36 protein-coding genes and 1 pseudogene (1 of these 37 cut by a window edge) are annotated in these 53,091 nt (G+C 35.7%); 9 read left to right on the plus strand and 28 right to left on the minus strand.

What is annotated here, in order from left to right; all coding sequences use genetic code 11:
* The 4 genes from LI954_RS11335 to pglZ form a co-directional block, all read right to left on the minus strand.
* Positions 1-152: the 5' portion of a BspA family leucine-rich repeat surface protein gene (locus tag LI954_RS11335; protein WP_229444519.1), read on the minus strand. 2,485 nt of this gene lie to the left of the window's left edge; 152 of the gene's 2,637 nt are visible here — the first part of the coding sequence; the start codon lies at positions 150-152; its stop codon lies beyond the left edge, outside the window.
* A 386-nt stretch (positions 153-538) separates the two neighbouring features.
* Positions 539-913 (minus strand): integrase core domain-containing protein, encoded by a 375-nt coding sequence (locus LI954_RS11340; RefSeq protein ID WP_229444520.1) that lies wholly within the window; start codon positions 911-913, stop codon positions 539-541.
* A 176-nt stretch (positions 914-1,089) separates the two neighbouring features.
* Positions 1,090-3,123: a protease Lon-related BREX system protein BrxL gene (gene brxL / locus LI954_RS11345; RefSeq protein ID WP_229444521.1), complete on the minus strand. Its 2,034-nt coding sequence runs from the start codon at positions 3,121-3,123 to the stop codon at positions 1,090-1,092.
* 14 nt (positions 3,124-3,137) lie between these two features.
* Positions 3,138-5,687 carry a BREX-1 system phosphatase PglZ type A gene (pglZ, locus tag LI954_RS11350; RefSeq protein WP_229444522.1) on the minus strand — a complete coding sequence of 850 codons (2,550 nt, stop codon included), beginning with the start codon at positions 5,685-5,687 and terminating at the stop codon, positions 3,138-3,140.
* A gap of 138 nt (positions 5,688-5,825) precedes the next feature.
* Between pglZ and LI954_RS11355 the strand changes: the two genes are divergently transcribed.
* Both LI954_RS11355 and pglX (LI954_RS11360) read left to right on the plus strand, forming a co-directional pair.
* Positions 5,826-6,779 (plus strand): tyrosine-type recombinase/integrase, encoded by a 954-nt coding sequence (locus LI954_RS11355; protein WP_229444523.1) that lies wholly within the window; start codon positions 5,826-5,828, stop codon positions 6,777-6,779.
* Between the two features lie 13 nt (positions 6,780-6,792).
* Positions 6,793-9,495 (plus strand): annotated as a pseudogene (pglX, locus tag LI954_RS11360) (BREX-1 system adenine-specific DNA-methyltransferase PglX); the annotation flags it as partial.
* 234 nt (positions 9,496-9,729) lie between these two features.
* Here pglX (LI954_RS11360) and pglX (LI954_RS11365) read toward each other — a convergent pair.
* From pglX (LI954_RS11365) to lepA, 7 genes are all read right to left on the minus strand, one after another.
* A complete protein-coding gene (pglX, locus tag LI954_RS11365) occupies positions 9,730-13,356 on the minus strand; it encodes a BREX-1 system adenine-specific DNA-methyltransferase PglX (RefSeq protein ID WP_229444525.1) in 3,627 nt (1,208 codons plus the stop codon).
* Between the two features lie 425 nt (positions 13,357-13,781).
* A complete protein-coding gene (locus LI954_RS11370; protein ID WP_229444526.1) occupies positions 13,782-14,138 on the minus strand; it encodes a hypothetical protein in 357 nt (118 codons plus the stop codon).
* Positions 14,131-14,385, minus strand: a complete 255-nt coding sequence (locus LI954_RS11375) for a hypothetical protein (protein ID WP_229444527.1) — start codon at positions 14,383-14,385, stop codon at positions 14,131-14,133. The genes LI954_RS11370 and LI954_RS11375 overlap by 8 nt, the downstream gene beginning before the upstream one ends.
* A 203-nt stretch (positions 14,386-14,588) precedes the next feature.
* Positions 14,589-18,209 (minus strand): BREX system P-loop protein BrxC, encoded by a 3,621-nt coding sequence (brxC, locus tag LI954_RS11380; RefSeq protein WP_229444528.1) that lies wholly within the window; start codon positions 18,207-18,209, stop codon positions 14,589-14,591.
* 14 nt (positions 18,210-18,223) lie between these two features.
* The gene (locus tag LI954_RS11385; protein ID WP_229444529.1) at positions 18,224-18,808 is read right to left on the minus strand and encodes a DUF1788 domain-containing protein; all 585 of its coding nucleotides are present in this window, start codon (positions 18,806-18,808) and stop codon (positions 18,224-18,226) included.
* The gene (locus LI954_RS11390) at positions 18,808-19,407 is read right to left on the minus strand and encodes a DUF1819 family protein (RefSeq protein ID WP_229444530.1); all 600 of its coding nucleotides are present in this window, start codon (positions 19,405-19,407) and stop codon (positions 18,808-18,810) included. The genes LI954_RS11385 and LI954_RS11390 overlap by 1 nt, the downstream gene beginning before the upstream one ends.
* 712 nt (positions 19,408-20,119) lie before the next feature.
* Positions 20,120-21,955: a translation elongation factor 4 gene (lepA, locus tag LI954_RS11395; RefSeq protein WP_324254758.1), complete on the minus strand. Its 1,836-nt coding sequence runs from the start codon at positions 21,953-21,955 to the stop codon at positions 20,120-20,122.
* Between the two features lie 474 nt (positions 21,956-22,429).
* Between lepA and LI954_RS11400 the strand changes: the two genes are divergently transcribed.
* From LI954_RS11400 to LI954_RS11420, 5 genes are all read left to right on the plus strand, one after another.
* Positions 22,430-23,650: a GNAT family N-acetyltransferase gene (locus LI954_RS11400; RefSeq protein WP_229444543.1), complete on the plus strand. Its 1,221-nt coding sequence runs from the start codon at positions 22,430-22,432 to the stop codon at positions 23,648-23,650.
* Between the two features lie 110 nt (positions 23,651-23,760).
* Positions 23,761-24,243, plus strand: a complete 483-nt coding sequence (locus LI954_RS11405; RefSeq protein WP_202068066.1) for a nucleoside 2-deoxyribosyltransferase — start codon at positions 23,761-23,763, stop codon at positions 24,241-24,243.
* Between the two features lie 44 nt (positions 24,244-24,287).
* Positions 24,288-24,968 carry a hypothetical protein gene (locus tag LI954_RS11410; protein WP_202068065.1) on the plus strand — a complete coding sequence of 227 codons (681 nt, stop codon included), beginning with the start codon at positions 24,288-24,290 and terminating at the stop codon, positions 24,966-24,968.
* Positions 24,969-25,548: 580 nt separating this feature from the next.
* Entirely contained in the window at positions 25,549-26,190 is a 642-nt protein-coding gene (locus LI954_RS11415; protein WP_229444532.1) for a hypothetical protein, read from the plus strand.
* 539 nt (positions 26,191-26,729) lie between these two features.
* Positions 26,730-27,152: a transposase gene (locus LI954_RS11420; RefSeq protein WP_229444533.1), complete on the plus strand. Its 423-nt coding sequence runs from the start codon at positions 26,730-26,732 to the stop codon at positions 27,150-27,152.
* 927 nt (positions 27,153-28,079) lie between these two features.
* Here LI954_RS11420 and LI954_RS11425 read toward each other — a convergent pair.
* From LI954_RS11425 to LI954_RS11490, 14 genes are all read right to left on the minus strand, one after another.
* A complete protein-coding gene (locus tag LI954_RS11425) occupies positions 28,080-28,355 on the minus strand; it encodes a hypothetical protein (RefSeq protein WP_202068062.1) in 276 nt (91 codons plus the stop codon).
* Between the two features lie 120 nt (positions 28,356-28,475).
* Positions 28,476-31,085 (minus strand): ATP-dependent chaperone ClpB, encoded by a 2,610-nt coding sequence (gene clpB, locus LI954_RS11430; RefSeq protein ID WP_229444534.1) that lies wholly within the window; start codon positions 31,083-31,085, stop codon positions 28,476-28,478.
* A 351-nt stretch (positions 31,086-31,436) separates the two neighbouring features.
* Positions 31,437-31,919: a hypothetical protein gene (locus LI954_RS11435; protein ID WP_202068060.1), complete on the minus strand. Its 483-nt coding sequence runs from the start codon at positions 31,917-31,919 to the stop codon at positions 31,437-31,439.
* Between the two features lie 203 nt (positions 31,920-32,122).
* Positions 32,123-33,052 (minus strand): primosomal protein DnaI, encoded by a 930-nt coding sequence (gene dnaI, locus LI954_RS11440; RefSeq protein WP_229441167.1) that lies wholly within the window; start codon positions 33,050-33,052, stop codon positions 32,123-32,125.
* Positions 33,052-34,464, minus strand: a complete 1,413-nt coding sequence (locus tag LI954_RS11445; RefSeq protein WP_229444535.1) for a replication initiation and membrane attachment family protein — start codon at positions 34,462-34,464, stop codon at positions 33,052-33,054. The genes dnaI and LI954_RS11445 overlap by 1 nt, the downstream gene beginning before the upstream one ends.
* 12 nt (positions 34,465-34,476) lie before the next feature.
* Positions 34,477-34,962, minus strand: a complete 486-nt coding sequence (gene nrdR, locus LI954_RS11450) for a transcriptional regulator NrdR (RefSeq protein ID WP_202068057.1) — start codon at positions 34,960-34,962, stop codon at positions 34,477-34,479.
* Between the two features lie 155 nt (positions 34,963-35,117).
* Positions 35,118-35,714, minus strand: a complete 597-nt coding sequence (gene coaE / locus LI954_RS11455; protein ID WP_202068056.1) for a dephospho-CoA kinase — start codon at positions 35,712-35,714, stop codon at positions 35,118-35,120.
* Positions 35,714-36,556 carry a DNA-formamidopyrimidine glycosylase gene (mutM, locus tag LI954_RS11460; protein ID WP_202068055.1) on the minus strand — a complete coding sequence of 281 codons (843 nt, stop codon included), beginning with the start codon at positions 36,554-36,556 and terminating at the stop codon, positions 35,714-35,716. Before mutM ends, coaE begins: the two co-directional genes overlap by 1 nt.
* A gap of 277 nt (positions 36,557-36,833) precedes the next feature.
* The gene (gene polA, locus LI954_RS11465; RefSeq protein WP_229441169.1) at positions 36,834-39,479 is read right to left on the minus strand and encodes a DNA polymerase I; all 2,646 of its coding nucleotides are present in this window, start codon (positions 39,477-39,479) and stop codon (positions 36,834-36,836) included.
* Between the two features lie 375 nt (positions 39,480-39,854).
* Positions 39,855-40,577 (minus strand): hypothetical protein, encoded by a 723-nt coding sequence (locus LI954_RS11470; RefSeq protein ID WP_202068053.1) that lies wholly within the window; start codon positions 40,575-40,577, stop codon positions 39,855-39,857.
* Positions 40,578-40,598: 21 nt separating this feature from the next.
* On the minus strand, positions 40,599-41,510 hold the full coding sequence (locus LI954_RS11475) for an aldo/keto reductase (protein ID WP_229441170.1): 912 nt from the start codon (positions 41,508-41,510) through the stop codon (positions 40,599-40,601).
* 206 nt (positions 41,511-41,716) lie between these two features.
* Entirely contained in the window at positions 41,717-43,192 is a 1,476-nt protein-coding gene (locus LI954_RS11480; protein WP_229441171.1) for a helix-turn-helix domain-containing protein, read from the minus strand.
* Between the two features lie 203 nt (positions 43,193-43,395).
* On the minus strand, positions 43,396-45,426 hold the full coding sequence (locus LI954_RS11485; protein WP_229444544.1) for a heavy metal translocating P-type ATPase: 2,031 nt from the start codon (positions 45,424-45,426) through the stop codon (positions 43,396-43,398).
* Between the two features lie 189 nt (positions 45,427-45,615).
* Positions 45,616-46,179 (minus strand): hypothetical protein, encoded by a 564-nt coding sequence (locus LI954_RS11490; RefSeq protein WP_229444536.1) that lies wholly within the window; start codon positions 46,177-46,179, stop codon positions 45,616-45,618.
* Between the two features lie 206 nt (positions 46,180-46,385).
* Here LI954_RS11490 and LI954_RS11495 point away from each other — a divergent pair, with 206 nt between their 5' ends.
* The gene (locus LI954_RS11495; RefSeq protein ID WP_229444537.1) at positions 46,386-47,003 is read left to right on the plus strand and encodes a helix-turn-helix domain-containing protein; all 618 of its coding nucleotides are present in this window, start codon (positions 46,386-46,388) and stop codon (positions 47,001-47,003) included.
* Positions 47,004-47,217: 214 nt separating this feature from the next.
* Complete coding sequence (locus tag LI954_RS11500) at positions 47,218-48,516, plus strand: murein hydrolase activator EnvC family protein (RefSeq protein ID WP_229444538.1); 1,299 nt, start codon at positions 47,218-47,220, stop codon at positions 48,514-48,516.
* Positions 48,517-49,123: 607 nt separating this feature from the next.
* Here LI954_RS11500 and LI954_RS11505 read toward each other — a convergent pair.
* The 3 genes from LI954_RS11505 to LI954_RS11515 all read right to left on the minus strand — a co-directional run.
* Positions 49,124-49,759 (minus strand): MarR family winged helix-turn-helix transcriptional regulator, encoded by a 636-nt coding sequence (locus LI954_RS11505; RefSeq protein WP_229444539.1) that lies wholly within the window; start codon positions 49,757-49,759, stop codon positions 49,124-49,126.
* 1,749 nt (positions 49,760-51,508) lie between these two features.
* Positions 51,509-51,739, minus strand: coding sequence for a helix-turn-helix domain-containing protein (locus LI954_RS11510; RefSeq protein WP_229444540.1), 231 nt, complete (start codon positions 51,737-51,739; stop codon positions 51,509-51,511).
* A 987-nt stretch (positions 51,740-52,726) separates the two neighbouring features.
* A partial coding sequence (locus tag LI954_RS11515; protein WP_229444541.1) for an IS3 family transposase occupies positions 52,727-53,091 on the minus strand: 365 nt, incomplete at its 5' end.

Genomic DNA, 53,091 nt, shown 5'->3' on the forward strand with positions numbered 1-53,091 from the left:
ACAGGATATACATTTTCATTTGTTTGAGTCGAAACAGCAGATACAGCATTTTTATTCAAAACTGACTGTTGTTCTACCGCTTGAGCAGATACGGCTGATAATGTACTCAGTATCATTAAAGAGCTAATCCCCAAAAATAATTTTTTTTTCATTTTTCTCCCCACTTCTTTCTTATTTTAACCCCATTTATGACAACTACATGAAAACAATCTTAACGGCAAAAACACCTACCTTTCCAATATTTGTTGAATAAGCCTTACGCATATTAACCTATTTCAAAAATAATTATACAGTATAAATAGATAGAATAGTAGCAGGTATAGAATAATAATCATCCTAATTTTCATTATTCAAAATATACAATTTTTCTCCCAAGCCTGTAGCCAACTTTCACCACTTAGTTATTGCTCATGAAGGACTCAATCGAGTAGGAGGGGAGCGATTAGTTCACTCACCGACCTCTCACACCACCGTGCATCAGACTGTCTGGTCCTAAGTCAAGAATTAGGACAAGTTGAAATGAGAACGCCCTCTGCTTTTAGCTAATGAGTCGACGTTTTCTTTTCTCGGCTTGTTCATGCAACGTTTCAAATTCATTTAGGGACAGATAATTGCAATAGCTGTGGATTCGAACTGTATTGTAGAATGTTTCAATGTATTCAAAAATCATATGGTAGGCATGAGTGAAATTTTTGAGAGTAAAACGATTTAACCATTCCCGTTTAATCAGAGCATGAAAGGGCTCGATACACGCATTCTCCCATGGTGCAGCCTTGGCTAAGCAGCTCAGTTGTATATCAGCTGTGACGCGTTGGTATTCTTTGGAAATATACTGGCTCCCCCGGTCACTGTGTAAAACCAACGGCAGAAAAATGTGCCGACCTTTCTTGGCCTTTTTGACAGTATCCACCACGCAGGAAACCTCCAACGTATCCGTCACGTTCCAGGCAATGATTTTATAGAACTTATCGTCATAAATACTCGCTTATGAACCACATAAGCTACATTTTCTTCCTTGATTTCAACAAAAATCACTAAAAAATTCAAATTCCACTAACTTTTCAGACATGCCCTAGTTTTTTTAGAATGTTAATCCACACCAAGAGCTTTATAAATAGCACTTCTAGCATCGCTATATGGCAATAAATCAAATGCTCCCATCAAATCGCCAGGCACAGCTCCCAAGTCTATCATACTAGCCATTGGAATCAATACTTTTTTAGCTCCAGCATCTAAAGCAACCTGAAGTGCACCAGCAAGATCCTCTGCTTTTTTCACACTTCCTCCAATAGTAATGTCTCCAATCACAACCATACTAGGCTGGACTGCCTTTCCTAAACCAATAGAACTAATTGCAATCTCTGTGGCTAATTGTAAAGTAGTTGTCATTCCAACACCTTTTAAGTCCTGTGCAGTTACCAAATAATCTTTGGTTGTTAAACTAATCGCATTCGAAATTGAAGAAGCATTGGCTTTCATATAATTAAAAGCATTTTTCATAGCTTCTTTAGCTTCACGATCACTACCCAAACCAGTATGACTAAATTTACCATTTCCTGTAATCATTTGTGATTCAAGTTTATAAACACCTAACTGACCATTCTTTCCGATTCCAACTGTATACAACTGACCCGGCGAAGAAAAACCATCTGGAATAAGCGTTCCACTTCCTTGTTCTGGAACTGAGACATATTCCTCTCGTTCTTCCTCTACATCGATATACGAAAGCTGAACATCATAGAATTCCATCCCACCAATTTTTTTCAGTTGTTCTTTCACACGCCGTCGCATCTCAATTGAAAATCGAAGAATTTTTTCAACATTTTCCTTTGTGTATTCTCCATGAGGGTAAATCAATTTCATTAACCCTGAAACCATTTTTTTGACAGCAATAGTATCTCGCTGATTTAACTGAGTTCCTAATTTAAAATACTTATCAATAGCATCAGCAAAACTTACTTTACGAAGTTCTCGCATTACTTCAGAAAAATAATCAGTAATCAAACCATAATCATTTGTGAAAAAGTCTGGACGATATTTAGGAATTTCCCAACCAGGAATATAACAGTGCATCCGATCCAAGAATGCTGTGTCCATACCCATCACTTCTGGAAACGGTTCAAACAAATTTGAAGTTTGAAGTATTACATCAACACTTTGATTAATATTACCAACAAAAACCATTGAAGCCATCGCATTCTTCTCTTCTTTACCACGTGCAAAGGAACCCGAAGCCATGTAATCTTTCATAATTTGTACACCATCTTTATCTTTAAAGGTAATGCCTGCCACTTCATCAAAAGCAACGCAATCCCAAAGTCCTACTAACCCAATTTGCTTAGAGGCCATGTTATAAAATAAATTCGCAACTGTTGTTTGACCACCTGATATAAGAATAGAGTTAGGTGAGATTTCTTTATAAACATGTGATTTTCCCGTTCCACGAGGTCCAAGTTCACACAAATTAAAATTATTTTCTATTAGAGGAATTAATCGTGCTAAGTGTAACCACTTTACTCTCTCATCAAAATGTGTAGGTTCCATTCCAACAGAGCGAAGAACTAAATCAATCCACTCTGCATCAGAAAACTGTGCTCTTGCCAATCTCACATCATCCATATTTAAACCTGGCATCTGAATAGGGGTTACCTTCTTGGCAATAAACGGACTCTTATATGGATCATTTTCATCAAACCAATATTCCATATTGACAATACACCAAATCCCTCCTCCCAATAAACGATCAAACTGTTTTGGGTATTCATCTGGTATAAACACTCCGTGTAAACCTAGATTCGAAAATTCTGCTTCATACTGATCTTTTCTTGGATTCAGTGTAACTGTTACTTTATCAATCACTGTATAGCCGCCATTTTCGCGAATTCGTGAAATAACTTTTTCTGCTTCATCTGGACGAACGTAATTGCGTTCTAATATTTTTTTTACATTTTCAACACCTTTTTCTATAGAGGCTTCATCTAAAGAAGACGCATACATCCCAAGCAAATATTCTAGAACATAGACAGGAACATTCGCTCCTTCTTTAATCTTCTTGGTTAAATCTTTACGTACATACTTGCCAGGGAAAAATTCCACTAATTTATTCAAAATTATTTCTTGCATCAGTTTCACCTACCTCAAATATCAAATCCAAATCCTCCAGAAAAAGCAATATCAATATGAAATTCATGTCTTTCAAAAATAACTTCATTCACCAAATCGTAGATGACAAAATAATACGATTGGCTCTTATCATATGCTTTTTCTTTCAGCTGAAAATTCATACGAAACATACGATCATTAGGAGCTACTGATTGATTATTCGCTAAATAAATTTGGTTATCAGAAATTTTTTCACCATCTTTTGCTTCAAAGTATAAAGCATATTTTGAAGGTAGAATTCCACTACCAACAATATCTGATTGTATAAATTCAAGATTAGTAAATAAATTAGAAACAGTACGTTGGCCTGTCAGTAATCGAATACTTGCCCTATGATTTTCATATTGTCCACGTTCCCGTCTAATTTCTAAAACAGGAATCAACATCTCTTGTATGGATGCTCCACCATGCACATAGTTTTGCCCACCACCAGGCTTCTTGAAGATAGTCGTTGTCTTCGGAAGACTAATGTATCTTTGATCATTATTTCCAAGTATATCCTTCATAGGAACCGAATGGATACCTACTCGATCATATTTATGTTCTGAAATAATGTAGCGACGACCATCTTCATCGCTCACTTTTTTAGGATTTTCAAGTTTTGCTGCTTCTTCAATAGGGTCCCGCTTATAAATATAACCATGATCACTTGTTACAACAAAATTTGCAATAGAAAGTGTATTGAAAAATTTCTCAATCAACCCTTGAATTTCAATGATTGCACGTTCAGTAGCTTCAAAAACAGTATCTTCAGTTGACGACTTATCCCCAATAGCATCAACTGAATCATGATAGATATAAATTACTTCTGCTGTTTGATCACGAAAATAGCTGCGCATATCATCTCTCTTTAAGTTGACGACCTCTTTATAGTTTACTGCTCTAGCACCTGAAGAATTAACTTGTAGAATTTTTTCTCGTTCAATAGTTGAGTCTGTGGGGAGTCCATCAACCAACACTTTATAAGAATCCGTCAAGCTAATTTCATGATTAGGAAGTAATGCTGCTTTGCCTATTTTAGTAATTGACGGCAACGTACTCAACATTGAAGACATCTTTAAAGAGTTTCGGATGTCTGCCGTCATTCTTTTTTTCAACTCTTTTACTGCTTCATAACGTAATGCATCAGAAATAATTACAACTACTTTCCCTTTATATTCTCTAACAATATTTTTATAAAAATCCCGTTGTAAGGGAATATTCTTGGCTATTTCAAGATAGTTGAAAGAACTACTCCAAGCTTTATTTATTTGTTCTAAAAATTTATAGTTGTATAAATTTTCTATGCGTTTTCTTAAATCAGCACTTTGCTCCTTCAGTTCTTCTTCCAAAAGGTCAAAGTAATAATAAAATTTACGATAATGCATATCTATTTGAAAATCTTCTGATTCATAAGTTGAAACAATCTCCTCGGCATGCTCTGGATACTCTTTATCAACCAGCTGAACAAGATACCAAGCATGTTTTAACATCTTATAGTGATTTTTCACTCGTTCACCAAAATGCAATTGTATGCGTTTATGTGACAGTCCATGTATAGTTAAACCTGATACTTTTATCTGATAGTCTCCATGAACCAGTCGATCTGTTGCCCATTTAATTAAATACTCGTCAATTTCATAAAAAACATCATTTTCAACCAATGTATCGGGTACAGTGTTTTTCAGCAGCTCAGCTCCCTTAATCTTTTGAAACACTTCTTCAGCAAGTTCATCAAAACGTGCAGACATCTGTACATTATTTTTCATATTACTCATGAAAACACCTAAATTCCCAAGTCTTTTCATTTGAAATTCAGAATAACTTTCAGGAAGTTCTTTATGGGCGCCGCTCATTAAAAAATGGAAGTAATTTAAATACATAGCAATAACTAATCGATTAAGAGTAGGCGTTGGATGATAAAAGCCAAACACTCTACCAACTTCTTCCCAAAACACCTCCTCTAAATCAAATTTATCGAACTCAGTCAATACACTATTATTCTCTATAGCATCACTTGTTAAAACAGTTATTAAAATACTTTCTAGTGTAGCTACATCTCTCACCTTAGCAAGCGAAGCAAGTAAACTGAGTTTTATCTGCTCCTCAGTTGGATCGTGCTCAATAAATTTATCAAAACGACTCCAGCGAGATTTATTATCAAAGAATTTAGTATTTTTTTCCAGAATATACCTCAGCTCGGGTTGAATTCCATGTTCAGTTATAATCATAGAAAGTCGATCTGCATGAAACTCCTTTCCATAATGAAGCATATCAGCAAATAAATTTTTCTTTAATTCTGGTTTTTCAAACGGCGCATACACTAAAAAATTTTCTTCTGGATGTTCTTTTGTTATATAAACTTTTGCTTTTAATTGTCCTCTCTTTTCTAAAAAAAATATCTCAGCATGCAGCAACTCTTTAAGTAAAGCAATATCTTCCTCAAACTCTTTATTTTTATCATACCAAAATATAATCTTTTTCTGAGAACTATCAAATTCTTCATTCAATTTTTCTGCAATTTGCGGTAAGGTTTGATTACTCAAAACTTCCACCTCCACTTTTTCTCTATCTTTTTCATTATAACGTTTTTTTTCTATTTTTCCGACCTTTATTATTTTTTTCTAAACGTTTAAACTCTTATTTGACATTATAAACAAATAAATTAATAAAGGAGAGTTTTAATGAATCAATTTTACTCAAAAACAACAACTTTAGCAGACTACTTTTTACATTGGATGCAAACATTTAGAAAACCGGTTGTATCTTACGTTACTTATGTGAAATACCAGAATACACATCGACAAATTCAAGAGTTTTTTGGTGAAAAAACTTTAGAAACCATCAATCGAGTTTCCTATCAAAAAGTACTGAATGAGTACGCAAAAACTCACTCCAAATTAACGACTGCCTGTTTTCACAAACAAATTCGTGCTTCGTTACTTGATGCTGTCGATGAACAAATTATTCTTGTTGATCCCACCCGTAAAGCGATTGTGACTGGCAAAAATAAAGTTAATCGTAAATCCAAATACTTGAATTTGGCTGATTGGCAAAAAATAGTTAATTACACTTCAGAAAATTTAACAGCTAATAATATGAACCTCATTATTTATCTCTCTGCGGTAACTGGCATGCGATATGCTGAAGTTTTAGGTTTAACCTGGAATGACATACATTTTAAATCAAATCAGATCCATGTTAATAAAACATGGGACTATAAATATCATACTGGTTTTCAAGCCACTAAAAACTATAGTTCAATTCGTTTTATTGATATTGATGAGCATACAGTAAAAAACTTAGCATTACTCTATAAAAATGAACATACTAAATTAAATTCAACACAATTAATCTGTGCAAACAGCTGTGGTTCCGTTCCAGCCAGCATGACTATTAATCGTTATCTACAAAACCTTTGTCAAAAATTAGAAATTGATATCATTTCTTTTCACGGATTAAGACATACCCACGCATCTATACTCCTTTTTAAAGGGGTCAACATTATGACTGTTTCTCGTCGACTCGGGCACAGTAACACAACAACTACACAAGCAATCTATTTACATTTAATCAGAGAAATGGAAGCACGAGAAACAGATCTAGTATTAGGCTTTCTAAACGAGGCTTTAGCTTAATAGATACTACCTCCCATCAGCAGAACAACCAGAAGAAGTGCAGATACAACTCTTAGCTGAACGCCAAGAAAATACTGTTATCGCTCTACAAGAACTAAAATTGATCGATCCATCAATGGGGTCAGGACACATTTTAGTCTATGCTTTTGAGGTTTTTATGCAGTTGTATCTTGCGGAAGGAGAGAATTCTCGACAAGCAGCTGAAAGTATTTTGAAAAACAACTTATTTGGATTAGATATTGATAAACGTGCCTTTCAGCTAGCTTCGTTTGCTTTGATGATGAAAGGTAGAGAATATAATCGTCGTATTTTAACAAAAAAGATTAGTCCGAATGTTTATGCTATTCCTGATATCATTGGTTTAGCTGATCCTTTGCTTTTAGCTCATAATTTTAATAATTATGAAAAGGGAATTGAAGATTTGACACAATTAATCAATGGTTTTAGCAAAAGTCAAGATTTAGGTTCTCTTATTCATTTTGAAGACATTGATTTTGAAAATCTTGATTCTGTATATAATGAGGAGAATGGACAACTTTCATTCTACGATCAAACAGTCAAATCAATGATAAAAGTTGCAAAAGTTTTAAATCAAAAATATGAATGTACAATCACAAATCCTCCGTATATGGGTAGTTCAGGGATGAATAAAGTATTAAGTGATTTTGTAAAGAAGCAATATTCTGATAGTAAAAGTGATATGTTTGCTATTTTTATTGAATTAGCTGAAAGGCTCACTAAGGATACAGGTTACTATGCAATGATTACTCAACATGCTTGGATGTTTCTATCAAGTTTTGAAAAACTTCGCAGTAAAGTCAATCGCCAAACAATTATAAATATGGTTCATTTGGGAACTAGGGCTTTTGAAGAAATTGGTGGTGAAGTTGTACAGACTACTGCATTCGTGATTCAGCCCATAAAACACCCTGATTATTTCGGTACTTATGTACGCTTAGTAGATTTTGGTGATCACAAGACTAAGGAACTACAGATGAAAGAAGCTGTTAAAAATAGGACAGTTGAGTTTATTTACCAAATCAACCAGGAAAACTTCAAAAAAATTCCTGGAATACCGATATCGTATTGGGTAAGCGAAAACTTGATTAGGGATTTTGCCATTGGAGAGCGTATGGATCAGATAGTTGAACCAAAGCAAGGACTTGCCACGGCTGATAATAATCGATTTTTAAGACTCTGGTGGGAAGTAGATATCCATGATATCAAGTTTGATGCCACTTCCATAGCTGACTCAGTTGCCTCAGGTAAAAAGTGGTTTCCATACAATAAAGGCGGTTCATTTCGTCGTTGGTATGGTAACTATGATTACGTTGTGAATTGGAAAAATGATGGGGAGGAAATCCGAAACTTTACAGATGATAATGGAAAGCAACGCTCTGTAGTTAGAAATCCAAATTATTACTTCAGAGAAGCGATAACATGGTCAGATATTACAAGTGGCAACTTCTCATTAAGATATCGTGATTCAGGAAGTATACACGATGTAACTGGCATGTCAGCCTTTCCAGGTGATTTAGATAATCTTTTTTATTTGTTAGGATTAATGAATTCACCAGTTGCCAATTATATTTTTAAAATAACAAACCCTACCATGCATTTACAAATTGGTAATTTCCAATCATTTCCAGTTCTCTTTTCAAAAATGAATAAACAAATAATTATTGACAATACAAAAGAAGCAGTAAATATTTCGAAAAATGATTGGGAGTTATTTGAGAGTTCATGGAATAATTCAAGACATCCTTATTTACTTTTTTCATCAAATAATATTAATGATGCACAAAATAAGCTAGATTGCTATCTAAAAAAATCAAAGAAAAGACTGTATGAAATTGAAGAAGAATTTAGCAAAGAATTCACTGAGATGTATCAAATGGAAAATGACTTATCTTCATTAACTTCTGAAGATTCTATAACATTGAATGATATAGATCACATTCGAGATATAAAACACTTTATTCAATATGCGGTAGGTTGTATGTTTGGTCGTTATTCTTTGGATAAAGATGGTATCATATATGCAGGCGGAGAATTTTCTATGGGAAAATATAAAAGATTTTTTCCTTGCAAAGATAATATTTTGATAATCAGCAATAATCAGTATCTTGAAGAAAGTTCTATAGATATTGTAAATCGGTTCATTGAGTTTATATCAACTGTATTCGGTAAAGAAAAATTACAAGAGAACCTCCAATTTATTACTGATATATTAGGCGGACGAGGTACAAGTCAAGAGATTCTCCGTCACTATTTTGAAAAAGACTTCTTTAATGATCATAAGAAATTTTATAGTGTAACTGGTTCAGGAAATAGACCAATTTATTGGGAGTTTAACAGCGGCAAACATAATGGTTTTAAAGCATTAATCTATTTGCACCGTTATCAACCAGAAACTTTAAGTGTATTACGTGTAGACTATTTACATCAGATACAAAGACAATATGAAACTGCTATTCAGCAATTAGAGAACCAGATTGAAAATTCTACAAGTGCGACCGATAAGAATTCATATACGAAAAAACTGAAAAAAATTCAACTGCAGTATCAGGAAACTAAGGACTACGATGCTAAGTTAGGGCATCTTTCTAATTTAAAAATTGATTTAAACCTAGATGATGGCGTGGTAGCTAATCATAACAAACTTCAAACAGATGAACATGGTAATATAATTCAAATCATGACAAAACTTAAATAAAATAAGAGCGGTCGTGACAGAAGAGTTCAGCTCTGAGAAATAAGAAGGATAATCCGAAAATAACTTTCTATATTTTGGAGATCATTCGGCTTATTTCCGAGAGAGCTGCTTCTGCGTCTACGATTCTCACTACACTACACTTCGTTCCGATCCTCGAAGCATGGAGGGGCTTTGGAACACCATTTATTCGGTTTTAAGGGTTCTGGACATACTACTGTCACAGACCTTTTTAAACTACCCTCTTTTTGAAAGGATATTCAAATTGTTTCCTTTTTCATCAGTTTGAATCTTATTGTAATTATAAATTACCCCATCATCAAGATCAATGCTAGTTCTTAAATTGGCCAAATGCCCAAGTTTCGCATCATATATTTTTGTTTCTTCATATTGCTTTTTCACTTTGGTAAGTTCTTTGTTATAAATATTTTTATCAGCGGAGGATTCAGACTGTCTAATTTGTGATTGTAACTGTTCGATTCTATTTTCATAACTCTTTTGTACTTTGTGGAGATATTCAACTCTGAGTATAGAAAGAGTTTCAGAATTTATCCGATGCATATAAACAAGAGCTTTGAATCCATTTTCTTTTCCGCTAGAAAATTCCCAGTAAATCGGACGTTTTTTAAACATTTTTAAATGATTTTTGTAAAAATGTTTTACAAAATAACTTCGAATTATCTCTTCTTTAGACCCATTACCACCTAAGGTATCAGCAATGAATTGAATATTTTTTTCTAAATTCGGTTTCCCGAAAATAATCTCTATAAAGTAATTAAATAAATTGACAATATCAAATTGACTATCTTCGAAGTAATTATCTTCACAAATTATTAAAATATTATCCCTAATAGGGGTGGGATATTTGATTATGTTTAATTTGTAATCAGTGTCTATACTCCTATCTTTATCAAATGAATAGCGTCCTAATATACAGCCGATAACATAAGAAATTAAGTTCATTACTTCTATTTTTTGATTCGGTATAGAAATTGAGATATCTTTTTCAGAAACAGCTATTTTAACATCATTAGTTAAATTATACATTTCTGATACTATTTTGTTTATCTGCTCTTCGTTCTTTTTGATTGCATTGTATTTTTTATTTATATTAACTTCTAATTTTTTTATTCTTTCTGATATTTCCCCGTCTCCAAATTCCAATAGCGGATCTTCCAAATAATCTAATGAAGTCTCTTGCATATCCCAATCTGATTTAGATAGCTCAATATTTTCTCGTACTAAATCTTTTAATTGACTATGATCAAGCAACTTTTTTACAAATGGAATTGACCTAATATCATTCACTTGATAATTTAATGTTGGTGCCATCATATCTAATAAGTATTTAGTAACAGATGAATTTAGTAACCCTAAGATAACTTCAAAATTATTATTATCTTGTAAGAAAATTGATGATCCTCCCTTATCAAAAGTCGCTCCTTCAGGTAACACTCTGAAACTTGGTTGCGCTGAAGAAATAAGAGTCCAGCTTATTCCTAAACGATTCCAATATGTTTCTTTGATAATACGTGCTGAGGAATTTTGTGAATAAAACTTTCTTGCTTCAGGTGACCAATCAACAAAATATTCAAGATTTCCGTACCATTTTCGAAAAGCTCCTCCCTTAGCATAGACTTTCCACCTATTATTTGTTGTGTCAATCTTATTATAAGTTACTTCCCAAATGTTTCGAAGATATTTATTGTTATTAGCAGTTATATTTTGACCATCAGAAATTGTATAGATATATAGTTGCTCATTATTTTCATAAATTTGAATCAAGTTTTCGCTTACCCAATACGATATCGGCATTCCAGGAATTTTTTTGAAGTTTTCCTGGTTGGTTTGGTAGAAATAGCTAACAGTAGGATTTTTGATAGCTTCAAGTACTTTTTCATTTTGTACTTTCATACCACCTCGAAAATCTGAAAGCTTAAAGAAACTCCCAACGTTTTCATTTAAACTATTCTTGATTGTAAATGCACATATGGGAACGGTAGCTTCTTCAAAAGCGGAATACTCCATCTGAATTAAGCTGTTGATGCTCTTGTTCTTAATTAGATAACCTCTAAGTTTTTCATAAGACTTTATAAACATCCAAACAAAAGGAGTCATATAGCCTGCATAACCTGCTGGTGCTAACATATCAGAATTATGTTTGATAAAAACTGAAAATAGATCTGTTTTAACGTCTTTATGATTTTTAGCAATATAGTCACCTAATCGCTTACTCATCTTATTTAAATAAGGTGGATTGGTTACCGCAGCTTCATATTTCTGAATTAAGATAGAAATTAAATCGAAAGTTTTACTTAGTTTTTCATGTGTTTCTGATACAGCATAAAGTATATCCATTCCTGTGAACTCATCATCAAGAACAGAGATAAAATTTTTCCATATATTCAATTTTTCTGTTGTAACATTTTCTAGTTTAATTATAGAGCCGTATTCTTTAGAATATTTGAAAGGTTCTATGATTTCTTCAATCTCTAATATGATTTCCTTAGCTTGATTAAAATCGTAATGGCTCTGTCCTTGAATTCGTTGCCAGTATTCTTCAGGAATTTTTTTTAATTCGATAAATTCTTTTAAATTTAGTTCATTTTTTTTCGATAAAATACGTCGATTGTATTGGCGAGCTTTCATCATAATTGCAAAATAAGCTAATTGATACGCACGCTTATCAATTTCCAAACCAAACAGATTATTCTTAATAATACTTTCTGCAGCTTCACGCTGATTATAACCTTCAGCGATATATAGCGACATAAATACATCAAAAGCATAGACAAGTACATGTCCAGATCCCATGGCATTATCAATCAATTTTAGTTCTTGTAGAGCGATAACAATATTTTCTTGGCGTTCAGCTAAGAGTTGTATCTGCACTTCTTCTGGTTGTTCTGCTGATGGGAGGTAGTATTTCCAGTCAAATCCATCGGCAATTTCTTTTTCTGTACGCTTTTCAGAAGGATCAGCTAATTTCTGATCAATATAGAAGCGTCCTAATGAATTTTCAACCATATAACGAACAATCCAATCTGGAGTAAATAACTGTGTTGCTGCGGGTATTTCTTCTTTCCTGATTTTTTGAGTTTTAGGACGGGCAAATACTTTTGCTTTTGGCTCAGTATTGTAATATTGATACAACCAACCAATGATTTCAACTTGACCACCTTCTAAAACATTGAAACTGCTTTCAGGAATATCACTTACTAAGTGTGCAATAACTCCAGCTTTATCAGTATATGTTGCAGCAAATAGCAACTCCGAGTAATCTTCAATTTTCTCAAATAGATGTGGTAAAATGTCATTTAGCGCATTACACTGTTTAATAAACAGTATCTGGTATAGTTTATCCATTGATTGAACGTCACCAGCTAAACGTAATTTCACGAATTCAGTTTGCTCATCTGTTGAAATTCTTAAAGAACTATCTGCAAACTCTCGAATAATGTCTGGTTCCATACCAATCTCAACTGATGAAAGAACTCGAATACCATCAGGAAGATAGTTGTTCACCTCCATGAAACGAATAGCAATTAGGCGGTTAAACCACGTATACGCAACTTCCTCAACCAACTGTTCAAAAGCTTCGGCAAAGCCTATATCGGATGAGCGACGTTCCAACTCACTCACTAATTTGTTACGAAGTGCCATTTCTTTTGATAAAAAACCGGATGCATTTTCTGAATCACTAAAATATTTAATTTCAGATGTAGAGCGATCTAATGGTACTTTCACACCTTCACTTGAAATTCCTAATAGCCCAGCTTTTACAATAACTTCTTCTCGTAACTTATTGCGCGATTCAATTGCGAACTTTTTAATAGCCGTTTTATCAAGTTCAGTTTTTTCCATTAATAGTTTCCTCCCATTGCTAACACAAAAATTCTAGCCTACCAATTTGGTATACATCTTTATAAGGTAACTAGTGCATTGATAGAATAATATTTAGATAAAAATGTATTTTACTTCCATTTTATCAGATATACTATTTTTATATACAACTATTTACATAAATCCTCTAAAAGATTCATTACATAAGAAATGAGCTTTACCTGCGGTGCAGGCAAAGAAAATAAAAGCATATCCCAAATCTTTTGTAGAATCTATATATACATATTTTTAAAAACCGATTTTTCTTTACTATTACGAATAAAATTTATTAACTTAATCTACAAATAAATGCTCTCCTTAATGTTCTGCTCTCATAACTTCAGTATTACTAAAAATACACACCGTACAAAAAACATTCTCACTAAATGCAAGAATGTTAACGATTATTATTCAGGTTGATATTCATTGTATTTGTTTATCAAGCCAACAATATCATCAAGTGACAATACCCCCAATGTTTTGGCATGAAATAAATCTTTAAATGAAACCTCATAAGAAATAGAAACATCAATAAATGAGCGGTGTGTCAAGCCGGCACTGTCTATGTCTTTAATCTCATATAGCTTTCTCCGATACTTTTTACGCTCAAATTTCTTCTTATAAGAGTAGACTCCTAATACCTCAAATGCAAGAAGTTCCCCAACTAAATCATCAAAAATTACAACTGGTCGTTCTTTCCCACCTGTTCCATCATGATAACCAACGTAACAAAGGTATACACCATAATCATGTTGTTCAGCCACGTTCTACCCAATCTTTCGCTTCTTTAGGTGCATCTTCTGGAAGTCTTAACATACCATCTCTATCAATAGTTAATTTAATCGGTTTTGTATTTCTTTTAATTTTTTTAGGAATTGCAGTTAGTCGCTGTTCTTGAATCGTTGTTTTAATAAACCATTCCACTGCAGAATCAGTTGTCGTCCCTAATTGTTTGAAAATCTCTTCTGCCTTTTCCAACTCTTCCTTTGGTATATTAATAGACAATTTCATAATAACAACTCCTTTCTTTTTGCCTCAAATTAAATTTTTATCAAACTAACAAATTTTATTTATCAAAAAATATGAATTAATGTATAAAGTCAACATCTCTATATCATAATTATAGTATAAAAATGTTGACTTATCAATCTTCCACTTCTTCAAAAAACGGTCTTACCTCATTTTTAGAAACTTTTTTACTATATTAATCCCAATCAAAATTGAATATTGATAATTGAATGATCATCCAATTTTTCAAGTAATTGCTTTCGCAGTAACTCAACTTGTTGGTCTATATCCTCTTCTGATTCAAGACGCCAAGACTGACCAATATCCAACTGAGACATGCGGAAAAATCTTGTTACTTTCATAGGTGGCGTACCTTCTCTTACTTTAAACTCATCAGTATCCTTTTCGGTTTCTTCACCTATTCTCTTTTCTTTCTCTAAACGATTCAACCGTTCTTCTTCATGAGTAATTTCACTCAATACTTGATTTGCTGCATAGCTAGCTTCCGTAGGAATACCAATCAAAAGGGCTAAGTCCTCTTGTTTTTCTGCTCTATCCATTAAATCAGCAAATTTTTGAATAGCTGATTTAAGCAATTTTTCTTTGAAGGATTTTGTTTCTAATTCTATTAATACTCGTCCTCGTTCGGAACTAATAATCTCTTTAACAAGTTTTCTTTGTTCAATTATTTTTTCATCATATACAAGTGTGAACTGATCGTTTAACTTTTTTAGCTCCATACCAATTAAATCATACGGGCGAACATTTCTAAGAATTTTACCAATTTGCTCAATAACCTGATCAATGTTCAAATCGTTAATAACCATGGCACAATTTTTATAAAGCTCTCTGTATTTTATGCTGGATTTCCAAATATTTAGCTGTACATCATTTCCGTAAAAAGCCCGAACCTCATCCAGATCATCTGCCATATCTAAGAAATCATCTTTCTTTTCTGCAACATATTTATAAAAATCATCTGCTTTGTTAAGCGATACCACTTGAGCTAGAAGCGGAGAAAACTCTTGAACGAAAAGACGGCCAGGATAACCAGTTCTGTCAAATCCTTTAATCTCAGCAAGAAGTTTACTTGCTTTGTCCTTAAATTGACTCATCAATGAGTCATCATCTTTTGAGGCACTAGCAGAGAATCTAAATAGTTCATTCCCTACCTCAATCACTGCTCGTTTTTGTTGTGGAGAGGCCTTTGTACGAACTTCAATTTGAATCTTATCCGATTTTTTCTGACTTGTTATATAGTCAATTAATTCCTTAACTGGAGTCGTCACACTATTTTGTAATTCTTGATTATAGTATAAAGATATCTCACCTTCTTTAAATAGATAAGACACAATCCATTCAATATCTTTAGCAACAAAACCAAATGGAGCACTAAAAAATTTTTCCTTTAGTTCTTTTAAACTTGTTCTACTTGCACTAACTCTTCGTAACTCAACAAATTCTCTTACATCAGAGATAGCCAATCTGTTCACTGTATCTATACTCTCATCGATAATCAATGAATTAGTTGGTTGAAACAGTTCCCGAATATCTGTCTCTTCCATCGCAGTATCAATATGGGAAAGCTTATTATAAACATGGCTGATCATACTTTCTAAGGATTCTGTCATTCGACTCGCAATATCTTTTTTTGTAATTGGCAATTTAGAACCATTGAAGTATAAATCAGCTTCTTTCAGTGCTTCCAATAAAAAATTACGAGCATTTTCGCGATGTTCTGTCAATTCACGTTGTTTATTTGCTTTTATGTTGTTAAATTTAGCAGACCCTTGAGAATTACTATAACGAACAAATTTTTCAATTTGAATGGATAATCGTAATTCGTCAATAAACGAGTTGTTATTAGGTAAATCAACAAATAATACATTACCAGCAGCACTTTCCATACGCAACATTTCCTCTCTACCGGAAAGCTCTGAATTAGGAGTTATAATATGGACAGAAATATCAAAATTTGTATTCTTAAATGGAATTTCATCTACCCATTCATTAAATGGAATGGTGTATCGACCATTAAACTTAGGATAACGGTAACGATCTTTTATAGGAAATACATCATTAAACAGTAAATTAGAAATAGCAGCTGTCATTTCTGAAAATTCTGGTTGCTGCTTTTGAATTTCACGATTAACATCTTGTTCTTCGTTTGTAAGAAATTTATAATCTTCCAGATTTTTTTCGATATACTGCTGTTCACGCAAAATGTTCAATGCTGATTCAACATCTTTTTGTAACTTCAATCGATCTTCTTGGATATCTTGAACCATCATACTTGTAATATTATTTAGATTAGGCTTGATCCCCTCAACATATTTAATCATGAATAGTACCTTAAGAACACGTAAAGTTAAAGGATTCTCTTCATTATTTGGATTTACAAAACTATTTTTCTTTGCATGAGCAACAACTGTACTGTGCCCATGATCTAAGAATCTAGACAACGGTTCATAAAAAGCACTAAATGGAATGAGCACTCCTTCTTCTTCAGTCATGAAACCTATAGCAGATTCTTGAAAAGAAGCCAATAACGAACGTTCCCCTTCGGATAAATGCTTACCTGAACTTGAGTTCTCTCTAATTGCTGTAAGTACATCACCAAGTAAATTGAACTGATAAGGCACAAAAGGATAGACAGTCGCAAAGTCTTTTCCTGATTGATAAAGTTTCATTTCTGCTGCTTGTTCAAATATAATTAAATTACGAATAAATGAAGAATTGGCCTCATAAAGTTCTTCAAGGGATTTGGCAGCTCTTTCATTTTTTTCCAGTATTCGTCTTTTAATAACTTCTTCTACATCATGAGAGTTCAAAGTAATTCTAGTTCTAAACCGTCCTTGAATTTTTGAAAAATCTTTTCCTTTAATCACTGTTAATTGGTCAATAGCTTCTTGCCCTGTTACAATTACCCACGCTTGCCCTTTTGCAGCCGTTCCCAACTCTTCCACAATGGTTTGAAGATTCAACATCAAACTGGAATTATTTCCAATATATTGACTTACCTCGTCTACCAGAAAAATTATATGGTGATTTGCTGGCTTAGTTTTCAAATAATTTTGAACGAGTACAGCAAATTCTTTTGCTGACATCTCAAATGTATTTTTCATACCAGCCATTAGATTCTCTGCAGCTTGTTCATCCATATACCCAATATCTACTAAGGCCTGTTTAATTGCTGGCTGGACATATCTAAATTTATTCCGATTTTCTTTCCATGAGCGTCCTCTTTTATCAGCTCGTTGAAAAGCTTCTTGAAATTCTTCATACTTACTGTCTTCATCAAGTTGTGCTTCCATTTCAGCAATATACGGATTTCCTCCATAATACCCTCGCATTTTATTAAATACACGTAAAAAAACATCAACGATTGGATCTTTATCAGACTCTCCATTTCCTTTACTTTTGCTTTCTGCATCAATATTAAAAAGAATAACGTCTGAAGAAATCTTAGAGGCTCGTTCCATATTAGCCAATGTCATACCATCGTCAATCTTATTATCTTCTTTAAAATACTCCAATGCATGTTTTCCATCCACTTCAGTATCATCAAGTAAATAAGATAAGATTTTCAAAAAATGTGATTTACCCGATCCAAAGAAGCCTGAAATCCATACTCCAATGTTATCAGTTGGATGGTTAATGCTTTGATTATACGAGTCAAAAAAGTCTCTAAACTTTCCTTTCAACTCATTCGTTACTACGTATTCCTCCAACTCTTGTTTCTTATTTTCCTCTTCATTTTGACCAACTTTAATGACTCCTTTAATGTCCCTATCAATTGATTTTACAAACATATCCTTAATTAACATAAGTATCCCCCACCTTACACAATACGAAATGCACGATAATAATTATCATCCACTTCCTTATCAAAAATTTTAAGCGTAGCACCATCATACTTCCCTGGAAAAAACATAACAATTGGAACAGTATCCAAAGACAAATTCATTGTGTTCAATACTTTATGAGAGCGAATTAATGGGAAAATTTCACCAACCCCTGTAATAAAGACTACATCTCCTTGAACTGTCTCATTTCTAATCAAAGATACAAAATAATTATTATTGTTCGTTTCTGTAATTTCTACCAAATCAGTAATTGCTCCAATAATACCGTCAATCCCCTGCTCTTCTTCGATATCATAAGTATCTTCTAAAATATCTTCCTCTTTTAAAAGATCTAAAAGAATATCAAATAAATTAAATACCTTTAATGTATAGCCTAAAATTACAGAATTATTTTTTCTTTGTTGTGTTTCAATCCAATCACGAACTTTAAGTTCCTCTTGCTCCGGATAATCAAAAACATAATAGCCTACCTCATTACCCAGCCCTTTATTTTCCTGAAAATCTTTTGTAGACATTTTTTCTAAAAGAGTATCTAATCGTCTATATAATTCATTTTCCATTAATTTCCTCCTGTTACAGCAAATAAAATCATATTTAGCTTACTATAAGTAAACCAGTCTTGTAAGCGAAAATCAACTACTGGTCGAACAATAATATCTTTATTGCCGTTTTCTTTAATGAATTGAGAGTCAATCAACACTTGACGAAAAGATCTGGATAATCGTTTTATTGTCTGTTCTGTCCATTTATTCGTTTTTTCTGTAGAAGCCATTTTCTTTTGCCAAAATTCTCGATAATCTTTTTGATTTAAATCTAACTGACCAGTTAGTAATTTTTCAGCGTAGACTTCAATCATAAATTCTTGAAAAATTCGTTGCTCTAACATTATTGCAACCACATTTACCACTTGCTGATTAAAAACATCTAAATAAAAAAATAGCGGCAATATTTCCTCACCTAAAATATTCACACGACGTTTTAAAACACCATACATTCGTTTCCCTCGGGCAATACTTGAAGCATTAAAGATATTTTCCTGCTCTACCATATCCCTTATATCATCATCATCTGCACCAGAATTTCTAAGATGTATATATTCTCGAAACTCATTAAACCAAGTAGAATGACTGGCCATTCCAGCACTATATTCCTTTTCCATTATTTCATATCCCATCTATTTTTGAATTACATTATTTAATCATTTTATAAATTTATGTACATTTTTGTAAAAATAAACTTCTAAATAAACCCATTTTATCCCAGTTTTCATTAGTAGTAAAAGTTTTTTTTGAAAATTTTGTATCAAGTAGTATAGCTCTTTCAAAAAATTGAACTATCAAGAAATTCTATATTTTTTGTTTATAGTGACTCTAAGGAATATTAGCGAAACATTTACTCATCTTTTTCATCTGAAATAGCAGGCATATTATTTAAAGTTATAGGTTCGACAAGCTTTAATAAAGCGATAAATTTCCAATCTGCTTCTCCATAGTGATCGTAAATTTCAATACGTGTCCTATGACTATAAAAAAATCGAATCACACTATAGATTTACAAAAAGTATGTCTTGAGTAAGTTGATGCTTGGCTCCCCCCCTATTGAACGCTTCTGGGAAACATTCAAAGAAGAAAAACTCCATCAGGGAAGCTGGCAAAATTTTGATGAGTTAAAGAAAACGGTCAATAGCTATATGCACTATTAGAGCTATTACAACAATTATCGCTATTCAGAATCTTTGACTAGGCATTTCCCGGGGAACTTAGAAAGCAAATAATATAAAAACAGGAATCGAGTCATTCGATTCCTGAACCATACTATTTTTTCCCCTGTTTACTTAACAGAGGGCAACCTCAAGTTGAAGTTTAAAGCTTTTATTTTTTCGGCTCGTCCTCGTCCATTTTCAAAACTGCCATAAAGGCTTCCTGCGGCACTTCGACCGATCCTATTTGTTTCATTCGCTTCTTCCCTTCTTTTTGTTTCTCAAGAAGTTTGCGTTTACGGGAAACATCTCCGCCGTAACACTTAGCCAGTACGTTTTTACGCAGCGCTTTAATGTCAGAACGGGCAACAATTTTCTGTCCGATAGCAGCCTGAATTGGTACTTCGAACTGCTGACGAGGAATCAGTTTCTTCAGCTTCTCAACAATCGCTTTTCCGCGTTCATAGGCAAAGTCTCTGTGTACAATAAAGCTCAGTGCATCGACTTTCTCGGCATTCAACAGAATATCCATTTTCACCAATCGACTTGCACGATAGTCACTCATTTCATAATCAAGGGAGGCATAGCCTTTGGTACTTGATTTCAGCTTATCAAAGAAATCAAAGACAATTTCTGATAAAGGAATATAATACACCACATTTACGCGGTAATCATCCAGATAATCCATGGTGATGAACTCGCCCCTCTTACGCTGTGACAGCTCCATCACCGCACCAACATATTCATTCGGGACCATGATCTGTGCTTTTACATAAGGTTCTTCAACTGATTCAATGGTCACCGGTTCGGGAAATTCTGCCGGATTATCAACCACAACTTTTGTTCCATCTGTCTTATTTACATGATAAATAACAGACGGAGCAGTTGTAATCAAGTCCAAATTAAATTCTCTTTCCAGGCGTTCCTGAATTACATCCATATGCAGTAAACCTAAGAATCCGCAACGGAAACCAAAGCCCAATGCCTGAGATGTTTCCGGTTCAAACTGTAACGCCGCATCATTCAGCTGCAGTTTTTCCAGTGCTTCTCGTAAGTCATTGTACCGGGATGTATCAATCGGATACAGTCCGCAATAAACCATTGGATTCATTTTTCTGTAGCCGTCCAATGCTTCTTCAGCCGGATTATCTGCTAAAGTCACTGTATCCCCAACTCGTGTATCCTGAACTGTTTTAATGCTGGCAGTAATATAGCCAACATCGCCCACCATTAAGTAATCTCTGGCAATTCCTTTTGGCGAAAAGACACCGACTTCAGTAACATCAAAAGTTTTACCATTACTCATCATCTGAATCTTGTCACCTGGTTTAACTACTCCATCCATCACTCGGACATTCAGTACAACTCCACGATAGCTGTCATAAACGGAATCGAAAATCAATGCTTTCAACGGCGCTTCTACATCTCCATCCGGAGCAGGTACATATTCCACAATCTGTTCAAGAATCTCCTCGATTCCGATTCCTGCTTTCGCACTTGCCAGCACTGCTTCGCTGGCATCAATTCCAATCACATCTTCAATCTCCTGACGAACCCGTTCCGGATCAGCAGCCGGCAAATCAATTTTGTTAATCACCGGTAAAATTTCCAAATCATTATCCAAAGCCAGATAAACATTGGCAAGTGTTTGTGCTTCAATTCCCTGTGCAGCATCAACAACTAAAACTGCTCCTTCACAGGCAGCCAGACTTCTGGAGACTTCATACGTAAAGTCGACATGCCCCGGGGTATCAATTAAATGGAAGATGTACGTTTCACCATCTTTAGCTGTATAGTTCAATTCAACTGCATTTAATTTAATCGTAATTCCGCGCTCTCTTTCCAAATCCATAGAATCCAGCAGCTGTGCCTGCATTTCTCTGGACGTTACTGTATTTGTCTTTTCCAGAATTCGGTCAGCCAGCGTTGATTTCCCATGGTCAATATGAGCGATTATCGAAAAATTACGAATTTTCTCCTGTCGTTGTTTCATTTCATTTATATTCATTGTCTTCCTCATTTCTTTTCAATCAGCAGTTATCATTATAACAAGGTTTTTCATAGATTTAAAGAACTTTCACCAAAAGCAGCAGTTATGGAAAATCATTTTTTCAGAAAATTAACGGCTTAAAAAAACAACCGCTAAATCAGCATATAAACACTGTTCTCGAACTATTCACTTTTTAGAATCAGCAATGTCTCACTGTATCCTGAAAAAAAGTAAATTCCCGTTATTCCAGCCTATCGTCTGTATGTTTCATCTTTTTTTGATATACTTAGGGTGTGTCTGAAAACTCAAGCGGTGAATATTTTGATGATTTTTATGGAACTCATCGTCATAAATACTCGCTTATGATCCACATAAGCTGTGTTTTCTTCCTTGATTTCAACAAAAATCACGGAAAAATTCAAATTCCACTAACTTTTCAGACACGCCCTAGTCTAAATGATTTCTAAATTATTATTTATTGGAGCGAAAATGATGGATCAAAAGGAATTTCGTAAACAGCTGGAATTAAGACCTGTTGGAGAAGAATATCTCAACCAGTTTAACGAGCTGCTCAGCTATGTTTTTCAAGTAACAGAATCTGATTTGGAGGAAAGCGGATTTCATAACAAAAGGGAATTTGTAAAATCTAAGCGTCCTATTCTGGAAGTATCGAAAGTATTTGGCTGGTTTCATGAAAACAAGCTGATTTCCCAACTCTCTATCTATCCCTGCAAAGTGAATATTCACGGAAAAATCTATGAGATGGGCGGAGTTACTGGAGTAGGGACCTATCCGGAATATGCAAATCATGGATTGATGCAGGACTTAATCCATATTGCTTTAAAAACAATGCGTGCAGACAAGCAGTGGATTTCTTATTTATATCCCTACAGTGTTCCCTACTATCGCAGAAAGGGCTGGGAAATTCTCTCAGATAAGCTGTCATTTAAAATCCGTGATACCCAACTGCCAAAAACCGTTGATATTCCTGGTTTAGTTGAACGTGTCTCTGTTAAACATGAAGATATCTTCACTGTTTATAATAAATTTGCCCGTCAGAATCATGGGGCGATGATCCGCAGTGAGTTTAACTGGGAAGAATACTGGCGCTTTGAAAATCAGGAAGAGCACACAGCTGCCATTTACTATGATGAACAACAGCAGCCTCTTGGCGTGCTGTTTTACTGGATTGCAGAAGAAGTGTTCCATGTCAAAGAGATGTTTTATCTGAATCAGGAAGCCAGAAACGGTTTATGGAATTTCATCTCCGCTCATTTCTCCATGGTTTATTGGGTTAAGGGTGATATCTACAAGAATGAACCTCTGGCATTTTTACTGGAAGATAGCCAAATTAAAGAAACGATTGAGCCTTATTTTATGGCGCGTATCGTCGACGTAAAAGAGTTTTTAGCAGCTTATCCTTTTAAAAGCAGTACCGAGCCGTTTCATTTTGTGGTTAACGATCCAGTTGCTGAATGGAACAATGGGATTTTTGCTTTAAGCTGGGATGACCAAGACACTCTGACTATTTCAGATCAGCCTGTTGGAAAACCAGTGAGGCTTGATATCCAAACCTTGACTTGTCTGTTTATGAATTATCGCAGACCAAACTATCTTTATCAGATTGAACGAATCAACACAGATAAAGCGACATTAAACATATTGGAAAAGCTGCTTCCCGATCAGGAAGCATATTTTAGTGATAATTTTTAGAAAACAAAGTACGATAATATTGACTAATTATCTTATCAACAACATTCTGAAAACTGGATACTGCATCAATCAGCTATACCATTCTATTTTACTATTGGAGGAATCAACACATGAATATTTACTTCGCAGGACCGATGTTTGCCAACGCAGACTTACGCTATAATGAACACTTAGTAAAGGAAATTCGAGCATTAGATCAAATGGTTACAGTCTATCTGCCTCAGGAAAATGCAGATATTAATGATAAGGCAGCGTACGCCGACAGTAAAATGATTGCTCTAGCCGATACAGAAAGAGTGCTTGAAAGCAGCTTGCTGGTGGCTGTACTTGACGGTCTGACAATAGATCCCGGCGTAGCCTCTGAAATCGGTGTGGCCTATGCGAAAGGAATCCCGGTCATTGCTCTTTATACCGACACTCGTCAGCAAGGCGCTGACAATCAAAAAAAGCTTGCTGCCTTGCAGGAAACAGCAGAGAACCAGTTCCATTACTTAAATTTATATACGGTTGGACTGGTTAAATTAAACGGCAATATTTATGGGACGGAAAAACAGTTTTTAACTGCTGTGAAGGCATTTATTGACAGCCATTAAAGGGGCAAAATCCTAGCCATGATCAATGCTGGAAGGAGAAAAAAATGAAATTAGAATTTGAAGACAAACAGGAACGCACAGCCTTTTTTGGACTGCTGCTATTTGGAATTTTTACTTTAGTTATGAACTTTGTAAGAATGTTCATTTCAGAACCAACCAGCCTTTATCAATTGTTAACGGTCGAAATGATTGCTGGTATCGGAACGATTTTTATTCCCTTTATTTTTACTAAATTTACCGGATTAATTTTTCCAAAGATTATCCGTCTATATTATTGGTTCTTTCTCTTTATTTCTGTATTTTTAGGAACTGGATTTCAATTTATGCTGATTTTTCCATTATGGGATAAATTTTTACATGCTGTCAGTCCTATTTTATTGGTGGCTGTTGGTTATGCCTTGATTAATCATTATCTTCGCAACAGCGATTATTCTTCCATCAGCCCATGGCTTTTCATTATTATGGGCTTTGCATTTGCAGGTATCTGCGGTGTCTTCTGGGAATTTTGGGAATTTCTTTGCGACAGTCTCGGAAATATGAATTTGCAGCGCTACATGACAGAATCTGGTCAGCTGTATGTAGGCAGAGAAGCTCTGATGGACACTATGGGCGATTTGTTAACTAACACAGCTGGATCTTTGATCTTAACAGTTTACAGTGTCACTCAACGTCATAATCCAAATTATTTCAGAGCTTATGCATTTCGCAAGCTGTCAAAAGATTAAGATTTAAAATAAGGAGGACAGTAAATAGCGGTAATTTATTTAAATAAAAAGAGGCTGTTATGCGGTTAAAAAGTTTTGGACCAATATGAAAAAGGCGATATTTTCAAAAAAAGAGGTTTGCTTTCAACCAATATATCAGCTAATTATAAAGACGGTAAAATCTACAAGAAAATCAGACTTCTTTCAAAAGAAGAAGTTCTTTGTTACTATGACGAGGTTGTGACATAACTTCTCCATGCAACGAGTAACCGCAGGAGCAAGCTTTTTGTGCGACGAGTAACCGCAGGAGCAAATCTCTTCGTGCGACGAGTAATCGCAGGAGCAAAAGTATTCCCCTCAAGAACCAAGTAGGCATCATGCATCACCTACTCTGATAGGTCAATCGTAGTGATTTATGACACCAAGGCATTTTTGACACATTGCATTTTATTTTAAAAGGTCGGCAGTTAATGACTTTTAACAGTATTTTCAAAGAGTATCGAAAGAAATACGAGGAATAGAAAGAATTTTCTGACAATTCGATTGACATTGGAATTTTGTATTGTTATAATTATAAAAAAATAACTTTAGGAGTGGTTTTTTGAACAAAAAAGTTCTTAAGAGCAAATTAGTTCCAAGTGCTATGTCTTTGGTTTTACTATCTAGTTTTTTGGTGCCTAATACTGTGGCTTTTGCAGAAACTAATGCTACTGGATCAGCTGTAGCTATTGAACAAGTAAATGATTTACCTCTTTTAGATGGAGATGCTAAAGAAATTTATGATGAAGTTGCTGTTCAAAATTATTTAGCTCAAGCTCAAGAAGAAACAGGATTCAATGTGAATCAAATTAATCCAGAAAGTGTAGAAACTGTTGCTGAAGAATTGGGAATTGATACAACCGGTGATGAAATTTCTTTGTCAGATAAACAATTAGTTCAGCTTCTTAAGAGTCAAGGCGCAGATATTAAACAAGTTCCTTCTAAAGCAAGAGCTGCTGGAGTAACGAAAATTGTTAAAAGAGGAAATGGGTCATGGGATATCTATCTTAGTGCTTCGTTTATCAGAGATTATTATTGGTATGCTGCTGCGGCTACAGTGATTGGTTGCTTGGCTCCTGGGATTGGTTGGTCTTTAGCTTTTGCAGTTATTGGGCTTGTAGCAGCTTATGTTGAACGCTCGACGAACCATGGATATGTTGTAGCTATTCGTAATTGGAGATTATCTACAATTTGGAGACAGTAAATGTTTGAGGACAAAAGAATGAAACATTCATACAGCAAGGTATTGCTAGTTGGTTTTTTTGTAGCTCTTGTATTAAGATTTGGCTTGACTCATTTCTTTCCTCAACAAGAATCATTTTTTGTTGTTTTGTCTTATGCTGTATTTTCAGCTCTGTTAATTTATTCGCATGTAAAAAGGGATAGTTATAAGATTAGTTCAAATAAAATGATAATTTTGTTGATTATCATTTCTTGTTTAGTTCTGTTACCTTTGATCTTTAAATTATTTGTTTGAGAGTAAGACACAAGAAAAGAATTAGGAAGTCGAATCAAAAGGTTCGGCTTTTTCTTTTGGTTTTTACTCATTACCACACTGGAGAGATGGAGTGTGAAGCAACCTTTTGAAAGAAAGCAACAGCCCTCGGCAGAGAGCACCTTTACAGAGTAAATATTTTAGACAAGTTACTGCCCCAATTTTACAAACAAATTGAGTGTTTAGAAAAACAAATTCAAGAAGTCGAAGAAACAATTAACGACTATCTCACTCCCTATGAAGAGTATGTGGAACGGTTAGAAGAACTCCCGGGAATCAATCGGCGAACAGCCGCAGTTGTGCTCGCAGAAATTGGGATAGATATGTCTGTGTTTCCAACAGCTGGACATTTGGCTTCGTGGGCAGGAGTGAGTCCGGGGAATAATCAGAGTGCTGGAAAAACCTACAGCAGACGTGTAGGGAAAGGTAATTCTTATCTAAAAAAAGTGTTAGCACAAGGAGCATTGGCCGTTTCCCAAGGGAAACCCAATCGAATACAGGCATTTTTCTTTCGGATAAGAAGGAATACCGGACACAAAAAAGCGGTTGTAGCGACCGTACATTTGATGGTACGAATCATTTATCGGATGTTTTCCGATGCGTCCCGTTATCAAGAACTTGGAGAAAATTATCTACAAAGTAGAAAGAACACCTTAACAAACAACCGCTAAAGTGTTCTAGACCAAATTTGACTAACCACACATTAAGCAGCAGGTAGTCTTTTTTTGCATTTTTTGGGTTTTAGTTTTCATATAAAAAGTACTTATTTCCGAGATGTTGCCTACGATTACTCGGCACAGATTAGGACCGACAAGTGCTAGTTCTACTTTGCCACTTCTGCTTATATTCGTACTTTAGCAGAATGGTATGCGTAGTTTCGATAAGTATTCTTTGAATGAAACTAGCTCACTTGATGTAGTAGAACTGCTGTCTCTATGAGTCTAATGATTCTCGAGACAAAACAGTACACTGTATCCGTTTTTCTGCGTCTACGGTTCACTTCACTTCGTTTCGATCTCATCAATTTCTAAACAGCAAAGCCACTAAGAATTGAAGGACTTCGTTTCGATCCTCGAAGCATGGAGGGGATTTAATTTTACGCTTCTTACGAATGCTCGAATCATACAAAGTCTAGAACACCGTTTATTCGGCTTTAGGAGTCTCAGATATACTTCTGTCACAGCCCCCTAAAGCTTTACAATACAAAACATGGATCACAGAGATAACAAAGCTGGTATTGTTATCTTTGTGATCCATGTTTTTTGCTGAAATGATCTCTCAGCAGATCTCTTGTATCTCAAGAATCTATTTCAATTTTATCACGATATCATTAGAGCTTTTTTCTCTTAATTCACTAGACATATCAAACATATTTTTTGAATGGATTCACTTGCGCCTCTTTTCCTTCACCCTTCAATTTTGAAGTGAAATTATCAATAATTGAATCGTCCTTTCTATAGTTACGTTGGAAAGAGGATGCTTCAAAACTAGATGGATAAAATAACAGTAGTTTTCAATCTTGATTATAAAAAAACGTTGAAACCCATAAAAAAACAGATTTCGATACTTTACTTAATATAGTTGATATTTCGTTGATGCTATCTCCTATGTCGATGACTTTCATATTGCTTTACTCTATTATTTGTCTGTTCCATGATCTCTTGTATTTTATGTTTTTCCATCATTAAGCGCTGACCTTCTCTTTCGCCTCTCAAAATCAGCAGCAGTTTAAATATTTTGACACGCCATTTCTTTCTGTTTATCCAACTCGGAGTTCTGTTATAAAGTTCTTTTTTACCCACTAATGACAATTTAATCTGCAGCTCCAGAAAAATAATTGTGCTAATAATGGCAATGATTGATTGTATCACCAAATGCAGCGATGCACTCCTTCATTTTTTCCCATACGGCTTCTCCCCTTCTTATCATATAGAAAAACAGATCAGACAGAAGCTGTTTACTTCTATCTGGTCTGTCAAAAAATATCCAAAATCCTATTCTTCTGTTTCAATTACTTTATTCTCAAATACTAGATGATCGTTCAATAAGCTGATGGTGACTTTTGTTTTCGGCATCACTTTTCCAGAAACAATTTCTTTCGCCAAAGGTGTTTCCACATTTTTTGTCAGGAAACGTTTCAACGGTCTGGCACCATATGCAGGATCGTAAGCTTGCTGAGCAATCCATTCTTTAGCTTCATCCGAAATAACCAGCATAATTTCCTGATGCTCCAAACGTTTTGACAACTGAGCAGTCAGCTTGGTGATAATACCCTTCACATCAGCAATACTCAATGGTGTAAATAGAATGGTATCATCAATTCTATTCAAAAATTCCGGTTTAAAGTTCCCACGAAGAACACTGCGAACCTGCTCTTCTACATCTTCCGGAATACGACCGTCAGCAGTCACTCCTTCCAGTAAAAGCTGTGAACCGATATTGCTGGTCATAATCATAACAGTATTCTTAAAGTCAACCACACGTCCCATGGAATCGGTCAAGCGCCCGTCATCCAGAACCTGTAAAAGGATATTAAAGACATCTGGATGCGCCTTTTCAATTTCATCCAGCAAAACTATTGTATACGGATTTCTTCTTACAGCTTCAGTCAGCTGTCCGCCTTCTTCATAGCCAACATAGCCTGGAGGGGCACCAACTAATCGGGAGACACTGTGTTTTTCCATGTATTCACTCATATCAATTCGTACCATATGTTCTTCAGAATCAAAAAGATTTTCTGCCAACGCTTTCGCCAGTTCCGTTTTACCAACTCCGGTCGGTCCCAAGAAAAGGAATGAACCTAAAGGACGATTTGGGTCCTGCAGACCTGCACGAGAGCGAATCACTGCATCACTCACAGCATCTACCGCTTCATTCTGTCCAATCACACGCTTATGAAGAGTTTCATTCAATTTCATCAGCTTTTCCCGTTCGCCTTCAACAAGTTTTGTAACAGGAATTCCTGTTAAGCGTCCGACAACCTGTGCAATTTCATGATCTGTAACAGATTCCTGCACCATCTTTATATTACTGTCGTCGTTCTTTTTCTCCAGATTTTTCAATTCCTTTTCAAGCTCAGGAATTGTTCCATGGCGAAGAACTGCTGCACGCTCCAGATCATAATTATTTTCAGCATCTTCCAGCTCGTGTTTGGCTTTATCGATTTCAGCCCGTTTGTTGCTGACTGCATTTACTTCTTCCTTTTCAGTCTCCCACTGCAGCTTCATGTTGTTAGCTTCTTCTCTAAGCTCTGCCAGTTCTTCTTGAAGATTTGCCAATCGTTTCTTGCTGGCATCATCTGATTCTTTTTTCAGGGCTGCCTCTTCAATTTCCAATTGCATTAATCGCCGGGTCACCTGATCCAGTTCAGTTGGCATAGAATTCATTTCTACACGAATCGTTGCACTAGCCTCATCAACCAAATCGATTGCTTTATCCGGCAAAAAGCGGTCTGTGATATAGCGATCAGATAATGCAGCCGCAGCAACCAAAGCATTATCATGGATATTTACACCATGGTGAATTTCAAATCGCTCTTTCAATCCACGTAAAATACTGATCGTATCCTCCACTGTCGGTTCTTTCACCAAAACTTTTTGGAAACGACGCTCGAGAGCCTTATCCTTTTCCATATACTGACGGTATTCATCCAATGTTGTTGCACCGATCAGATGCAGCTCTCCTCTGGCCAGCATCGGTTTTAGCAGATTACCGGCATCCATACTGCCTTCCGTTTTTCCTGCTCCGACAATATTATGAATCTCGTCAATGAACAGAATAATCCGGCCATCACTTTTTTTGACTTCTTTCAATACACCTTTAAGACGCTCTTCAAATTCACCCCGAAATTTTGCTCCGGCAATTAATGCACCCATATCTAAAGAAAAAATCGTTTTGTCTTTTAGGTTCTCCGGTACATCTCTACGCACGATCCGTTGTGCAAGTCCCTCGACAATGGCCGTTTTACCAACTCCGGGCTCACCAATCAAAACTGGATTATTTTTAGTTTTTCTTGACAAGATTCGAATGACATCTCGAATTTCTTCATCACGACCAATAATCGGGTCCATTTTCCCGCTTCTAACCTGCTGAACTAAATCCACTCCATATTTTTCCAATGCTTTATACTGCTCTTCCTGATTTTGAGAAGTCACTCGTTCACCTGCCCGAATATTTTCTATGTTCGCACGCAATTCCTTCTCCGTAATCCCCTGACTGACTAAATATTTTGTCAATCGGTAATTTTTCAATTTCATCAAAGCCAGAACGACAATTTCTGTTGACAAGTATTCATCCTGAAAAGATTCACGTAGTTTATCTGCTTCATTTAATAAATTGAACAGATTTCGACTCATGCTTTGACCATATTGAACATTTCCTCCCTGAACACTTGGATATTCATCCAGTGCTTTATCAATTTCTCTTTCAAAGGCTTCTATATCAACTCCGGCATCTGTATAAAAATTCCTGCCAAAATGATTTGGCTGTAAAAATATTTTCCATAAATGTGCAATATCAATTTCCTGATGACGTCTTGTTACTGCGATTTTCTGTGCTTCTGCAATTGCTTCCTGTAATGTAGTAGTCATTTTTTCAATATTCATACTGTATTCCCTCCTAAAAAATATAGTTTTCTATAAAAACATTCTTGTACTAATTATGAAACTTCTGTTCACAAAATACAAAGATATCGAATACTCATAACTAAATTATAATTAATTGGTCAACAAAGGTCAAACGTTATATTTATCGTTACAACCACTTTTTATTTTTCACTGCCAATCAATACAGCAGCAGACAATCACTAAAAAAATCCGGCTTCAGTATAAACCTATTCTCATTTTTTAGGACAAAAAAGCATTTCTTTCCCCAAAAAAAAAAACAGAACCAGGCAGTTTTTCTGCCGATTCTGATTTATATTTTCCTATTAACTTATTATAATTACCGCAAATTTGTTAATTAACCTTCTCAATAATTTTCACTGCATTTCCTGCTACTTGTGGAGGAATAGACGCGGTCATTGCCGGCATCCCTGTCAGAGTAAACTGAACTTTATCTCCACTCTTTAATTGATCCAGCGTTAAACCTTCTGCCAACTGATCTTCAGAAACATTTAAAATTACACCGTCCGTTTCCATCATAGGCAAAAACACTTCAGGATCGTCGACAGCTTCAATTGAATTCAGTACGAGACGAATTGCCCCATCATGCTCAGCGGCTTCTGCATCTTCACTCAATACACCAGTAAATACAGAAACTAACGAACTCCACTGACTGTCGGAGCTTCCTGACCATGATTGCTCTCCGGTCTGACTCGTTGATTCCTCTTTCGCCACACTGCTCTCACTGCTTTCGTTGGAAGTATTATTGCCTGATCCGCAGGCACCCAATATGAAAATAGATACGGCTGCTAAAAGTATCATTTTAACTTTTTTCATTCCAATCCCTCCAAAAAATATTTATTAAACCACATTTAGTTTAAAAGTTTTTTTTCTCTCTGTAAACTAACAAGGAGCAACATTAGGAAAAATTAATGAATAATAAAAAAACAGAAAGTCTAGAAACAATTATCATAAACTCTCTGTATCATTACATACCATTCATTATTAAATAATGAGATTAAAATTTTATCTCATATAGATCAGCCATTTCTCCGATCCTGTCCGCTCATGCTGATTTCTTTTGCCAGATAGCGGATGCGTTCCATTAACCGTTTCGCCTTCAATGGCTCCTGCTCTCCTCTTTGAGAAATCGTTAAATGCTCTTCCAAAGCTTTCATACTCAGATTTGAAGAAAAAAACGTTACCAGCTGCTCTTGCATTCTATATTGAAGAATAACACTTAGTATATCATCTCTGATCCAGCTGGTCATTGATTCGGCTCCTATGTCATCGATCATCAGTACCGGAGCTTTCTTGACCGCATCCAGTTTCTCACCTACCAGATCTTTGGCAATTGCCTGTTTCATCTCTACTGTAAATGTAGGGAAATGAATAATTGTCGTTAAAAATCCGTCTCTAGCTAAATCGTTAGCAACAGCTCCCAGCAGATAGGATTTTCCTACACCAAAAGTTCCCTGTAAATACAGTCCCTTATGAAAATCCTTAGGTTTAGCAATATATGCGTCAATGAATTTCGTTGCTTCACTCAGCGCTTCAAAGCGACCGCTGGATGAGCGGTCAAATTTGCTGAAGGTAGCTTCTCGAATGTCTTTGGGCATCGTCATTGCACTAACTCGTTTACGAACTTCCTCTTCTCTTTGTCGTGTCAGCAAAAGTTCAGTAGGTACATAGGTTACATCAATATAATGGAAATTTAGCGTAAGTTTCGGCTCATAGCCGGGAGCAATCATTGACGGATCATTTAAATCGAATTTCTTTTTTTCCTGAACGAATTCATACAGCTTGGAATAGCTTTTCTGGATATCTTCGTCTGTCAGCCGATCCCGGTGCTCCGAAATAAACTGCTTCACATCCGGATTATCCAATACGGTATTTACCAGTTCGGTAAAGCGGTCGTTCAAGTCTCTCCTGCGAATAATCTTTGACATTTCTTTACCTACATCTTCCATTATCTTTCACCTCGTCTCCTCAAAAACTCTTCCATCTCTTTATCCAGTTTTTCTTGTTCTTCTTTTGACAGCTTTTCTTCTGGAACAGGATTTGCCACCCAATCCGGCAGTGTTTCTTTCCGGATTACTGGTTGTTTTCTGTTTGATGAATAACCTTTATTATTTCGTCTCTTAAGATTTTCTTCCTGTTTGGTTTTCAAATAGCTCATTGCTTTTTCAGGGGAAAATATTTCTTTCTTTGCCCAGTCATTCGCAATGGTATATACATACTCTGCCTTCAAAGTAGCCTGCTTTTGAATAATTAAAACATACGAAATCAAAATATTAATTACACTGTTCGGCAAGCCTGAACGTTTGACCAAGTACTCAATAATATAGCGTTCCTGTGCGATTTCAAAGCCTCCAGTCTGCTGTTTAATCGCCGCAAGATAGGTCATTGGAGGGATTGCTTCACTATCAAGAATCGTACGAATATCTTCGTCAGAAAAGCCATCTTTCTTCAATGAATTAAATCGATAAGAACGCTGTTCCTCTTCTGTAAGATTTGCTCGTTCATTTCTTTTAACCTGGACAGCCTTTTGCGGTTTGCTGTCACTATAATGACGTGTAATTGCTCTTTTTAATGCTGCTCTGTCAATTTCGTTTGTCTGATAATCAAATGTTTCTTTAATGAATTCAAGCATTTCCAGCTCATCAATGCCATAAAGACTATTAAATAAATAAATCTCTTCTTTCAAATCCCTATTGTCATTTGATATCTTCGACCCAAAGCGTTCAACCTGCGAGACAAAGAAGGACCAGTCAAACCTTGCTTCATCAATAACAGACTGTGTTCTGACAGGTACCGGATCTTTAAAAGCCTGCTTTAAATTTTCAAGAAGAGCTCCTTCGGCTATCAATTGTTCTTCCTTAAATGAATAGACATCCTGATAGCCACAGGAAATATTTTCATAGCCGGCAAAATTCATAAACTCCGGTTGAAAACGTTCAAACAGCTGATCAAATTTCTTTTGCCCCACACGATTCAGCAAGGTTAATGCCAGTACCTCATCCTTAAAAAATGCTTCAACCGCCTCCGGATGATTTAGTCGAAAAACATATACCCAATCCAATTCTGCATCCTCTTTAACGAATGTATCCAGCAGTCCAATCCCTTCAAGCTTTGCTCTTGCTTCTTCCAATTGTGTGGTACTCAGATCAAGCAGAAGATTTAGTTCTCTGTGAAAAAGAGAATCGCTGAGACCTGATTGCTTTACTTCTCCTAACAGAGTCAGGAACAAACTAAAGGCATTAGCTCCTACGATCGGCTGATAGAGAAAAATCAGGATATCTTTTTCCAAATCTGAAAAGGGATGGTTAACCAATACTTTAAAAATATTTTTTGGCTGGATTTCTTTCCTGTTATTTGTCACGGAAAGACCTCCTTATTCGTTCTCCGTATCATCTTTATCTAAGTGCGCCTTATCGACAATCTCCTGCAATTCCTTAAGAAATACACTCATATCCTTAAATTGACGATAAACACTGGCAAAACGAATATAGGCAATCTCATCTAAATTGACCAAATCCTCCATTACATATTCACCAATCAGATTAGTTGAAACTTCATTTTCACCAAGCTCCCGTACCCGATTTTCAACATTATCCACAATTTTTACCATTTGTTCCATGGCTACCGGCCGCTTTTCAGCTGACCGAATCAGCCCTCTCAATATTTTCTCTCTATTAAATTCTTCACGATCACCATTTTTCTTAATAACAAGTAAGGGCGCCGCTTCTATTCTTTCAAAGGTCGTAAAACGATTTTGGCAGTTTTCACATTCTCTTCTTCTTCGAATCGCTCTTCCATCATCTGCCTGACGACTGTCAATCACTCTTGAGTTATTATGGTGGCATCTTGGACAACGCACAATGATCACCTCAATTTCATTATTTAGTAGTTATATTATAACATGAAATACATCATATACCAGTTATTGACAAGCTTTTCTCAACGGCTTGAGTTTTTCTTAATTTCAGCCTAATTTAAAACCATAGCTCCTGGAAACGGAGTCAGACCAATTGATTAAATGAACCCTTCTTTTTCCAGCCATTCCGAAATCTGTCTTTCCAAGTCTTCAATTGTTCCCTGATTGTCAAACACAATGTCAGCCTTTTCCTTTTTTTCTTCAATCGACCATTGACTATTCACTCGTTGCAACGCCTCTTCTACTGACAATGAATCTCTTGCCATCAGCCGTTTTATCTGTTTAGCTTCAGGTATATATACAACAGCCGTTTTATCTACAAACTCCTCATATCCGTTTTCATACAGCAGCGGAATATCCGCAATGACCAAAGGATAACTTTTCTTTAGTTCATTGATTTTCCCCACAATACTTTTTTCTAAAAAGGGAGCCATCGTCTGATTTAGAAGTGCCCGCTTTTCATGGTCAGAAAAGATAAGGGTACCTAGTTTTTTTCGATTCAGCGATCCATCATTGTTTTTGATGGATTCTCCAAAAGCAGAAACAACTGCTGATAATCCCGAACTCCCAGGCTCAACCACTTCTCGTGCGATTTTGTCTGAATCTACAATTGGGAATCCTGCATTTTTAAAGACTTTCATTGCAGTTGTCTTTCCTGTAGCAATACCGCCTGTCAATCCAAGTACAAAGCTCATCAGCTTTTTCTTCCTTTCAATTTTTGACACTCAGGGCAAAAATGAGTTCCTCTTTGTGCCACTTTTATTTTTTTGATTGGGGTACCGCAGCGCATGCATGGCTCCCCTGTCTTTCCATAGGCATGTAAAGAAACTTGAAATTTCCCGGCTTCTCCCAGTGCATTCAAATAGCTTCGAATCGTCGTTCCGCCAGCTTCAACTGCTCTTCCTAAAACATCAATAATAGAGGCATATAAACGCTCAATTTCTTTCTTAGTCAAAGTATCAGCAGGCTGTTCGGGATGAATTTCCGCTTCCCAAAGTGCTTCATCTACATAGATATTTCCTAAGCCGGTAACTAGTTTTTGATCAAGCAGAAGTGGTTTAATGGCTTTATGATGTCTTTTGAGGCCTTCTCTAAACGGTGAGAATATGAATACTTCAGGAACAGGTTCAGGTCCTAAAGATAAAATTCCTTTATATTGGCTCGACTGGTCCTTTTCCACAAGAACCATCCTTCCGAATTTTCTCACATCAAGGTAACGGAGCTCTGTATGATCTTCAAAAATAAAGCGGACATGTGTATGTTTTACAAGCAGATCATTTTCTGATTCATGAAACTCATATTTTCCCTCCATACGTAAATGAGAGATTAAATCATACTCTGTCAGCTTAAAAATCAGAAATTTCCCTCTACGCTCCACTCTATTTATTTTCTGTCCAATTAAGGACAGTTCAAACAGATCCTTTTCAGGCTGTTCAATGATTTTTCCCCATAAAACTTCTACAGCTCTAATTGTTTTGCCGGTAACAAGCTTTTCCAAGCCTTTTCGGACCGTTTCTACTTCTGGTAGTTCAGGCAACCTTTTCTCCTCCGTTCGAATAAATTGTATCTTGACTATCCTGCAAGTTTTATTACAGATAACTATATGGAATAAAATAGAGTGATTAAAACACTCCTTCAATAAATGTAAACTTCTTAATACTTATAACTTTACAATACCATGGATTCTCTCTCTTTTAAAGAGGAAAAATGACTGGCAAAAATTCACTCCCAGTCATTTACTATCTCCTATATTCGATTAATCAAACTTCGAAAATCATTTCATTTTTCTTTGCTTCAGTTTCTTATTTTATTGGCTACTTCGCATCATACCAGGTTTTACCCCAGCTGCTTTCTGTAATCAACGGAACCGTAAGGCTGACTGAATTTTCCATTACTTCTTTAACAAGCTCATTCAGACGATCCAGCTCGATTTCAGGCACTTCAAATACAAGCTCATCATGCACTTGTAAAAGCATCGTTGCTTCCAGCTGTTCTTCTTCCAAACGTTTTGCCATATTAATCATTGCCAGCTTAAGAATATCAGCTGCACTTCCCTGGATTGGTGTATTAATGGCTGTTCTTTCAGCGAATGAACGCAGATTGAAGTTTCGTGAATTAATATCATTCAAATAACGGCGACGGTGATACAAGGTTTCTACATATCCCTGTTCCTTTGCTTCACGAACGATCTCTTCCATATATTTTTTTACCCCTGGATATTTTTCAAAATAGGTATCAATATACTGCTGCGCCTGCTTTCTGGTAATCCCGAGATTCTGAGAAAGACCATAGTCGCTGATTCCATATACAATTCCAAAGTTTACAGCTTTTGCCTGACGACGCATATTTGGTGTCACATCTGATTCAGAGGCTAATCCAAATACCCGCATTGCCGTACTTGTATGAATATCCTGTCCTTCTAAAAAGGCTTGCTTCAGATGTTCATCACCAGAAATATGAGCCAATACTCTCAATTCAATCTGTGAATAGTCAGAAGAGAAGATCAGCCAATTTTTTTCTCTTGGAATAAACGCCTGGCGAATTTTCCGACCTTCATCCAATCGAATAGGAATATTCTGCAAATTTGGATCTACAGAGCTTAATCTCCCAGTCTGAGTCAGCGTTTGGACGTATCGTGTATGGATCTTGTCGTCCGGCTGAATGACTTTCAGAAGACCTTCAATATATGTAGACTGTATTTTTGCGATTTGGCGATAGGTTAAAATATCTTCGACGATCGGTGCCTGCTCTTTGAGCTGCTCCAGCACATCCACAGCCGTTGAATATCCGGTTTTAGTCTTTTTGATCACGGGCAGTCCCATTTTTTCAAATAGAATCACACCTAATTGCTTCGGTGAATTCAAATTAAATTCTTCACCCGCTTCTTTATAAATCGTCTGTTCAATCTGTCTTAGGCGTTCAGAAAACTCTACGCCCATTTCTCTTAACCGTTGTGCATCAACTCGAATCCCGGTAATTTCCATATCACCCAATATTTTTGACAGAGGCAGTTCCATTTTGTAAAAGAGGTCGGACTGGTTCTTCTCAATTAATTCTTGATCCAGCTTTTCAGATAGAAAATGGATGGCTTTTATCTTTCTGGCCAGATGACTAAAAAATGCTTCTTCATCTTCCGGAAGCCCTTTTTTGGCGCCTTTTCCATAGACGGTTTCATCAGAATGAATATGCTCATAGCCATAATATTGCGCAACACCAGCAATATCCGCACTGTTGTCATTTGTATCAAGAAGATAGGCTGCCAGTAAAACGTCAAAGTTTATCCCCTCAGTTTTTCCAGCATATCGGTTTAAAGCGACATATGTCCGTTTCATATCATAAACTTTCTTTTTGTACTTATCAGAAAACAGCCAGCTGGTAAAAGCTGAGCTTTCAAACAAAGCCAGCTCATTCGTGGTGTAAATGGTATTTTTTGTCCCCCATGCCACTCCAACAATTGGTGAGGTATGATAATTTTCTTCCATCATTTCAACATACAATGCCATGTCATCTGTAAACATTTCTTCAGTAAATGAATCTACTACTTTAAAATGAATATCCTCTATAGGCTGAATTTCTTCCTCAATATTCAACTTGTTTAGAAACTGTTTAAACTCCATTTCTTTATAAAAGGGAACAAGCTTGTCCAAATCTTTCCCTTCATATTTTAAACTGTCAATTTCCACGTCAACAGGAGCATCTATTTCAATAGTTGCCAAACGTTTGGATAAAAAGGCCTGAGCTTTATCATTAATCAAATTCTCTTTCATCTTGCTTTGCTTCAACTCGTCAATATGATCGTATATTCCTTCAACAGAACCATATTCCTTCAACAGCTTGATTGCTGTCTTTTCACCGATTTTTGTCACACCGGGAATATTATCTGAAGCATCTCCTGCAAGACCTTTCATATCAATAATTTGATTAGGCGTCAGTCCATCATATTTTTCTGCTACATGTTCAGGGGTGTATGTTTCAATATCACTGACACCTTTAACAGTAATATCCACTTTTACTGAATCAGAAGCAAGCTGAGTCAGATCCCGATCCCCGGAAAGTACCACTATATCAAACTCTTTTTTTGAAACTTTATTCGCCAGCGTACCGATAATATCATCCGCTTCGTAATTGTCCAACTCATAATATTTTACACCAAGGCCTGTCAACAGCTCACGAATATAAGGCATCTGTTCTTTAAATTCGCCCGGTGTTTTGGAACGTCCTCCTTTATATTCAGGATACCACTCCGTCCGAAAGGTTGTTTTTCCTGCATCAAAGGCAACCAACACATGAGTCGGCTCTTCCTTAGTCATGACATTTTCAAACATGTTATTAAAAGCATAGATTGCATTTGTATGTAATCCATTTTTATTTTTAAAGCGTTCTAAAGAATTATGCAAAGCAAAAAAAGCTCGAAACGCTACACTGTTGCCATCTACCAGCAATAATTTATTTTTAGCCATCTATTTTCTCCTTCTCTTCAACTTGACTCTGTTTCATTCTAACAAATATCCTTGAATTTTGCAGTAAGAAGACAACCGCTGTTTGAGAAATTCACTAAATTTCCGTTCCATCCAAATTTTTACTCTCAAAATGAACTAAAGAACCTGATAACTCCCCCATTAATTAAAGGTATAAAGACCTTTTTTCCTTATTAACAGACAAAAAAACCTTCAAGTTTTCCGGGCTTGAAGGTTTTTGAAATTAGAACAGTTTAGGAGGTCTGTTCTTTTTCGAGTTCACACAAATGAAATTATCACACTTAATTTCTTATTTGAGTTTATTCTAACCACAATTTTTGAATTTTTTATGACTGAATATTTCTTAAATTGTAAATTTTACAGGAAGACTTGGTGCATCCTGCTTAATCGCCGAGTTCTTTCGACTTCAGTTTGAAAAATTTTTTCAGGATTCAAGCGCTCTATTTCTGTTACTATTCTTTTGGAATAATCAAAAGGAAAAGCCGAACAAAAAATAATATATTTCCATACATAGAGAGGATCATCTTTAAATAATTCATATGCCTCTTTTCCTTTAAGAAAGTAGTCTTCCCTTTGCAAAGAAGGATTGTAAAATATCAGGAAACCAAGACCATCAATTAATTCTCGTGAATACTGTTTGTCCGTTAAATAATTCAGCAATACAATTCCTTCTTCTCCACTCATCTTACCAATCACTCGGCAAATTATATCTCTTGGCAAAGGGTAAGATTTTTTCAAGGACGTTTTTGCTTCTGAAATAGATTCATACTGATTGTTGCCAATTGTATTGATATATGGGATCATCAATCTTGCTGTCTTGCCGTTCCCTTTTTCCAATGCCCGACATAGTTCAAGCCGTGTATACAGCTTCTTCTCCATCATCAAACACTTAAGCAAAGCTTTTGCTGCTGTATTGTCCAAAAGACATGTTTCACCAATTAACCTGGCAGCTAATGAACGCTGTACAGGTTCAGGATCATTCAATTGTTCAATTAGTTCTTCCATACGGAAACTCTTCTCAATGAAGATATTTTCTTCAAGATAACCTCTGGAAATCAAATCATTTGATGCTGACTTCATTGACTGCTCCTTAATCGCTTCCTAGGGCAAAATATTGCCGGCAGCAAGATAAATAGCATACCAGTCTTCACGACTAAGAACAATTTTTGAGGCATCTGCAATTTCTTTGATTCTGCTGGTATTCATTGTTCCTGCAATAACTTGCATATTGGCAGGATGTCTCAAAATCCAAGCTGTCGCCAATCCGGTTGATGTGATACCATATTTGTCAGCTATTTCAACCATTTTTTCATTGAGTTCCGGGAATTTTTCATTGCCGATAAACACACCTTCAAAAAAACCATATTGATAAGGTGACCATGCTTGAATAGTCATCTCATTTAATCGGGAATAATCAAGAATACTCCCGTCGTGATCTACACTTCCTGCATCTGTCATATTCACATGGATTCCCTGGTCAACCATTCCAGTGTGCTTAATCCCAAATTGAAGCTGGTTAGCAACTAAAGGCTGAACCACAGTCTTTTTCAACAGCTCAATCTGCATCGGGTTTTGATTGCTGACACCAAAATATTTTACTTTCCCTTCTGCTTCCAATTGATCAAATGCTGCTGCTACTTCTTCAGGTTCAACCAGCGTATCCGGACGATGCAGCAATAATGCATCTACATAATCAACACCCAGACGTTTTAAACTGTCTTCTACGGAATGAATGATATGCTCTTTTGAAAAATCAAACATTCCTTTACGGATTCCACACTTTGTCTGAATAAAAATATCTTCTCTGGAAATCGTACTTTCTTTCATTGCCTTCCCAAAGATTGTTTCACATTCTCCTCCGCCATAAATATCTGCATGATCAAAAAAATTGATGCCATTTTCAACTGCTGTTTCAATAATTTCCTGCGGGTGATCGGCACCGTTCATTCTCATACAGCCTAAAATAACCGCTGCAGCCTCCACACCACTATTACCAAATTGAACTTTCTTCATCAAATAGCCTCCTAAAATTTAGACATAATTGAAAAATCAGCAAACGTCGTTACCCAGCATAATCATGCGAACAAAAACAATCACTCCAGCTAATATAAACCAGTTGAATCATTGCATAATCAGTAAAAACTATATCTAGTTATCGAAAGATTTTCCAGTCACACCCTTGTATTCACTTTATTCTAACATAATTAATTGAAAGGGTTTTAATTTTTATCTTCAAGAAAATAATTTAATTGTTTTAACAGCGAATATTCATCCATTCCTGCAATGAAAATAACAGGACATTCAGATGCTTTTTTCTTAAAAATCCGATGAACAGAAGTAGTCAAAATAACATCTGCGTTCTGATATTCTGTATGAAGCCCGCCATCAATTAAGCGAATGTTTTTTCTATCTGTAAAAAAATTGGCTATCTTTTTAATGAACCTTTTTTTCTGCTCTAAATTCCATTCAAGAACAAAATAAATATTTTTCCGCTTTTCCAGAATAATTGGTGAACATGCCTCTGAAAGAATAAAGAAGTATCGTAACAATAACTGGTTTCCATCAATTTTATTAAAATGATTAAACTCTTCTTTAAGAATACTTACCATATTTGTCACTCGTTCAAACGTATTTGGATAGTATTTGACCAAATCTTTTAATGCCGAAAGATCTTCATACAGAAATCCTGCATTCATCTCATAATACAAATGAAACCCAAGCAGCGATACAAAAATTTGTATGTCAATAATAAGCTCATTGTGTTCAAAGATTTTTCTTAATCCTTTTGCTCCACTGGATGCATATTTATAAACGGTTGTTTTAGCTGCTGAATTTTCGTAGACAATTTTTTCCTGTATCAATTTACCAAATGTAAATGAAAAATGTGCTTTCACATTGAGGAACAGATACATTTCTTCAACTTGGGATAATTTGAAAAAACTGCTTTTCTTTATCTGTTTTGAAAAATTTTGAAACAATTGATTTCTCAAACAATAGTTTTTTAAATCTGTTTTAAGCATTACCGGGTTTCCCGTATTCACCCTGTTCAACTGAATTTGAATTAGCAGTCTCAAATATTGTTCCTGCAAATGATTCATTTTCATTTGGAAAAAAAGTATACAGTCTTGAGTTAACTGATTTATTTGATTTTCCAGACAACAATCCTTCAACTGAATATTCTCTTGAAAAATTAGTCGATGAATTTGAAAGATAAATTCTCTGATTTGGTGTTCGCTGCCAGTCAATTCCAGTGTATGATGCTTTAATGTCAGCTGGTAGCTTTTCAGCCATTGGCGAAGCTTGGTAATTCTCTTTCTTACTAGGGCTTCACTTTCATTTAAACGTAAAGCTAGCTCTTTGATGGATATTTTGTCTGCTGTCAGAGTTTTTTCTAAAAGAAAGATTTCAGGGGTATTAAAAATAATCATTAAACGAAATTTTTCCAGATACCAAGTATTTTTCATCCTCAAAATCACTTTATCATTCTCTTGAAATTCAAGCTGAAGCCATTTGCTGAAACCATAATCTTTCATACATTGCTGTAGTCTCAATAAATATTTCTCTGCTGTTTTTGCATGAATATAAAGCTGCTCCGCTACAAATTTAGCCGAAATCGGTTCCAGTCTACTTTGAAAAAGAGTTAAGATTTCCAACATTTTTCTTGTTTCAAAGCCTAAAATTTCCTGAATTTTCATAATAGCTCTCCAAGTATTCCCATTATCTTCTACAAAACAAACTACGCATTTCTATTATTAAATTATTTTTTCATAAAAAAAGAACGGAATCAAGCTGTTTTGCAGCAATTCCATTCAAAAAATAAATAAAATCCAAAAATATGTCAGATAAATTTATTTGCAGTATATTTTAAAGTTCAAAACCAAATATCTATTTGTGCACTTCACTCACCTTTTATACGTAAGGTCATCGCATTGGATGCAACAATTATCGTACTTAAAGACATAAGTATCCCTCCGACAGCTGGATTTAAAAGAATACCAATTGGTGCTAATATTCCAGCTGCCAGAGGAATGGCCAAAATATTGTAACCTGCTCCCCACCATAAATTTTGAATCATTTTTCTTCGTGTATGCCTAGCCAGATCCAAAAGCCGAAGAATGTCCAACGGATCACTGTCAATCAGAACAACATCTGCTGACTCAATTGCAACATCTGTTCCTGCACCGATTGCGACGCCAATTGTTGCACGAGCAAGACTGGGCGCATCATTAATCCCATCTCCCACCATCATTACTTTATAATTGTTCTGAAGATATTTTTTCACTTGTGCTTCTTTATCCTCTGGTAAGAGCTCACTATAAAATTCAGTTATTCCCAGATAGTCCGCAACTATTTTAGCTGAAACGTTGTTATCTCCAGTCAGCATAACCGGCGTTATCTGCTGTTCTTTCAAACGACTGATGAATTCCTTTGCTTCTGGTTTAACTATATCCCCCAAAGCAATCAATGCAACAAGTTGATTATCTATTAATAAATAGCTCAAGGTATTCCCCTGCTCTAAATACTTTTGCTTTTTCTGTTGATTTATCGAAAAAGAAAGATGAGCCAGCTCCTTTTCATTGACAATTTTTACTGTTTTTCCATTGACATTCCCCGTCAGACCGACTCCTGAGAGGCTCTGTAGCTTTTCTATATTGTATGGCTTTATCTTTTCTTCTTTCAGATAGTTCATGATACCAATAGCCAAGGGATGATTTGCATTGCTTTCCAATGCCCCAATATATTTCAGGCTTTCTTCACGACTATACAACTGAGAAAACAATTCTATTCCAGTAACAGTAAATTTGCCTTCGGTTAGAGTTCCCGTTTTATCCAAAAAAATATATTGTAAATCATTTGCACGTTCCAATGCGTTTCTATTCTTAATCAAAAGACCGTGTTTAGCTGAAATAGACATGGACCGGGCAACTACTAAAGGGATCGCCAATCCCAATGCATGTGGACAGGCAATAATAAATACTGTGACCATTCGTTCAAACGCTGCCGCCAAATCTCGTGCCAAAAAGAACCAGATAACAAATGCTGAAATTCCGACTGTCAATGCTACATAAAAAAGTGCTCTTGCAACTTTGTCTGACAATGATTCCAGTTTAGATTTTTCTGACTGGGCCTGAACAACGAGATTCATGACTTTCGATAAATAGCCGGATTCTCCGACTCCTACTACTTCAATTTCAATTGAGCCGCTGCCGTTAATAGATCCTCCGATGACTGTTTGACCCTCTAACTTGCTGACAAGATGAGCTTCTCCCGTTACCATTGATTCATCCACGGAGGTCTGTCCTTTGATGATTCTGCCGTCAGCTGGAATCTTATCTCCAGAACGAATAACCAAGTGATCGCCTTTTTTAACTTCATCCAGAGGAACCTCTTCCTCCTGACCTTCAACATTCATGCGATATACAGTATCAGGTAAAAGAGCAGCCATTTCGTTGAGAGCATCCCCAGCATTGGACACTGCATTCATTTCAATCCAATGTCCCAGCAGCATGATGACAATCAGCGTTGCCAGTTCCCAAAAAAAATCCATTACATGATCTTTCGGAAATAGACGATTCATAACAAATGCATATAAACTGTAAAAATAGGAAACTGTTATCCCCATAGCAATCAGCGTCATCATGGCCGGGGCTTTTTGATGCAGTTCTGATTTGGCTTCTGTTAAAAACGGCTGTCCGCCATAAACAAACAAAATAGTTGCCAAAATTAAAATCAGCCAGTCTGATCCTTGAAATGTAAATTGAAAATGTAAATCTATACCCATCATAGGAGATAGAAAAATGATAGGGATTGCCAAAACGAGTGATAACCAAAACTTCTTTTTAAAATCTCCCATGTGCATGGAATGGTCCATGGCTGACATATCATGTCCAGATGAATGCACATGTTGATGTTCAGCAGACTCAGTCATAACTGTATCATGCATCTTCGCATCCTGCCCTGCCACGTTCGGAGTTCCTTGTTCCAAGCTGTGATTATGATCTTCTTCCATAGCAAGTCATCCTTCCTCAAATTTTCTTTGAAAGATTTCTCTCACTTAATTAGAGGATAGCACAAGATGAATTCTCATTACACTAATAGACTCTCTCTGTTGTAAACCTTAATTTGACCTTATCGAACGAAGCTGCCAAAGTGTGTACTCTTTGAAATAGCCCAGATATTTCATTACACACCATATTGCATAATAGATTGAATGAAGTGGATTGGCAGAAGCTGATTCCATTTCTCTGTACATCAATTCTATTGATTTTCGATTGGGGGTGTATTTTTTCCTGAAACCGCCAGTCAGTGCATAAAAAATTTCAAAGCCCGGCTCCTTTTTTAAACGTGAAGGAGCTTTTTTTAATAATCTGTTCCTTTTTTTGCGTAGATTATTCAAAGCCTGTTCTTTTAATGATTCATCTTCTGCTTTTTGGATGAGCAGCTTGCAAAATCTTCTATATTCTTTTTTGACAATATGCTTATAAGCCATGCATGCCTGATTCATCCCTTTATAAAATACAGTCGCAACGAACAATTTTTGAACAGTCTCTTCATATTGCTGAGTACAAGAATCGAGGGATCGAGGATTTAAATCAGCAGCTGAGCTTGTTTGGTTCAATTCATTTATTATACGATATACTTTTTGCCTGTTTCTTTCTTCTATAATCTCTGTTCCTTTCATAGCTCCTCCTTAAAAATGAATTTATTTTGGCATTCAAAAAAACTAAATTCCAGAAACATTATCACCAATAATTGAAAATATTTCGGTAATAAAATGATATCATGATTATTATGTGAACTCAATAGAAAAATGAAGAAAAAACGGGATGAAGAGATGGAAAAAATATGGTATATTTACCTATAAAGACGTTATCGGAGGTACGATCAGTGGCAGACAACTTAATAGAAGTAGGAAATCGCATAAGAGGTATTCGTCGGAAACATAATTATTCCATGGCTTCCTTTGCAAAACTAGTTGGGAATTCAAGTGCAAGTACAGTGAATAACTGGGAAAAGGGAAATAATCTGCCAAAAACTGACAGATTGGAAAAAATCGCTATTTTAGGAAATACAACAGTAGAATGGATCAAATTCGGAGACTTTAAAAATTACGTGGAGAATTTGCTGACAGCGTCTACACCCTCTCTTAGAATCTCTGAAGAGCAGCTTGATCAATTAATTAATACATTGCATGCAAGACATATCTCTTACGGTGATGATCTGAAAATTTTAACAGAAGCAAGAACTGTGTTTCCTAAATTATTCGAACAAGTCTATCCTTATCAGCTGTCAGAAGCTCACTCTTTGATTGCAGAAAGTGAACCGGAATATCATATTGAAAGTGACAGCAACTATCGTAAACAGCTGCTGCCGCTTATTGACAAGCTTTCAAAAGAGCCTCAAAAGATGAAACTATGGGCTGCAGGTGCTGAACTTCTAATAGAAGATGATTCCAGATTTATCAACCTTTTACAAAACTATATTAATGAAGATACACCAAAATGACCATTTGAAAAAACAGCTGCCTATGTTACAATTATTTCTGGTCTTTTCTTTCTGATTAAAAATATTAAAATACAGCCTTGTTTTAATATTTTTAAGGTATACTAATAATTAGAATTCATTCAGCAGATTTATGCTGTAAAAAAATAACTCATTAATAACACATTTATAAGAAAAGAATATGTAATTTTATCTATAAAGAAGTGAGGATTTAGATTTGAAAAAAAAGATTATTTTGACTCTTTCATTTGTTTTACTATTAAATGCTGCACCTGTTTCAGTTTTTGCTGAATCAATCGACAACAAAATTGAAGCAAAGAACCAAAAAATCAACGAAATCATTAACTCTCAGAAAGAAACTTCCGACTATGCAGCTCTTCTGGAAAAAGAAATTGCTGCACTTGAAAAAGAATACTATGCTGTCTTGGCAGAGAAACAAGATACTGAACAGCAGCTTAATACAATGAACACCGAAATTGCTGCACTTGAAGTAAAGATTGAAAAGCGCAGCGAACAGCTTGAAGCACAGGCACGTGCAACTCAAGCAGGTCAGGATACATCAATGATTTCTGTTTTGTTAAATGCCACATCCATTTCTGATGCGATTTCAAAAGTTTTAGCTGTAAATACAATCGTTACTGCAAACAACGATATTATTCAAGCTCAGAAAGCAGATAAAGAGGAATTAAATCTCTTAAAGAATTCCCTTTTGGAACAGGTAAAAGTGTTGGAAGCGAAAACAGCTGAACTGGCTGAACAAGAAGATGCTCTTGCTCAAGCAAAGCTAGATCAAGAAATTAAGTTGAATGAACTTGCAGCCAGTTTGACAAAAGAAACGGCTGAAAAAAAACAATTTGAAGAACAAAAGGCTGAAGCCGAACGAAAGAAACAAGAAGAGCTTAAAGCACTGGAAGAACGAAAGAAAAAAATGGCTGAAGCTCAAGCCTTAGCAGAACAACAAGAAAAAGAACGCCAGGCAGCAGCTCAAAAAGCCGCTGAAGAAGCGGCTGCACAAGCTGTTGCAGATGAATCAACAGCTACTGCCGCTGTTCCCGAAACAACTGGAACGACACCTTATGAAGATACAAATAATACAAACACTGATTATACAGAAACAAGCAGCGGCTGGAGAACGCCCGTTGCCAGTGTAGTTGTTACTAGTGGATATGGTTATCGTCAAGATCCAACCGGACTTTCCGGTACTTTCCATGAAGGGATTGACTTTGGCGGAAGCTCAAGTACAGTTATTATGGCTGCTGCCACAGGAACAGTTGCCTACGTAGGATATGACAGTATGTCAGGAAACTGCGTAATTATTAAGCACAGTAATGGATATTATTCAATGTATGCTCATCTTAGCAGCACAACTGTCAACCAAGGACAATCAGTAAGTATCGGACAACAAGTTGGGTATATGGGTACAACTGGAAATTCAACAGGAGTTCACTTGCACTTCGCTATCTCAACTGGACTTTGGTCTGGCTATGTAAATCCAGCTCCTTTCTTAGGTCTTTAATTAAAATAGCAAAACATACCAGAATTAGCGGGTAGGTATTCGACGGAATATCTTACCCGCTATTGTCTATTGATAGAGTATGGCGAAAGTGAACGGAAGCTCAAGCATGACCTACGAACTTCAAGTCTGTATATAAAAAAAAGCAACCTACCCTAAAAAAAGAGGAGATTGCCGCAGCCGCCTGTATGAGCAAGCTTCTGAAGTACATGTATTCCATAGTCTGAAATTATACAGTATACGCCAATGTGTATACAACCTCCAGCCATTAATAAGAACAAATGCTTATGAGCAGATTATGTCACAGACCAGATAAAAATTTCAGATAGTTACCTGATGTATCCTCTAGCCCCTATTTTTTTACATACTTGAAAAATCAAAGAGCTTTTTATTACCTCCTTGACTAACCGTAGAAAATACGATTAGAGCATTAGTATTCCTGACTCCTTAAAGATATTCCAGTCTCTGTGTGCTTCAAGGATCAGAATAAGGTGAGAACCGTAGAAGCAAAGCCCTTCGTTCCCCTAGAAAATCAAAGATTTTTACAACCTCGTTCTTCTATATTTTAACTGAGTATTTTAGCTTCTCCTAATTTTGAAGCAACTTCATCCTATTCATCTTCAATTCCTCCTGAACAATCAGGCCCAAATCTATGAGGAAATCCTCCAAATCCAGAATAACCCTGAAAGTCTCCAAGTTCTCCATCTCTTCCGTGAGGATGAAAATCTTCTATTCTCCGTTTTCCAAATCCTCTGCAATGCCCTTCAAATCCACCAAATTCAGAATGACTATATTTCCCTGAATGCATAGCATCTTCAGGAAGCTCATCCTTAATCGCCCTGGCCAGCTTTGCAATAATTGCTTCAAATTGTTCCCGTTCTTCTTGGCTAAGTAAGTCAAAAATATTTTTTTCTTCTACATTATTCATTTTTTCTGCTTCATCTGCACCAGCTTCTGTTAAGGTAATAATCATAACACGACGATCAGTTTCAGAAGGTTTTCGAGTAATAAATTCTGCTTTCTCCAGCTTTGTCAATAATTCTCCAAGTGACTGTGGTCGCATATCTAATAAATAGGTCATTTCCTTTTGACTAATTTCAGGCTGCAACTTCAAAATACTTAAAATCCTTCCTTGACCACGATGTGGATTGCCGCGTGGTCCCTCCTCTCTTCTCTTCCAAGCAAAATATCTATGCAGCAATGTTTCAAATTTCAAGTAATATTCCAATAAGTTTGAATTTTCCATTCGATTTCCTCCAGCTTCAATTAAATCCCTTTCACTATATATAAGGTACCTTTGAAACATACATTACAGGTACCTTAATAAAAAGTCAACTTCTATTTTACTCTCCAGTTTACAGAATACGGTTTATTCGGTTTTAAGGGTTCTAGATATACTAATGTCACAGGTCCCTTAGAGCTTCGTCCAGTATTCTGCTAAAACAAGTGGACACACACTATTTAAAGGAGAGTGGGACAGAAATAAAGTTCCAAGCTCTCTTCGTATCTACCCCCAAATAAACGGCAGTACAAAAGTGGAACTGGCAATTCCACTACAAATTTTATATAAAGGGAACTGGCAAAAGCAGCTGCTTATTCCCTATCTCCCTTTAACCTTGCAGAAATTCTTGACCGTCCAATCTTTTCGTTTTTCACTAACTCAAACATAACTCTTACCATTTCTTAATAGGAAAATGTTCTCTTAACAGACTGCTCTTATTTAACAGTAGTATAATATGCGGACATAACATTCGAATATCTGATAGGAACTCTTCACCTTTTTTGAACAGCCAAAATATTTTTGGAAGTGACAATTCTTCTTTTTAGCTTAACACATTTTTTTATAAGTGATCCTTAAATTTTGCAGGACCATTCTTGTAATCCTGTCTAGGAAACCACTTAAATCTTTTTGGTTTATGTCTTATTCATAAAAGTAGTAACGTTATCTGTAACAAGAGTACCACCAAAAACTCCCCGTTTTCTTATCAAATTCTTAAATAACACTCATTATTCATTCATAAAAATATGCGAATTTGCATATCTTGTTCACACTAAATTATTATTTACCAGTTATACTAATTAGCATGAGGGAATATCTTGGGGAAGAGATTTTCTTAACAATGCGTAACATCATTTCCAATATGAGTCTGCTTTCTAAAGTCATTGGTAGTTAGTGCACATAGTTCTAATTTGCAGCACAGTTATTTTTTACAGAAAAAAATATATTCTCCACACTACTAACTATCAATCTTTGCTGATTGCCTTATGGTGGTCAGTTTTTTTATTTTTCATTTCCCTATTTAGAAGAAATAATCATGACAATTGTCCAGTGTATTGATCGCTTCAAAACCAAGCTATGCTTCTAATCCAAGAAATGTACAGCCTATCTGTATTACATATAAGACTACTGGATAGGCGACGAGCATTCGAAGAAGCGTAGGAGCAAGTTCTTGTATGACCTTAAGACATTCGCCAGTATAAATGCATTGCATACCAGCCTGCTAGCTTGTTACTGAGTAAACAAACAGGACTAGCCATCCCACTAGCATCAGTGAGACTGACAATTTTGCTCAAGAAGACCCTTGTTGAGCTTTATCCATCTAGTCAATATTAGAATCGAAAGAAAGAACAATTTAAAAACTGGCACAACACTTAAATTTCTAAACGAATCATATTCGTTATCATATTCAAACGAATAATAGAAAAAGCTAAGTCCTTATATATCAAGGGCTTAGCTCATATATTCTTACTTTTCTTCTTCTTCACTCATGAATGATAGCCAGATTTCACTAGATTTTTAAGGGTATCATCTCATTAATTAACTCAAAAATAGAAGAAGAAAAACAGCATTGAATTTCATAGGTTTTGATGTATTTCGTATTCAATATCGTAATCACTAAAAATTCTCATAAGCGTGGGGCGCTCATACATAAGGCTACAACATAAAAAGGATGGTAAAGAGCCATCTTTTTTGTACCTACATTCAGGGCTTACCCTATTTCTTTGATAGTTTCAAAATTTTTGATATATCATCAATTTCCAAAGCATCTGCGATCCGTTCGATATGCTCTAAATAAATCTTCTTTCGTTTTCCATTCGTAAGGTTACTTAAATTTGATGGTTCTATGCCGGATAGCCTCGCCAATTCTCTTAATGACATATTCCTTTCAGCCAATAGCTTATTTATTAGTATCTCCACTTTTATTTCATGATGATCTACACCCATTAGAATTTCCCCCATATCCAAAATTTTGTTGTCTGTATGAACATGATATAGTAAGATACTCCTGTGCTGTTGTTTATATAGACATGAGTTTTAGTAGTATGGAGGTGCGGACAATAGAAAAACAGCAAGGCAAAATGGTTAAAAACAAGCAACCGGTTAAAAAGATTACTCACCAGGATATTTATACCTTGTACGACCTGGTGGAACACTCAATTCATGGAAAGAGCCGCTAAAACTATTAGAAAGCTTTTTCGGCTATAAGAAGCGGCCAGTTAACAAGCAGCAACTAGCCAAATAATACTATGCACAGGCGAAAATTTTCAATGCTTTCGTTGTCGATTTTCATGAGTTAACCAATAAAATAGACGATCAAATATCTAGTTTAAGATAAAGCGAAAAACTCTAAGGAGTGCAAAGCGTACCGGATGAACCTTACTCAAAAACAGGAGTGAGGTTTTTCTGTATGCGACTGTATATATAAAATAAAAGTCAGGTTTTGTCAGGTTCTGGACATTTCAACGTTCCGATTGAAAAGAAGCGTTCCAAAAGAAAGAAATGTCTATAAATCCCCTTACTTTAGGCTTTCTATCCGTGTTGTTTTGAAATTAGACTGTGTTTGTTTTGTGTTTCATTTTGAAATGTTATACTATTCCTATCAGCAAGTAGTTTGCTGAAATATACTTGATTGAAATGAAGTGTTCCTATGGGCTTATTTGCTTTAATTATTTCGGTATTATCCTCCGCTCTCTCGTTATACACTTTTGCTAACCAGCACTTTAACAGACTTTATCGTTTAGGGATATCGGCTGACAACTTCATGCCAAACATAAAAGAAGAGATTCTCTTTGCCAGGATTACTGGAATGGCAACCCTTTTCTTGACAGTTTTTATAAGGTGTCCGATTTCAATTCGCGTTATTGTCCGATTGTCCTTGACAATGAGCCTCCTCGGATATGAGGAATACCGGCAGAAGCTAATAATGAAACATTAGACTGCCTCGCTATCGCTATCATATCCGAGCTCCTCATCAAGGATTCGCTTCGCCAATCTCTGATTTCGATACCCTATTGGCGTCTCGTAACCTAATGTCCCATGCAGCCTCAGATGGTTCCACCAATGAACGTAATCAAATAGTTCCAGTTCCAATTGGTGAAGACTTTCAAACCGATGCTGTCGGACAAATTCTACTTTCATCGACTTATAGGTTGATTCTGCTACTGCATTATCATAGGGACACCCTTTTTTACTCAAGGATCGCTTGATTTCAAACCGATCTAACAGCTCAGTGATCGTTTGGTTATCAAACTCCTTTCCACGATCTGTATGAAAGAGTTCAACTTCTGTCAGTGGTT

Source organism: Enterococcus sp. CWB-B31, assembly GCF_020567645.1.
Taxonomy (GTDB): Bacteria; Bacillota; Bacilli; order Lactobacillales; family Enterococcaceae; genus Enterococcus_L.

Bases quoted from the DNA above. Each gene is read 5' to 3' on its own strand.
- LI954_RS11470 (WP_202068053.1), bottom strand. From the start codon at position 40,577: ATGAAGTCAGCATCAAATGATTTGATTTCCAGAGGTTATCTTGAAGAA.
- LI954_RS11505 (WP_229444539.1), bottom strand. From the start codon at position 49,759: ATGGAAAATTCAAACTTATTGGAATATTACTTGAAATTTGAAACATTG.
- LI954_RS11385 (WP_229444529.1), bottom strand. From the start codon at position 18,808: ATGGAAAATGAATTATATAGACGATTAGATACTCTTTTAGAAAAAATG.
- LI954_RS11510 (WP_229444540.1), bottom strand. From the start codon at position 51,739: ATGGGTGTAGATCATCATGAAATAAAAGTGGAGATACTAATAAATAAG.
- LI954_RS11480 (WP_229441171.1), bottom strand. From the start codon at position 43,192: ATGAAAATTCAGGAAATTTTAGGCTTTGAAACAAGAAAAATGTTGGAA.
- LI954_RS11410 (WP_202068065.1), top strand. From the start codon at position 24,288: ATGAAATTAGAATTTGAAGACAAACAGGAACGCACAGCCTTTTTTGGA.
- LI954_RS11490 (WP_229444536.1), bottom strand. From the start codon at position 46,179: ATGAAAGGAACAGAGATTATAGAAGAAAGAAACAGGCAAAAAGTATAT.
- polA (WP_229441169.1), bottom strand. From the start codon at position 39,479: ATGGCTAAAAATAAATTATTGCTGGTAGATGGCAACAGTGTAGCGTTT.
- brxL (WP_229444521.1), bottom strand. From the start codon at position 3,123: ATGCAAGAAATAATTTTGAATAAATTAGTGGAATTTTTCCCTGGCAAG.
- LI954_RS11355 (WP_229444523.1), top strand. From the start codon at position 5,826: ATGAATCAATTTTACTCAAAAACAACAACTTTAGCAGACTACTTTTTA.
- LI954_RS11375 (WP_229444527.1), bottom strand. From the start codon at position 14,385: ATGAAATTGTCTATTAATATACCAAAGGAAGAGTTGGAAAAGGCAGAA.
- LI954_RS11435 (WP_202068060.1), bottom strand. From the start codon at position 31,919: ATGAAAAAAGTTAAAATGATACTTTTAGCAGCCGTATCTATTTTCATA.
- LI954_RS11390 (WP_229444530.1), bottom strand. From the start codon at position 19,407: ATGGAAAAGGAATATAGTGCTGGAATGGCCAGTCATTCTACTTGGTTT.
- LI954_RS11485 (WP_229444544.1), bottom strand. From the start codon at position 45,426: ATGACTGAGTCTGCTGAACATCAACATGTGCATTCATCTGGACATGAT.
- LI954_RS11475 (WP_229441170.1), bottom strand. From the start codon at position 41,510: ATGAAGAAAGTTCAATTTGGTAATAGTGGTGTGGAGGCTGCAGCGGTT.
- pglX (WP_229444525.1), bottom strand. From the start codon at position 13,356: ATGGAAAAAACTGAACTTGATAAAACGGCTATTAAAAAGTTCGCAATT.
- LI954_RS11405 (WP_202068066.1), top strand. From the start codon at position 23,761: ATGAATATTTACTTCGCAGGACCGATGTTTGCCAACGCAGACTTACGC.
- lepA (WP_324254758.1), bottom strand. From the start codon at position 21,955: ATGAATATAAATGAAATGAAACAACGACAGGAGAAAATTCGTAATTTT.
- clpB (WP_229444534.1), bottom strand. From the start codon at position 31,085: ATGAATATTGAAAAAATGACTACTACATTACAGGAAGCAATTGCAGAA.
- LI954_RS11400 (WP_229444543.1), top strand. From the start codon at position 22,430: ATGGATCAAAAGGAATTTCGTAAACAGCTGGAATTAAGACCTGTTGGA.
- coaE (WP_202068056.1), bottom strand. From the start codon at position 35,714: ATGAGCTTTGTACTTGGATTGACAGGCGGTATTGCTACAGGAAAGACA.
- brxC (WP_229444528.1), bottom strand. From the start codon at position 18,209: ATGTTAATTAAGGATATGTTTGTAAAATCAATTGATAGGGACATTAAA.
- dnaI (WP_229441167.1), bottom strand. From the start codon at position 33,052: ATGGAAGATGTAGGTAAAGAAATGTCAAAGATTATTCGCAGGAGAGAC.